We start from the raw sequence: 56147 nt of genomic DNA, 5'->3' as shown, positions 1-56147 counted from the left end.
TGGACTGCGCAATGCCCGCAGCGCCGTGGGCACGGGTGTAGCGGGCCATCAGGTCGTCCTCGACACAGCCGCCGGAGACCGAGCCCGCGCAGCGCCCGTCCTCGTGCAGCACCATCATGGAGCCCACAGGGCGGGGCGAAGAGCCCCAGGTGGTCGCCACCGTGACCAGCAGCACGCGATCCCTCGCCGCGCACCAGTCGCGGGCCGTGCGCAGTACGCGCAGATCAAGGCTTTCCATGCGGGACGCTCCTTGTCACGTCGGGCGTGCGGCGAGCAGGGCTTGGGCGCGCGCCAGGTCGGCCAGCGTGTCGATGTCGGTCACGATGCCGCTGTCGTCCAGCGGTAGCGCATGCACCGTGCCCGCGGCGCGGTGCGCACGCACGATGGCCGCCGCGCCCAGCTCGCCCTCCAGCGTGGACAGCGCCGCGAAGCACTGCGCACTGAAGCCGACCGGGTGGCCTGCCTGGCCGTTCCAGAAGGGTTGCACCACGGGATGCGCCGCCAGGCTTTGCGCCACCTGCAGCAGGCTGTGCGGGCGTACCAGCGGCAGGTCGCCAGGCAGGATGAGCCATCCCCCGGCATCCGCCGTGGCGCGTACGCCGCGCGCAATGGAGTCGCCCATGCCTAAGCCCGCGCCCTCCTCGGGGCGCACCACATGGCAGGGCAGCCCGGACGCGGCCACGGCGCGCAGCACATGCTCGAGCACCGGCATGCCGCCCAGCAATGCATCGAGCTTGTGCGTGCCTGCGCCGGACTGTCTGAAGCGGCTGCCTTGCCCGGCAGCCAGCACGATCACGATGGGTGGGTTGTACGTCATACGGTTTCAGGCCAGCGTGCGCACGGGCAGGCTGCGCACGCGCTTGCCCGTGGCGGCGAAAATGGCATTGCACAGCGCCGGCGCCACGGGGGGCACGGGCGGCTCGCCCACGCCGCCTGGCGGCAGGTCGTGGTTGTCGTTCACCAGGTGGGTGCGGATCAGGCGCGGCGAGGCGTTGTGGCGCAGCACTTCGTAGTCGTGGAAGTTGCTCTGCAGCACGCGCCCCTTGGCGAAAGTGATTTCGCTGGCCAGCGCCAGACCCAGGCCCATCACGGCGCCGCCTTCCATCTGGGCGCGGATGCGTTCGGGGTTGATCTGCGGGCCGCAGTCCATGGCCATGTCCACGGCCAGTACCTTGACTTCGCCCTTGTCGTCGACGGCCACTTCGACCACCGTGGCCGTATAGCTCATGAAGCTGTAGCAGAACGCCAGGCCCAGGCCGTGGCCCTTGGGCAGGGTACGGCCCCAGCCCGCGCCTTGGCACGCGGCCTCGATCACGCCGCGCAAACGGCCGGTGTCGTAGGGGTAGAGCGTGGGCGATTCGCTGTAGTTCCAGCTGTCGGCCAGGGTGCCGGGGTCGATCTTGCGCGCCGGCCCGATCAGATCGAGGGCGAACTGCCGGTGGTCCCGGCCCGCGCGGTGCGCGAGTTCGGCAATGAAGCACTGCGCCGCGAAGGCGTGCGGGATATTCGCCACGGAGCGGAACCAGCCTATGCGCGCGTGGGCCGCGACTTCCGCAGTTTCCACACGCACGTTGGGGATGCGGTAAGGCATGTTGATGGCCGACATCGCGGACTCGAACAGCTGCTGCCCCTTGGCGCCTTCGGCGAACAGCGAGGCAATGGTGGGGGCGGCGCTGCGGTGCAGCCAGGATTGCACCTGCCCATTCTTCCCGACCACGGCTTCGAGCCGCTCGACCGACACGGTGTGCAGGTAGTCGTGCTGGATGTCGTCCTCGCGCGTCCAGACCAGCTTGACCGGCGTGCCCGCGGGCATGGCCTGGGCCACGATGGCGGCCTCGTCGACGAAGTCGGGCTTGGACTTGCGGCCGAAGCCGCCGCCCAGCAGCAGCACGTTGACCTTGACCTTCTCGGGCTTGAATTGCAGGCGCTTGGCGACGGCATCCTGCGCGGCCGCGGGGTTCTGGATGGAGGTCCAGACTTCGGCACTATCGCCCTGGATCCGCACCGTGGCCACCGGCGGCTCCATGGACGCATGGGCCAGGTGGGGCACGTAGTAGTCGGCGGCAAAGCGTGCGGATCTGGGCGCCTTGGCCCAGGCCTGCGCGGCATTGCCCTGGTTGCGCACCGGCTTGCCGGGCGTGCGCGCGGCGGTTTCCAGCGTCTGGCGGTAGGCCGCCGAGTCGTAGCCGGCGTTGGGGCCGTCGTCCCATTCGATTTCCAGGGCGGCACGGCCCTGCATGGCCGACCAGGTGTTGCGCGCGACCACGGCCACGCCCCCCAGCGGCAAGAACCCCGGCGCGCCCTGGAAGCCGGGAATCTCCACCACCTTGAGCACGCCGGGCACGGCCAGCGCCTTGGCCTGGTCCACGCGCCGCAGCTTGCCGCCGACCACGGGCGGGCGCGCCACCACGGCGTAGACCATGCCGGGCAGGTGCATGTCCATGCCGTAAGTGGCCTGGCCCTGGCCTATGGCTTCGAGGTCGACCAGGCGCACGCGGTCCTTGCCGATGTAGCGGAAGTCGGCGCGGTCCTTGAGGCGCAGGGCCGCGCTGGCGGGCACGGACAGTTGGGCCGCGGCGGCAGCCAGTTCGCCATAGCCCAGGCGGCGACCGCTGGGCAGGTGCACCACTTCGTGCTGGCGGGCCTTGACTTCGGCAAGGGGCACCGCCCAGCGCGCGGCAGCGGCGGCTTCGAGCATCTGGCGGGCGGCCGCGCCCACGCGCCGCATGGGCAGCAGGAAGTGGCGCACGCTGCGCGAGCCGTCGACGTTCTGGTTGCCATAGCGCGCCTCGTCGGCCGGCGCCTGCACGATCTTGACCCGTTCCCAGAGCGCTTCCATCTCGTCGGCCACGACCATGGGCAGGCTGGTGCGCACGCCCGTGCCCATTTCAGCGCGGTGGGCGACGATGGTCACGCTGCCGTCGGCCGCGATGCTGACAAAGGCCAAGGGGTCGTCGACGGTGCCGCCGGGCATGCTCTCGGCGCCGTACTTCTGGGGCGCCGCATCGGCAGCCCATGCGGCGCTGACCACGCCGTGGGCCGTCACTGCCAGCGTCAGCGCGCCCAAGCTGCCTTGCAGGAAGCCGCGCCGGGAGAGTTGGGACGTGGTCGTCATTTATTTGCCTCCCTGAGCCAGCTGGCCTGCGGCCTGCTGGATGGCGGCGCGGATGCGCGGATAGGTGCCGCAGCGGCAGATGTTGCCGCTCATGGCGTCGTCTATCTGTTGTTCCGTGGGTCGGGGCGTGCTCTTGAGCAGTTTCACGGCGGTCATGATCTGGCCCGCCTGGCAGTAGCCGCACTGGGCCACGTTGTTCTCGACCCAGGCCAGCTGCACGACGGCGCCCACGGGATCGGCGGCCATGGCTTCGATGGTCGCGATCGCCTGTCCGGCCACCGCCGAGACCGGCGTGACGCAGGCGCGTATCGGCTCGCCATCCGCGTGGACCGTGCAGGCGCCGCACAGTGCCATGCCGCAGCCGAACTTGGTGCCGGTCATGCCCAGTTCATCGCGCAGCACCCACAGCAGGGGCATGTTGTCGGGGACGCTGATGTCCTTGGCTAGGCCGTTGATTTGCAATCGGGTCATGGCGAAATCCTGGGGTGGAGTGAAACAAACGCGGCACAAGGCGCGGCCCGCCGGGGACAGCCCATTATTCTTCGAATCATCCAGGCGTGATCCTCTGGACACATTCGGTTTCATGGCCTGGAACGGCGCTGTCCCTGGCCTTGGCGTCTGTCGGCTTTGCCGGCCGCTGCCGCGGGACAGGACGCTCAGCCGCCCAGGTAGGCGGCCATTTCCTTGTGGGTGAGCGCGATCTGGTCGCGCACGGCACGGGGCAGGCCGGCTTTCTCGGCAAACTCCGGCCAGCGGGCAATGGCCGCCTGGGATTCCTCCACGATGGCGTTGCACACCCCCAGCAAGCCGTAGGCGTTGGCTACATGGCGGATATCCTCGCGCGTGATCCGGGAGAATTTTCCGTTGACCGACATCAGGTGCTGGCGCAGCCATATATTGTCCGGGTCATAGGCATAGGTCACGTCGTACGCAGGGGCCAATTCCCACTGGCCGCCTTGTTTGAGCAAGAACGAGAAGTTCTTGGTGTGATCATCGTTGTTGGCGGCCAGCACGTTGAACACCATGCGGCGCAGGGTCTGGGCAAAAGAGGGCGCATCGAGCTGCAGTTGGCGCAGGGTCTGGAACAGCTGGTGGTAGCTGTGCGACTCCTGTTGGTTGAAATCCAGGTGTGCCATGCCGCACAGCGTCTGCATGTGGTGGCGCCGGTTGTCGTCCCGGTCAAAGCGCTGGGTCATGAAATGTGCCCGGCCTCCTTCTTCCAGCAGGCTGCAGTCGGACATGCTCACTCCGGCCGCGCGGGCCATCAGCGAGTAGGCGTACTCGATGCGGCCATAGTTCTTGCCCGGGCCCAGCTGGTGGTCCAGGCCGATGCCGTCGAACTTGAGCAACCAGGCTTCATACCCCGCGGGAATTTCAAACTGGCCGGTGCGTACGTCCTGGGTGTGCCGGTTCCAGGCGATGGTGGCCTTGGCCCGTGCACCGCCAGCCGAAGTGCCCACCTGGATGATCTGGCGCAGCAGGTCGCCGGCGTGGTCGCTGTCGACGAAATCGCCGTTGACCACGGCACGTGCTTCGGCGACCAGTTGCGACATTTGCACGGCGGTGGCGGCCGCGCTCTGCGGGCCTCGGCTGGGCTTGAACGTCAAGCCACCCATGGAGCGTCGGCCCATGTAGGCCAGGCGATCCAATGCCGTCACATTCGTCTGGGCGATACCGCGCTCGGCCATCCAGGCGTTGATCAGTGCATTGCCGAACCGGTCCGGCAGCGCATCGGCCAGCATGGCAGGCAGGCGCTGGTAGGTGTTCACGGGCAAGGTGGGGAACACAAAGGGCGCGTTGGCATCGGCCAGCGGCATGTGCAACGGCGACAATTCAATGCCCGTCTGCACGAATTTGGGCTCGTACTCAAAGGCGTAGAAGCCGGTGTCGGGGTCCAGCGCTACCGCCCCCACGTCCAGTCCCCAGAGATTGACGCTTACGGCTTGGACGGGCTTGAAAGCACTTTTGCGCGTGGCCATGGTTCCCTCCCTTTGCTTGCAATGGATCGCCCCGCCGCGAACGCAGGGCGCTGCGGCGGCAGATGCCTCAGGTCGGCTCGCTGTCGTCCAACTTGTTCAATCGCATTTGTTTGGCGTAAACGCTGCGGGCCGCTCGCTGGCGGGACGGCACACCGCGGGCAATCTGCAATGGGCTGATGCGCACGGGCGGGCGGAAGGTGGTCAGCCATTGGCCGTGCCCCAGGGCATCGATCACACGGATCAAGGAGATCACCCTGCTGCCGGCACCGGTCTCCAGCGCACGCAGGGTCTGCTTGGACACCCCCGCCTTGAGACACAGATCTTCCATGGTGATGTTTTGCCGCAGTCGTTCCTGGCGCAGTTGCTCACCCAGCTCAAGCTCGAGATCTTCAGGCGTTTTGGTTTGCTGCATAAGCAATGCTTTTTGGTGCGTTACCTTCGAAAGAAACTATAACGTATGCTTTTTCGTATTTTATACGAGTGCAATTTCTCTCATATGCATGCAAAAATAAAGTGCGATATTTGGTCTGTTATTGATGTTTTTCCAGTTAACAGACTGAATTCCGTACTTTATTGGCATATGTGTTTGACGGGGCGTGTGGATCCTGTCCTGGCAAGACGCCCCGGCCCACGCAGGACGGGGATGGCGAAGGCTCAGGTGCTGCCGCGCACCACCAGCTCATAGCCCAGTTGCACCGAGCGGGCCGGCAGCGGCGTGTCGCGCATCATGCCCAGCAGCATGTTCGCGCCTTCGCGGCCGACTTCGCTGCGCGGGGTGCGCACGGTGGTGAGCGCGGGCACCATCTGGTCGCTGCCGGCCAGGTCGTTGAAACCGGCCACGGCGATGCGCGACGGGACGGCGACGCCCAGGCGGTGGGCGGCGAGCAGCCCGCCCTGGGCGATGTCGTCGTTGCAAAAGAAGATGGCGTCGATGTCGGGCATGCGCTGCAGCATTTCCTCGAACAGCCGTGCGCCCAGGGCGATGGACGAGCGCTCGGGGCTGAGCATTTCCAGTCGCGGGTCATACAGGCCGGCCGCGTGCAGGCAGCGGCGGTAGCCTTCGGCGCGCTGCAGCACGCGCGGATCGAGCTGGGCGCCGCAAAAAGCGATGCGCCGCCGGCCCCGGTCCAGCAGGTGCTGGGTGATGGCCGCGCCGGCATCGGTTTGCGAAAAGCCCACGCAGGCCACGCCCGGCGCCGTGCTGGTTTCCATCAGGTGCACGCAGGGCACGCCGCTCTTGGCGATCAGCTGGCGCGCGGTTTCGCTGCGGTCGAAGCCCGTGACCAGCAGGCCGGCGGGGCGGTGCGGCAGGTAGGTGCGCAGCAGCAGTTCTTCCTCGGCGCTGTCGTAATGCGTCACGCCGATCAGCGGCTGGAAGCCTTCGGGAAACAGCGTGCGGTGCACGGCTTCGAGCAGGTCGACGAACAAGGTGTTGGACAAAAGCGGCACCAGCACCAGCACTTGCGTGCTTTTTTGCGAGGCCAGCGCGCGTGCCGCGGGATCGGGCACGTAGCCCAATTCGTCCACGGCCAGCTGCACTCTTTGCACCAGCTGGGGGTCGACACTGCGCTCGCTGCGCAAGGCGCGGGAGACCGTGATGGGACTGACGCCCGCGAGTCGGGCGACGTCGGCGAGGGTGGTGCGGCCGCTGGAGCGGCGAGCACGACGCGGTACTTCTGTCAAGGGTTTGTCCTGATGACTGGGGGAAAATGAAAAATCTATGATAGCGCTATCCGAGCCTGAAAGCATGGCTATTTTCCCGCGATAATCCGTCGCAAATTATTCTGTACGAGGAATCATGACCTCGTTTTTTTATGACCATCATGGATAGCGCTATCCAAGCCTCAATCCCTCCCGCGGAGCCGCCCACGCTGCCGCCCCAGGCCCTGGTGGTGATGGGCGTTTCCGGCTGTGGCAAGTCCAGCGTGGCGCAGATGCTGGCCGCATCGCTGGGCTGGACGCTGCACGAAGGCGACACCTACCACTCCGCCGAAAGCGTGCGCAAGATGCAAGCCGGCATTGCCCTCACCGACGAGGACCGCGGCAGCTGGCTGGCGCACCTGTCGGACATCCTGGCCACGGCCAGGCCGGGCGCGGGCATCGTGCTGACCTGCTCGGCCTTGAAGCGCAAGTACCGCGACCGCCTGCGCCAGGCGCAGGCGCCGGGCGCTCTGGGCTTTGTGTTCCTCGATCTGGACTACGCCACGGCCTTGCAGCGCGTGCAGGCGCGGCCCGGGCATTTCTTCTCGCCCGATCTGGTGGCCAACCAGTTCGCCACGCTGGAGCGCCCCGAAGGCGAGGCCAGCGTGCTCGGCGTCGACGCCACGCTGGCGCTGGCGCAGATCGTGCGCCGTGTGAATACCTGGCTGGCTCCTGCCCAGCCATGACCTGTTTATCTTTCAGAAAGAATCTCCCATGAGTTCAGAAACCCAAAAGCCCAAGCCGCGCCTGCAGCGCGTGGCCGAGCTGTTCATGGTGCTGGCCCTGGCCGGCATGGTGGTGGCGGTGTTCGTCAACGTCGTGCTGCGCTATGTGTTCAACACCAGCATGGTCTCGTACGAGGAAATCTCGCGCCTGCTGTTCGTCTGGCTGGTGGCCATAGGCTCCATCGTGGCGGCCTATGAGTGCAGCCACCTGGGCTTCGACATGGTGACGTCGCGCGTCAGCCCCCAAGTGCGCAAGCTGCTGTTCTGGCTGACGCAGGCGCTGGTGGTGGTGTGCATGTTGCTGCTGCTGTGGGGCTCGTGGGCCCAGGTGCAGGCCGGCATGGCCAGCTACAGCACGGTGATGGGCTATCCGCTGGCGCTGGGCGCGGCGGCCACCCTGGTGCTGGCCGTGGGCATGCTGGTGGTGGCACTGCGCGATCTGCGCCGCGGTGCACCCGAGCCCTCGCATGACGGCTCCGTTCTCGATATCGAATAAGGAGCTGGCAGCATGCTTGTGACTTTCATTTTCCTGTTTGTGCTGATCGGCGGCATGGTGATCGGCATGCCGATTGCCCAGTCGCTGGTGCTGACCGGCGTGGCCTTGATGTGGCACCTGGACTTTTTCGACACCCAGCTGCTGGCGCAGAACCTGCAGGCGGGTTTCGACAACTTCCCGCTGCTGGCCGTGCCTTTCTTCATCCTGGCCGGTGAGCTGATGAACGCGGGCGGCCTGTCGCGCCGCATCATCGACCTGGCCAGCGCTTTCGTCGGCCATATCCGTGGCGGCCTGGGCTTTGTGACCATTGGCGCGGCCGTGCTGCTGGCGTCCATGAGCGGCTCGGCGATTGCCGATACCGCCGCGCTGGCCACCATCCTGCTGCCCATGATGCGCGACCAGAAGTACCCCGACAGCTACAGCTCCGGGCTGCTGGCTTCGGGCGGCATCATCGCCCCCATCATTCCGCCGTCCATGCCTTTCGTGATCTACGGCGTGACGACCAATACCTCGATCAGCAAGCTGTTCCTGTCGGGCATCGTGCCCGGCCTGATCATGGGCGTGTTCCTGATCGTGGCCTGGTGGACCATCGCGCGCAAGTTCCAGCTGCGCAGCGGCGAACGCATGCCCTGGGGCACGCGGATCAAGACGCTGGCCAAGAGCTTCTGGGCGATGATGATGCCGGTCATCATCCTGGGCGGCTTGAAGGGCGGCATCTTCACGCCGACCGAAGCGGCCGTGGTGGCCGCCGTCTATGCGCTGTTCGTGTCCATGGTGATCTACCGCGAGATGAGCTGGAGCAAGCTGTACAGCGTGTTCCTGGCCGCGGCCAAGACCACGGCCGTGGTGATGTTCCTGTGCGGCGCCGCCACGGTGACGGCCTACATGATCACGCTGGCCGACCTGCCCAATATGCTGGCCGACAGCTTCTCGGGCCTGCTGGGCAACCCCATGCTGTTCATGGCGCTGATGATGGTCTTCCTGCTGGTCGTGGGCACGGCCATGGACTTGACGCCCACCATCCTGATCTTCGGCCCGGTGTGCGCACCGCTGGCCGTCAAGGCGGGCATCGATCCGGTGTACTTCGGCTTCATGTTCATCTATGTGGGCTGTATCGGGCTGATCACTCCGCCCGTGGGCACGGTGCAGAACGTGGTGGCGGGCGTGGGCAAGCTGCGCATGGAAACCGTCATCAAGGGCACGACGCCGTTCCTGCTGGCCTATGTGCTGCTGGCCGTGCTGCTGGTGATCTTCCCGCAGATCGTGCTGGCGCCACTGCAATGGATGCATTGATGGCATCCACCCTGACTTTTTTCGTCGAACCGGAGCAGAGCGCTCCCTACAACAACCCGAGGAGATAATCATGCGTTTCAAATTTGCTTTGGTCGGCACGCTGGCCGCGTTGGTGGCCGCTGGCGCCGTGCAGGCCCAGGACTTCAAGCCGCGCATCGTGCGTTTCGGCTACGGCTTGGTGGATGACTCCAACCAGGGCCGCGCCGTGCGCCTGTTCGCCAAGGAAGTGGAAAAAGCCACGGGCGGCAAGATGAAAGTGCGTGCCATCGGCAACGCTTCGCTGGGTTCGGACACGCAGATGCAGCAGGCGCTGATCGGCGGCGCCCAGGAAATGATGGTCGGCTCGACGGCCACGCTGGTCGGCATCGCGCCCCAGATGGCGCTGTGGGACACGCCTTTCCTGATCAACAACACCAAGGAAGCCGACGCGCTGCTCGACGGCCCCGTGGGCGACAAGGTGCGTGCCACGCTCGAGCCCAAGGGCATCGTCGGTCTGGTGTACTGGGAAAACGGTTTCCGCAACCTGACCAACAACAAGCACCCCGTGACCAAGCTGGAAGACATGAACGGCATCAAGCTGCGCGTGATGCAGAACAATGTCTTCCTCGACAGCTTCAAGGCCCTGGGCGCGAATGCCGTGCCCCTGCCGTTCTCGGAGCTGTTCACCGCGCTGGAAACCAAGGCCGTCGACGGCCAGGAGAACCCGTTCAACACCGTGGTGTCGAGCAAGTTCTATGAAGTGCAGAAGTACCTGACGGTCACCAACCACGTCTACAGCCCCTGGATCGTCTCGGTGAGCAAGAAGTGGTGGGACGGCCTGAGCAAGGACGAGCAGAAGGTGTTGCTGGACGCCGCCAAGAAGGCCCGTGACTTCGAGCGCAAGGACACGCGCGAGGAAGCCACCAAGGCGCTGGCCGACCTCAAGACCAAGGGTATGCAGATCAACCAGCTGTCGGCCGTCGAAGCCGGCCGCATGCGCGACAAGCTGACCCAGGTGAACGCCACCGTGGCCACCAACGTCGGCATGGATCTGTGGAAGCAGACCCAGGACGAACTGGCCAAGATGCGCGCCGCCAAGTAATCCGCCATGCGCGGCGCGGTCCAGGCCTGGGTCTGGACCGCAGGCCGCTCTGGATCCAGGGCGTTTTTTCGGTAAAGCGCCCTTCGACATCAGGGTGAACGCAAAAAGGGCTGTTCGCCCTGATGTCGAAGGATGGATGGTCCGCTTCGCGTGAAAACGCTTTGCGGCTGCCGCCTCTGTGATTCCCGGTTCTGGCACGCCAGACGCCATTTTCATTAGCCCCTCCCCGGAACCGCAATTCCTGGGAGATGGGAGATTTCGCATGACACTCCAAGCCACCGTTGCCGCGGTCACGCACCGCATCCGCGAGCGCAGCGCCACTGAGCGCGGCGCCTATCTGCAACGCCTGCAGACCATGGCCCAGCGCCCGCCCGGCGCCCAGCGCCTGGGTTGCGCCAATGTGGCGCACGCTTTCGCCGGCCTGCCGGGCAACGACAAGCTGCGCATCGTCGCCGAACGCGCGCCGAACATCGGCATCGTCACGGCCTATAACGACGTGCTGTCGGCCCATGCGCCGCTGCAGCACTACCCCGATCTGATCAAGGACGAAGCACGCAAGCACGGCGCCACGGCCCAGGTGGCTGGCGGCGTGCCGGCCATGTGCGACGGCGTGACCCAGGGCACGCCGGGCATGGAGCTGAGCCTGTTCAGCCGCGACGTGATCGCCATGGCCACGGCCGTGTCGCTGAGCCATGACGTGTTCGACGCGGCGCTGCTGCTGGGCGTGTGCGACAAGATCGTGCCCGGCCTGCTGATAGGCGCGCTGCAGTTCGGCCACCTGCCCACGGTGTTCGTGCCCGCGGGCCCCATGACTTCCGGCCTGTCCAACAGCGCCAAGGCCAAGGTGCGTGAGCAGGCAGCCCAGGGCCTGGTCGGGCGTACCGAGCTGATGGCCGCCGAATCCGCGGCCTACCACGGAGAAGGTACTTGCACTTTCTACGGCACGGCCAACAGCAACCAGATGCTGCTCGAAGCCATGGGCTTGCACGTGCCCGGCACGGCCTTCGTCAACCCCGGCCAGGCGCTGCGCCAGGAGCTCACGCGCGAAGCCGCGCGCAGCGTGCTGCAGCCCGGTTGCGCACCCATCGGCCAAGTGGTCGATGAGCGCGCCATCGTCAACGCCATGGTCGCGCTGCTGGCCACCGGCGGCTCGACCAACCACCTGATCCACTGGGTGGCCGTGGCGCGCGCCGCGGGCATTCAGATCGACTGGAACGACTTCTCCGAACTGTCGGCCGTCGTGCCCTTGCTGGCCCGCGTCTACCCCAACGGCAGCGCCGACGTGAACCAGTTCCAGGCCGCGGGCGGCCCGGGCTATGTGATCCGCGAGCTGCTCGATGCCGGCCTGATGCACGAGGACGTGTTCACCGTGCGCCCCGGCGGCATCCGCGAATTCACGCGCCTGCCCATGGGCGACGCCACGCACCAGCTGCGCTGGGCCGAGATCGGCGACAGCCTGGACAGCGAAGTGCTGCGCCCGGCCAGCGCGCCGTTCAGCGCCACGGGCGGCCTCAAGCTGCTGCACGGCAACCTGGGGCGCAGCGTGATCAAGGTCTCGGCGGTGCCCGAGGACCGCCATGTGATCGAGGCGCCGGCGCGCGTCTTCGGCTCGCAGGCCGCGCTGCAGGAGGCTTTCCAGGCCGGCGAACTCGACCGCGACGTGGTCTGCGTGGTGCGCTGGCAGGGCCCGCAGGCCAATGGCATGCCCGAGCTGCACAAGCTCACGCCGCCGCTGGCCGTGCTGCAGGGCAAGGGTTTCAAGGTGGCCTTGGTGACCGACGGCCGCATGAGCGGCGCCTCGGGCAAGGTGCCGGCCGCCATCCACGTCTCGCCCGAAGCCAAGGCCGGTGGGCCGCTGGCGCGCGTGCAGGACGGCGACATGGTGCGCCTGGATGCCGTGACCGGCACGCTGGATGTGCTGGTCGACGCTGCCGAATGGCAGGCGCGCACGCCCGCCACCATGCCGGCGGAGCTGGCCCAGGACAACGGCCTGGGTTTTGGCCGTGAACTGTTTGCCGGTTTCCGGCGCAATGCGCTCAGCGCGGAAGAAGGAGCCTGCTCGTGGCTGTAAACAACCCAACATTGACGGCGCTGGATGTGATGCGCGACGCGCCCGTGATTCCCGTCATCGTGCTGCACGAAGTGCAACACGCCGTGCCCATGGCGCGCGCCCTGGTGGCCGGCGGCATTCGCATGCTGGAAGTCACGCTGCGCACGCCCCAGGCCCTGGCCTGCATGGAAGCCATCGCCCGCGAAGTGCCCGAAGCCGTGGTCGGCGCGGGCACGGTGCGAAGCGTCGCCGATGCCAAGTCGGCCGAGCGCGCCGGCGCCCGCTTTGCCGTGAGCCCAGGCTATACCTCGGCCCTGGGCGAAGCCTGCAAGGCGCTGGGCCTGCCTTTGCTGCCCGGCGTGGCCACCGGCAGCGAAATCATGATGGCCCAGGCCGATGGCTTGCAGGCACTGAAGTTCTTCCCGGCCCTGCAGGCCGGCGGCCTGGCCATGCTCAAGGCCTGGCAGGGCCCGTTCGGCGACGTGCAGTTCTGCCCCACGGGCGGCATACAGCCGGGCAACGCCGCCGATTTCCTGGCTTTGAGCAACGTGGCCTGCGTCGGCGGCTCCTGGCTGGTGCCGGCCGATGCGTTGGCCCAGGGCGACTGGGGACGGATCACGGCGCTGGCGCGCGAAGCGGCGCAACTGCAGCGGGCCTGAGGCCTGATCAGGCGGCGCCGCGTGCCGCCGCCAGGCTGTCCTGCAGCACGGCGATGAGCCGCTCGGAGACCAGTTTCACGATAGGCCCCATGGGCTTGGTCGCGTCCACGGCCACGGTGATCTCCTGCGGTTCGGCCCCCCGGTCGCGCACCGGGATGAAGACCAGCTGGCCCGCGGCCAGCTCCGGCGCCACGTCCAGCTCGGAGGTGAACACCACATGCTGGCCGGCGAGCGCCAGCTGCTTGACCAGCTGCAGCGAATTGGTCTCGGTGAAGCGGCGCGGCTCCTTGAACAGCCAGTCGTACTGCGCCTCGAGATAGCGGCGTATGGTCAGCGCCTTGCTTTGCAGCGCGACCGGGTAGGCCGTGGCTTCCTGGATGCTCACCGTCTCGCGCTGCGCCAGCGCGTGCCCGGGCGCGACCACGCAACCCAGCGGCAGCGCGCTTTTCCAGAGCACCAGCAACTCCCGGCGCGGCTTGAGGTTGAAGATGGCGGCCAGATCGGCCTGGCCGGTCAGCAGCGCGGCCTCCGCATCGTCGGGCGTGGCCAGATCGATGGACAGGCTGACCAGCGGGTGCTGCACACCCACTTCCCGCACCAGGGCCGGCATGACGCTGGTCGCATGGCTGTCCATGGCCACCAGCGACACATGGCCCTGGTGCACCCCCTGGATGCGCCGGATCTCGGCGATCACGCCGCGTTCGTCCTGCAGCCAATGGCGCGCCAGGGTGATGAGCGCATCGCCCGAGGGCGTGAGCCGCATGCCGCGCGGCAGCCGCTCGAACAAGGGCACGCCGAGTTCTTCCTCCAGATGCAGGATCTGCCGGTTGATGGCCGAGGCCGCGACGTGGAGTTCGCGCGCGGCCTTCTGGATGGAGCCTGAGCGCGCCACCTGGTCGGCGTAGCGCAGTGCGGCGGGAACGAGCAAATGGCGCATGGAGGAGGGCAGGAAGTCTGGAATGTGCGTACTGATTTTACGTACGCAGCATTGCAAAAATGGTGATGGCCGGCAATGAGTTGCATCCCTATGATGGCTTTCATGACCACACCATCCCGCCTGGAATGCCTCAACCACTGTGCGCCCCAAGCCTTTTGCGCGGCGCTGGCCGACATCTGGGAGCATGCGCCCTGGGTGAGCCAAGGCGTTGTCGACCAGCGCCCGTTCGCAACCGTGGACGCCTTGCACGCGGCCATGGTGGGCGTGGTCGCTGCGCTGGACGAACCCGAGCGCGTCGCCTTCTACGCGGGACACCCGGAGCTGGCCGGTGAAGACGCGCGCCGCGGCACGATGACCGATGCCTCGGTTGCCGAGCAGGGCTCGCTGGCGCTGGCGCAACTGGGCGCGCAGGAAGCCGCGCGCTGGAACGCGCTCAACCAGGCCTACCGCGCGCGCTTCGGCTTCCCGTTCATCCTCTGCATCCGTCGCCACACGCGCGACTCGGCACTGCGCGCCTTCGAGCAGCGCCTGCGGCAGGGCAGGGCCACCGAGCTGGCCACGGCCCTCGACGAGATTTCCGCCATCACCCGCTTGCGGCTGGACCGCTTGATGAACGATGTTTTCCCCACGGCCAGCCTGTCCCTCACTTCCTGATCCACCACCGGAGCTCCCCATGAACACTCGACGCAGACTCTCTCTTCTGGCCTGCGCTCTGGGCCTGCTGGCCGCGGCGCTACCCGCTGGCGCCCAAGGCCCTTATCCCGACCATGCGGTGAAACTCATCGTGGCGCTGCCCGCGGGCGGCGGGGTGGACATCATTGCGCGCCTGGTCGGCCAGAAGCTGGCCGCCGTCACCGGCCAGCCCTTTGTGGTGGACAACCGGGCGGGGGCTTCGGGCCGCATCGGCCTGCCGGTGGTGGCCAAGGCCGCGCCCGACGGCTATACCCTCATGGCCTCTCCCGCCTCCTTTCTGACCACCAACAAGAGCATCTTCAAGGAGCTGCCCTACGACCCCCAGGCCGATTTCGCGCCCATCACCAAGCTGGCCAACCAGTCCATGGTGCTGGTGGTCAAGGACAAGCAGAAGTTTGCCAACGTGGGCGCGCTGCTGGCCGCCGCCAAGGCCAGGCCCGCCAGCCTGAACTACGCGAGCTCGGGCGACGGCAGCCCGCAGCACCTGGCCGCGCTGATGTTCGAGACCCGCTCCCAGGTGCGCATGACCCATGTGCCCTACAAGGGCGGTGCGCTGGCCATCAACGACTTGATGGGCGGTAACGTCGACCTGCTGTTTGCACCTTTGCCCGAGGCGCTGCCCTACCTCAAGTCGGGCAGGCTCACCGCGCTGGCACTGATGAGCGACAAGCGATCGACCCTGATCGCCGACGTGCCCACCATGCGTGAAGCAGGCGTGCCCAACATGGTCATGCAGACCTGGATAGGCCTGCTGGCGCCCGCGGGCTTGCCCCGACCCTTGGTCGACCAGCTCAACCGCCAGGTGCATGCCATCCTGCAGAGCGAGGACGTGAAAAAGCAGCTGCATGACATCGGCATGGACATGGCGCCCACCACGCCCGAGCAGTTCCAGCAGACCATCGCCCAGGAGATCGCGCTGCATGCGGAACTGGTCAAGGCCGCGGGGCTGGTGCCGCAATAGGGGCGGCAACGCACTGGGCCTCGCGTGCGAACGAGCAGGCCCTTTTTGAATCTGGGCATTAGCCCCATGCCGGCAATGAGGTCTCGTTGGAGCGAGAAGCCTTGGGCAGAGCTGCTTGCGCAGCTTAGGAGCCGGTCACCGTAAAAAGTTCGCCAGCGTATGTGCCCTGGAATGTGCGAATCGGATGGGAGAGGTACCGCGCTACGCTCGCCTTGAGCTCTCGGTACTCCGGACTGTTGATCTTGTAGGCGTACCCCGATCCGATTTTCAGCACCTGAGCCCCGCCAGTGCCGATGACCGCTGAGTCGTGATAGCCGGAAACCAGGACCGCTGAGATCTTGCGCTGGCCCGGGTTGTCGACAATCCAGCGCACCGGCTCATAGCTGCTCAGAACCAGCACCAAGGGTGTCGAAGAGGACGTGATGCTGACCCGAACCGGCCCGGCCGTACGCCCCGCACCAGCGCGGTGTACGCCATACTTCGACTCATACACCCCAATGACCTCGACTTGGGCGTTGGGCGGTATGTTCGCCAGCAGGGGCGTCGGAGCAGGCGCGTCCTGTCGAGTCTGCGCCTCCTGCATTTTTGCCTGCTGCAGTTTCTCTAGTTGCACCTCAAGATTCGCGGCGGAGATGGCTTGCTGCAGATCCATGGCGTCGCCGACTTCGACCTTGTCGCCCACCGAGGCAAAGTTTCCTCTCTGCATAAAACCGACCCTCGGTGAAAGCGACAGAATCCCTCCTAGGTTGTTGTCGTAGTGGAGGACCGGTGCCGTGGTCATTCTTTCGACGTCCAGAGCCCGCCCCTCTCTGATGTGCATGGCTCCAGGCTTGGGCGTCGAGTAGATCAGGGTGGTATCGCTGACTTGCGCGAAGTTTCCCGCGCGCAGCAGGCTCATATCCAGGTAACCGCTTTGGCCGGTCGCCATATTCAACCAACCTAGACCCGGATGGCTCACATACAGGAGCTTTGTGCCGTTGCTCATCAGGAATGGTCTTCCCGAACTGAGCGTTCTGGTTGTCGGCCAGAATTGCACTTGCGTTGACAGGATGCTCCCGTCAGCCTCCTTGACATGGTCCATCAACGCTACGCCAGAGTCACCACCAAGGATCTGGCGATCTGAGCCCCCCGGGACGTCTATGGCCCAACGCGGGTGTCTGATGGAGGCCGTGTATGGCGTTATTTTTCCGCTCACCAGATTCAACACGACGGTGCCAGATTCTGGACCTCCCCGTGTCATCACCAGCGCCCTGGATTTGGGAAGCCAAGAGACCAGTGAGCGGTATTGCTCGGAACTCCATATCAACGCGCCGGACTCGATGTCATAGGCATTGATCGATCGCCCCGTTTCCGCTTGGGCGATCATTACCCGGCCATTAGGGGAGAGCATGATGGCATTCGAGTTGAATCTCTGCTCTCGAATGGTCTGGATCGGTTTTCCATCCGGTAGGCGGACTGCCGTGATGCTTCCGCGGCTGCCTTGCACCAGCGCGACATTCGATTGCGCGGACGTGACGATGCCGGTCGTAACCTCTTCGTATGAGGGGAGCGCCCGAAGCGCGCCGAGTTCCGCCAAAGGGGCGAGGGGAGGCTTTGATAGCAGCGCTGCTATGCGCTGGAAACCGATCCACTCGCGGATATCCGCATCCTGCTTCTTGAAGCAATCAGCATCGGCAGGTTTGCGACGAATATCCTCCGGCGAGTCGAAGCGACCAATATTGATCGCGGATGTGCACGTCAGCGCTCTGACTTGCATCATCCTCTCAAGGCGGTCTTTCGCCGCAGCTTGATCACCATCCAGGGCCGCAGACTCGATGAACCGAGAGGCCGCGAGAGTGACGTCATCGGGAAGCGGGAAGGCCTTTGTGATTCTCTCTGCGGCAGGCGTAAAGCTTGCCGACAGTTTGTCGCAACCGCTGAGAGCAAGTGCGAACGCGACGATGATGACCGGCTTACAACGCGCTTGGATCATGCAAAGGCTTTCGGTAACGTATCGATACCTTCATCCTAGCTTGGATCGCTGTTTCTTGAAGCACTGGATCGCAGGGTTGGATGATTCGAGTTGAACGACGGCCTCGCAAGGGGCCGGCTCGGATCAAGATCTTGAGCATCCTCTGGGCGTGGGTGCGCAAGCGCTGCGCCAGTGGCTGCTCCCACACGCAGCTTCCAGCAAAGCCTTGTTCGGCAAGGAAGGCGGCACGACCGACATCCAGGCCAAGGGCGGCTACACCGCCACCGAGATGGCCGCCGGTGCCAGCCTGCGGATCAACCCAAGAACCAGCTTCTATGCGGAGTTGGGCAAGCTCTGGGCCAACGGCGGCGACAACCGCGTCAAGAGCGGGGTCCAGGCCTCGATCGGGGTGAAGGCGCAGTGGTAGGCGCAAGCGCGCAGTCGGCGGTCTGAGCTGTTGTTTCGTACAGTATACTGAGCCAAGGGGAGCTCTTGCGAAAGAGCGCCCCACCACTCCATAGTCTGTACCGGGCGCCGCGCCCAAGAATCCGACCCGCCGTTGCCGTGACCGAATCCAAGGGTTTCATCCTCACCCGCCATTGGCGGGATGCTCCGGCTGGCACGGAAATCGAGTTCTGGCTGGCGACCGAGGCCGGGCCCAGGAAGGTGGTGATCGCCGCTCAGACCTCGGTCGCCTTCGTCGCGGCACGGCACAGGGCAGCGGTAGCGGCACAACTCGCGGCCTTTCCGCGCATGCAGCTGCGTCCGCTGGCGCTGCGGACCTTCCATCAGGAACCGGTCATCGGTGTCTACGCGACGCATTTTCGGCAACTGGGCAAACTCGCGCGCGTTCTTCAGCCGCTGAATATTGCACTGCTGGAAGCCGATGTGCGTCCCCATGACCGCTACTTGATGGAGCGCTTCATCACCGCGGGGGTTCACATCGAAGCTGGCCGCACCGAAGGCGCGTCCATCGTGGACTGCCGACTCAAGCCTGCGTCCGACTACCGGCCGGTGCTCAAGCTCGTGTCGCTGGACATCGAGACCAGCCAGCACCAGGACTTGTACTCGATTGCCTTGGACGGCACGGCGGAGCGCGTCGTGTTCATGCTGGGGGAGCCGCCGCCTGAGGCGGGTGACGCTCAGGACTTCGCGCTCATCTACTGCGCCACACGCAAGGCCATGATCGAGCAGCTCAACGCCTGGTTCGAGCGCAACGACCCCGACGTCATCCTCGGCTGGAACGTGATCCAGTTCGACCTGCGGGTGCTGCAAAAGACGGCCGATGACTGCGGTGTGAAGCTGCTGCTGGGCCGCGACCGCCAGCCCATCCAATGGCGTACCCATCCGGGCAAGCCAGACTATTTGTTCGCGCCCACACCGGGCCGGCTGGTCATCGACGGCATCGATGCGCTGAAGGCGGCGGTGTGGAGTTTTCCTTCCTTCAGTCTGGAGAATGTCTCGCAGACGCTGCTGGGCGAAGGCAAGGCCATAGGCGACGCTTACGACAAGATGGCCGAGATCGAGCGCCGCTATCAGCAGGACAAGCCCGCGCTGGCCGTCTACAACATCCGCGATTGCGAGCTGGTGCTGCGCATTTTCGAGAAAGCCAAGCTGTTGCAGTTCGTCCTGGAGCGGGCCCAGACCACGGGCCTGCAGGCCGACCACTTCGGCGGATCCATCGCTGCCTTCAGCCACCACTACCTGCCGCGCATGCACCGCCAAGGCTACGTCGCGCCCAACGTGGGCGAGATAGAGACCAAAGCCTTCCCGGGGGGCTATGTCATGGACTCCAAGCCCGGGTTCTATGACTCCGTCCTGGTGCTGGACTACAAGGGCCTGTACCCGTCCATCATCCGCACCTTTCTCGTCGACCCCGTGGGTTTGGCCGAAGGCATGCACCTGGCGGATGCAGGAACGGGCGTGTCCGGGCCCCAGCAGACCCTGTTCTCGCGCGACAAGCACTGTCTGCCGGAAATCGTGACCACGCTATCCAAGGCGCGCGACGAAGCCAAGCGGGTCAAGAACGAGCCCTTGTCCCAGGCACTGAAGCTGCTGATGAACTCGTTTGCCGGGGTGCTGGGCGCGACCGAATGCCGGTTCTTCAACCCCAAGCTGGTCTCGGCCGTGACCTTGCGCGGGCACGAGATGATGAAGCTCACCCGGACCTTCGTGGAGGGCAAGGGGTATGAAGCCATTTACGGCGACACCGACTCGATCTTCATCTGGCTCAAGCGCGCCCACACGAATGACGAAGCGCACGCCGTGGCGGCCGAGTTGGTGCGCGACATCAACGCCTGGTGGACCCGCACGCTGCGCGAGGAACAAGGGCTGGAGAACTTCCTGGAGATCGAGTTCGACACCCACTACAAGAAGTTCTTCATGCCGACCATCCGTGGCTCGGACATCGGCAGCAAAAAGCGCTATGCGGGTCTGAGCCTGGATGCCAGCGGCAAGGAGGAAATGGTCTACCGGGGTCTGGAGATGGCCCGCAGCGACTGGACTCCGCTGGCCCGCCAGTTCCAGGAGGGGCTGCTGACGCGCATCTTCCACGATGAGCCGCACCGCGAGTTCGTGACCGCCTATGCGCGGGCTACGCTGGCCGGCGAAAAGGACGACCTGCTGATCTACCGCAAGCGGCTGCGCCATCGCCTGGACGCCTACGAGGTCAATGTCCCGCCGCAAGTCCGCGCGGCGCGCATTGCCGACCTGCACAACGCCGCCGTGGGGCGCCCCCATCAATACCAGAACGGCGGCTGGATTGAATATGTCATGACCCGCAGCGGACCGGAGCCGCTGGAAGCCCGCCAGAGCGGGATCGACTACGAGCACTATCTGTTCAAGCAACTCCAGCCGATTGCAGATGCCATTCTTTTCCCCTTCGGCGAGAGCTTCACGGCGTTGACCACTTCCCAGCAAGACCTGTTCTAAGAGCGTGCGCGGCGCCGGCTGCGCTTTCTCGCCGCGTGGCAAAGCCGCCCTGGTGTTGGGGTTCCCCATGGACCCGGCCGCATGCGCTGGCTACCATCTCAGTCAGACTGGAGGCAAACCATGGCACAGGTTCGCGTTGAGGGCTTCACCGTTTCAATCGACGGCTACGGGGCCGGTCCGCACCAGGACCTCGAGCATCCGCTGGGCCTGGGCGGGGAAGAACTGCACCAGTGGCTGCTGCCCACGCGCACGTTCCAGAAGGCCTTGTTCGGCAAGGACGGCGGCACGACCGGAGTGGACGATGATTTCGCCGCCCGCGGCTTTCGCAACGTCGGCGCCTGGATTCTGGGGCGCAACATGTTCAGTCCCTTTCGCGGGGATGGGCCGGATGACCACTGGAAAGGCTGGTGGGGCGACAACCCGCCGTACCACGTTCCCGTCTTCATCCTGACCCACCATGCGCGCGCCCCCATCGTGATGGAAGGCGGCACCACCTTCCACTTCATCACCGGCGGCATTCACGACGCGCTGGAACGCGCACGCGCGGCCGCTGCCGGCATGGACGTGCGCATAGGCGGCGGGCCGGACACCATCCGGCAGTATCTGCGTGAAGGCCTGATCGACGAACTGCACCTGGCGATCGCGCCGGTGCTGCTCGGTCGGGGCGAATCGCTGTTCGCCGGGCTTGACCTGCGGGCGCTGGGCTACGCATGCGTTGAATGCGTCGCGTCGGCCAAGGCCACGCATGTCGTTGTGCGGCGCCAGGGGCACAGGAGCGCCCATGTTCTCGCCGAAGGCCAGTGCCCCTGACGGGCCGGCTCGAATGACCGTTTGACGGGAGTGACGGTGTGCAGGCTTGCCAGCGCTGGCCTGGGTTCGCCGTCGAAGTTTCACAAGTTACTGAAACTTCCGGTACACGCTAACCAACGCTGGACTTTATTTCCCATAACAATGGACTTTTTTTCCCATAACAAATAAAGGCCTGTATGTGGAGCAATCACCCACATGTCAAGGCCATTTCAGTGAGAGATTGATATGAAACATCAAGCGCAGGCGCAGCCCCTGGTGGCACGCATTTGGCTTTGGGTCCTGGGGGCCGTGCTGGCGATCGCCGGCCTGTTCTTCCTGGTCGGCGGCGGCAAGCTCGTCAGCCTGGGCGGCAGCTGGTACTTCCTGCTGGCGGGTCTGGGCTTGCTGGCCTCCGGCGTACAGCTGGTGCGCCGCCGCCTCTCGGGCGCCTGGTGCTATCTGGGCACTTACGCCGCGACCGTGCTGTGGGCGCTGTCCGAAGTGGGCCTGGATTACTGGAGCCTGATCTCCCGACTGCTGGCCATGACTTTTGGCGCGGCCGTGGTGGCGGCCAGCATGCCGCTGCTCCAGCCCGCGGGCGGCAGCGCTTCGCGCAAGGCGCCGTTCGCTGCGGCGGGCGTGCTGCTGGTGGCGGGCCTGGCGGCGTTTGTTTCCATGTTCCAGATCCACCCCGAAGTGCAGGCCCGGGCGGCCGCGGCCACGCGCAAGCCCGTGGAGGCGGCTTTGGAACAAAAGAACTGGGACAGCTATGGCAACAGCCACAACAACGACCGTTTTGCGGCGCTGGATCAGATCAACGTGGACAACGTCCAGAAGCTGGCCGTGGCCTGGACCTTCCGCACGGGTGACACGCCCCAATCCACGGGCGCGGGCGCCGAAGACCAGCTGACGCCGCTGCAAGTGGGCGACAAGGTGTTCTTGTGCACCCCCAGCAACAACGTCATCGCCATCGATGCCGATACCGGCAAGCAACTGTGGCGCCAGGACGTGAACGCCCATGTGGGCGGCGTCTGGGAGCGTTGCCGTGGTCTGGCGTATTTCGACGCCGAGGCGGCATTGGCCCAGCCCACGGTGCCCGGCTCGACGCCGGTGCAACAGGTGTCGCTGCCCGCGGATGCCGCTTGCAAGCGCCGCATCCTGATGAACTCCATCGACGCGCGCCTGTTTGCCATCGATGCCGACAACGGCCAGCTGTGCAGCGGCTTCGGCCAGGGCGGCGTGGTCGATCTCAAGCAAGGCATTGGCGCCGTGCCCAACCCTGCCTACTACACGCTGACGTCCGCGCCCACCGTGGCCGGCACTACCGTGGTGGTCGGCGGACGCGTGGCCGACAACGTGCAGGTCGACATGCCCGGTGGCGTGATCCGCGGCTTTGACGTCATCACCGGCGCGCAGCGCTGGGCCTTCGACGCGGGCTCCAACACGCCCAACGAAATCCTCCAACCCGGTCAAACCTACACCCGCTCCTCGGCGAATGTCTGGGCCGGCACGACCTACGACGCCAGCTCCAACACGGTGTATCTGCCCATGGGCTCGGCTTCGGTCGACTTGTACGGCGCCACCCGCAGCGCGGCGGATCGCAAATATGGCGCTTCCATCCTGGCGCTGGATGCGGCCAGCGGCAAGGAGAAATGGGTCTACCAGACCGTGCGCAACGACCTGTGGGACTTCGACATCCCCATGGCGCCGACGCTGATCGATTTCCCCGGCAAGAACGGCCAGACCACGCCTGCGCTGGTCGTGGGCACCAAGGCCGGCCAGATCTTCGTGCTGGACCGCCAAAGCGGAGCGCCGCTGACCAAGGTCGAGGAAGTGGCGATGAAGCCCGGTCACATCCCGAACGAGTACTACCCCGAGACGCAAAAGCTGTCCGTGGGCATGCCGCAGATCGGCACGCAGACCCTGACCGAAGCCGACATGTGGGGCGCCACGCCGTTCGATCAGCTGATGTGCCGCATCCAGTTCAAGTCCATGCGCTACGACGGCATGTTCACCGTGCCGGATACCGATGTCTCGCTGAGCTTCCCCGGCTCGCTGGGCGGCATGAACTGGGGCGGCATTTCGGCCGACCCGACCAACAACCTGATCTTCGTGAACGACATGCGTCTGGGCCTGTGGGTCAAGATGGTGCCGCAAAAGCGCGACGCCGCGCTGTCCGATGGCGGTGAAGCGCCCAACACCGGCATGGGCCAGGTGCCGCTGGGCGGCACGCCTTATGCGGTGGTCAAGAACCGTTTCATGTCGCCCATGGGCATTCCTTGCCAGAAGCCGCCTTTCGGCACGCTCACGGCCATCGACATGAAGACCCAGCAGGTGGCCTGGCAAGTGCCCGTGGGCACGGTCCAGGACACGGGCCCGCTGGGCTTCAAGATGGGCCTGCCCATGCCGGTCGGCCTGCCCACCTTGGGCGGCACGCTGGCCACCCAGGGCGGCCTGGTGTTCTTCGCCGGCACCCAGGACTACTACCTGCGCGCCTGGGATGCGGCCACCGGCAAGGAAGTCTGGAAAGGCCGTCTGCCCGTGGGCAGCCAGGGCGGCCCCATGACGTACAAGTCGCCCAAGACGGGCAAGCAATACGTCGTGATCTCGGCCGGCGGCGCCCGCCAGTCGCCCGACCGCGGTGACTATGTGATCGCCTACGCGCTGCCTGACGGCACCAAGTAAGTCGTCGCCAAGCCTGCCCAAGCCATGGAGCTCAATCGAGTTCCATGGCTTTTTTTACGCCCGCTGTGAGCTCCTGAGGATGGCCTCAAGCCTTGTGGGAGCGTGCTAGGGCGCGGCGTGCGTTGTCGGCGATGGCTGCGGCCAGCCATCCAAACAGCGGGGGCGGAAGATCGTGGCCCATGCCCTCGACCATCAGCAGTTGGGCGCCCTTGATGTTCGCCGCCGTGTCCTTGCCGGCTTCCGGGGGAATAAGGGGGTCGTCTGCCCCGTGCACGACCAGCGTTGGCGTCGTGATGCGCGCCAGCCGTGCCCTCCGGTCCCCGGCGGCTGCGATGGCGGCGAGCTGCCGCCAAAACCCCGCAGGCTGGTAGGCGCGCTGGAGTTCGGCCAAGGCTTGCGCACGTTGAGCGGATGCGTCGAACGCATGGCCTGGCCCGGCAATCGCTTGCGAAAAAGCCACGCAATGGGCGAGATAGCCGTCTTCGTCCTGCCTCGGATGGGGTGCGGGCGCGGTCATCGCCGCCATCACGGCCGGGCTGGTTTGCGGCAACGCTGGGTTGCCCGTGCTCGACATAATGGAGACCAGCGATAGAACGCGCTGCGCATGTTCGCTGGCCACCAGTTGCGCGATCATGCCGCCCATGGATCGGCCCACCACGTGCGCTCGCTGGATATTCAACGCGTCGAGCAAGCCCACCACGTCGTCGGCCATATCGCCCAGCGTATAGGGCACATCGGGCGTTTCGCCGCGCGCCACTGCCTCGGCGATGGCTGTGAAATCGGGCCTGGACGCACTCTCGAAGTGGGTGGACAGCCCCGCGTCGCGATTGTCAAAGCGAATCACGCGCAAGCCTTGTGCCGCCAAGAGGCGGCAAAACGGCTCGCTCCAGCGAATCATCTGCGTGCCCAGGCCGGAGATCAGCACCAGCGCTGGCACGTCGCTGTCGCCAAAGCAGTCGTATTCAATCTCTATTCCGTTGGCTTTAGTCTTGGGCACGGTGGGTGGTCCTTACATGCAGGTTTTTGCGGCTGCGCCGGTGGGCTTCACCGCCGCCGGGTGGATAGGGCGCCAGGCACAAGCCGGGAGGCGTCTTCATCAGGCATGCCTTTTGGGTTGGTCATAGCCGAGTTCGCCCTGGCAAGGGATTTCCTGGCGCCACAGGCCCACCAGCATTTCCAGTTCCTGGGCGGCATCGAACGCCGGGTCGTCGCTGGGTTTGAGCAGATCGAGGACTTCGAACAGGAAGCTGGCCTCGCCATGCGCGCGCCAATCGAGGGCGAGCTGGGCATTGCGGTGCTGCCCATGGCGCAGTTCGAAATGGTGGCGATTGAGCGTGCCCTGCGCATTCGTGCTGCCGGCAATCAACGCCCGGCCCGTGATCCGGTTGCGGATCGCATAGACACCAGCCCGGGTGGTCGTTTCCAGGTACTGCCGTTTGAGCTCTTTTCTGTGGGTCATCATTCACCTTTCTTGTCTTCGGCAGGCGCAGCCACGTCGGCCCGCGGCAGCGGGTCGGCCAGGAACCTGACGTAATCGCGAATGTCGGCCGGCCATGCTTCGGTCTGCTGGCGGAGCTTGGCGGCGTCGTTGGCGAACAGCGCCCGCGAAGCCTCTTCAAAGCCCGGCATATCGCCGGCCATGCTGGACATGAAGTGGTAGGCACATTCATGGGCCCGGCGCTGCTGGTCCCGGTCCACGTTGGCCCGGCGGGCGTCCTCCACCAGTTTGCGCAAGGTCACGGACGCACCGCCAGGCTGTGCCGCCAGCCAATCCCAGTGGCGCGGCAGCAGCGTGACTTCGCGCGCGACCACTCCCAGCTTGGGCCGGCCGCGGCCACGCGGCTCGCTGGACTCCTGGGGCGCCGCTGGGGTGCTCTCCGGCGCCAGGCGCGCCAGCATTTCGGCATCGCTGCCGCGCAAGTCGATGTCGACCAGTTTGCCGGTCTGATCGCAAAAGGTCAGCAGCGGCAGGGCCTGGCCGGACGCCAGGGCATGCTTCACCGCCAAGGCGTTGGCCGGCAAGCTGCCGCAGGCGATGCGCTGGTGGCCGTGGAAGCTGGTGTAGGAAGAAGTCATGGTGCGAGCGGGTTGGCCTTGGATGAGGTGAATAATACCCGGGTTAAATTAAAGCGTCAATAACACCCGGGTATAAATAGGCTTCCATGGGCTGTGACCGCTGCGGCGGTCCCTGCGCTCGACGACCGAAAATGGCACCGGGCGGCAATATTTCGGCCGCAGGCCGCCTGTGGCGCGTGGTACGCTGGCCGGCTTGTATGCAGGGAGATGTGGCAGTGAGTGAGCAGCATGAACTTTCAGCGCAGGACGCGGCGGCGGACATGCGCCGCACTCTGCTGGAGGCCGGCAAGACCGAGTTCGCCAATTACGGTTACGACGGCGCACGCCTGGAGCGCATTGCGGCCAAGGCGGGGTGTGCCAAGCGCATGCTGTACTACTACTTTGGCAACAAGAAGGATGTCTATCTGGCGGTGATAGAGCAGTGCTACACCGACATCCGCCAATCGGAAGAGCAACTCAACCTCGACGCCTTGCCGCCCCTGCAAGCCCTGCACACGCTGGCGCAGAAAAGCTTCGAGTACCACGAGAACAACCAGGAGTTCTCGCGCCTGGTGCTGCAGGAGAACTTCCAGGGCGGGGCGATGCTCAGCCAGATCTCCAGCACCGAGCAGTTGCGCAAGGCCGCGCTCGAACCGGTCGAGCGCATCCTGCAGCGCGGCGTGGCCCAGGGCCTGTTCCTGGAAACGGTCACCGCCGTCGATGTGCACTATCTGATTTCGGCCATGTCCAGCTTTCGCATCGACCACGCCGCCACCTGGCGCAGCTTGCTGCAAGTCGATCTCACGGGCGAAACCCTGCGCGCGCGCCATTTGCAGATGCTGCTCGATCAGTTGACCGGCCTGGTGTGCATGCCGCGGGCTTGAAAGCTTTGTGCTTTGAGCCCCAAACCACCGCTCAGCGCGATTCGAGCCGATTGACGTTGGCGCGCGAGTCCGTCATGCAAAGCCACTGCGCTCCCTTGAGGCTGAGAAACACTTCGTAGCCGCCCGGGATGGGCGCGTGCGACATGGGCAGCACGAACACGGCATTGGCACCGCTCTTGAGCGCCAAAGCGCTTTTGCAAGCGGCCACTGCTGCCGATGCCGCTTCCGGCACCGCCGCCGCGGGTCGGCGGTCCGCGGCCTGTACGGCGCAACCGGCAATGAAGGTGTAGATGGATGCGATAAACGGGATTTCTGAGTCTTTGAAATCAATGACTTGCCCGTTTTTTTCACCAATTCGTGGGACAAATTGCATGCAAAAGGCGGGATAAAGCTTCACTAATTTTTTTCGCTCTTGCTGCTAGCAACGGCGTGGGAAGCTATACCCATCAAAAGCTAAACCTATAGCGTCGTCCGCGGCGCATGATAGTTTTCTTGCACGAGGTCGACCCCGGATGCGTGGTTGACATACTGCGCACTCAGCTGGCGCGAATGAGCAACCAGAGCTCGAGTGTAGGGCAGGCGTGCATTCTCATAGCGCAGCAACGCTGCCGCCATTGACTCATCGTGGCGGCGCTTTGCTAGCGCGCGGGAAAGCAAGGCTGCGTCATCTACCCCTGTGGCAAAGCCGCTGCCGGTCATCGGAGAAACCACGTGAGCGGCGTCGCCCACAATGGCCAAAGGACCGGAGACGAGTCTTTCGGGCAGGTACTCTGCAATAGGTGCACCGCTCAGTGAAGTTGTCGACTGCACGCCGAGTGTTACTGCCGCAGCCCACACGTCGGGCCAAAGGCTGGGAATCATGGACAAAAGCTCGGAACGGATGTCCTTGTCGATGCTCCTGCGCCCCAACGTGCCCATCAGATAGCCTTCAGGCGTTAGGCGATTTGTCGCACGCAGCAGTACATCGCGGTGCGCGTCGAACCATGCGAATGTGACTTGGCGTCGTCCGATTTCCATGGAGCCGTCCTGCCCTGGCAACACGGCTGCCACCAAGCGGTAGCCTTGCACGAAATCAATCCACAGTCCGCCATCGGATGGCCACGATATAGGTCGAGCCAGCTCTTGCTCGTTCACCAACCCGCGCCACACTAGATAGCCCGCGTAGCGCGCATAAGGTGCGTCAGGCGAAATCGCGCGTCTAACAACGCTGCGATATCCGTCCGCACCGATGACAGCATCGGCAAGCATCTGCGACCCGTCCTCAAGGACAACCTGCGCCTTATCATTCAACGTCCGTATGAACGAAACGGACTGGCCTTCATGGAAAGAGATGCTTGGTGTGTCCCTGACCCTATCGCGTAGCCAGCCATACAAGGCCGGCCATGTAGTGAGGTGTCTATCTCTATACGCCGGGACAACAGGTAGTCTTGGATGGACTCGAGGGTCGTAACCTACGGTTCTCGCAATCGCAGCCAAGTCGACGCTCAAGCTGTCGCCTCCTTGCGTCCTCTCTGTGGAACGCTCCAGCACCTGAACCGGTACGCCACGTGCAGCGCAAGCCAAGGCGAGGGTCAGTCCCGCAAGGGAGCCACCCACCACAACGATGTCAGATTGATTCGACGGCATCACAGATACGCTTTCTGAGGTCTGGTAAGGCAGCATGTGGGCTAGAGCGCGGCGGGCTCCGGCCCACATGCATTCCATCAGCTTTCGTTGATGCCCGCGCCGAGGGCTGGGAACACGTCGGTGAACAGTAGCGTAATCAGCTGTTGGCCGGTGGGCGTGGACCAGTCCTGTGCGATTTCAGCCATCAGCGTGTTGGTGGCGGTGAGCACGACGCCAGCGTCGTGCATGCGCTGACGCGAGAACTCTTCGGACAGGTCGCTTGGCGAGCCCGAGGCATCCATCACAGCCTGCACGCCAAAGCCTTCCTTGGCTGCATCGATAGCGGGGAAGATGAGGCACACGTCGGTGGTCACGCCAGCCATGATGAGGTTCTTCTTGCCGGTGGCCAGCACAGCTTTCTTGAAGTCGGGGTAGGCCCAGGCGTTGACAACGCCGGGACGCTTGATGCGTGCCTCATGCGCTTCGGGCAGGATTTCTGCGATTTCAGGGAGGATGGGGCCCTGGGCACGGTCTTCCTGGCTGGACGTAATGACGACCGGCATGTTCAGAATCTTCGCCATCTTGGCCAATGCAATCGACTGCTTGGCAGCGAGTTCTTTGTCGATGTTCTTGATGAGCTGCATGGTGCCGACCTGGTGGTCGATGAGCAGCAAAGCAGTGTTTTCGGCGGTGAATTGTTCAGACATGGCGTAGCTCCTTTGAGGTGGTTATGGGGGCGGATGGGTCACTTGCCCCCGAAAGTGCGTGGTGGCCCTTACAGGCTTCCCATTTCTCCACGGTGATAGGCGGCGGCCGCAGCGGCAAGGCTTTCCTTGGTCGCAAAGGCCATGGGTCCATTCGACAGAATGGGTTGGTGCAGCGGTTTGCCGATAAACACGGCGACCTTCGCGCCGTCGGCCTTGGCCACCAGCTTGTGAGTGGTGGCATCGGGAACGGTCGGCATGACGGGCGCACCGAGGTCGTCCAGACCAAAGCTCTTGCCGTCGATTTCGGCACTGCCGAACACCGGCATGAAGAAAGCGCGTTGCCCTGCTGGCACCGGAACTTCAAGTTCAGCCATGGGCTCCAACGTCACGTCCAGCAGCGTGACCTCGGTGGGCGGCGTCAGCGGTGAGCGAGCGTCGCCAAAGGCACCCAACGGAACCCGTACCCGTGCGCCTGGCCGTTGCACCACAGGCACATCCTGGGGACGCAAGGTCAGGGCGAATGGCGCTGCGTTCTGACGGTCCTCGGGCAGGTTGACGAAGATTTGCAGCAGATGCGTAGTACTACCGCGCACTGCGGGGTTCTCTTCATGAACCACCCCGCGTCCTGCCGCGGTCCAATGCAGGCCTCCGGGCTCAATCAGTGTCCTGTTGCCTTGCGAGTCGCGGTTGGCAATACCTGTTTCCGAATCAAGGAACAGGTAGGTCACGGCAGAGAACCCCGCATGCGGATGGGGCGGGAACGTGGGCGCGCTCATCCAGGCATGGTCGATGCCCATGAAGGGGTCGAGCAGCGCGGGGTCTGAACCGTGCAGGCGGTATGCGCGGAACTGGGTTCCCCGGTTGGCGCGTTGCATACGAGCGATAGTGGTCATGATGATTTCTCCCTGTGGCGTCATGCCATTTCAGTAAACTTCTGCGGGCACTAGTGCGGGGTAGTCGATGTAGCCCTTGGCGGTGGGTGGTGCGAAAAACGTGCTGCGGTCCGGAGCGTTGAGTTCGGCACCGACGCGGAAGCGCTCTGGCAGGTCGGGATTGGCGAGGAATGGCGCGCCAAACACGGCGGCATCGGCCTTCTTGTCTTGCAGCAGCTTCTCAGCGCTCTCTTGGGTCAGGCCGCTGCCAATCAGGTACGTGCCGTTGAACAGCGGGCGCAGGAGTGCGTGGTAGTCCACGGCGGGATTGCCGAACAGCGCGACATGCAGGTAGGCCAGGTTCCATTCGCGCAGTTGGCCCACGAGGTACGTGTAGGTCTCTTCGGGAGCCGCATCGGTGATGCTGTTGTAGTTCATCTCCGGAGAAATCTTGATGCCCACGCGGTCCGCACCTGCTTCGGAAGCCATGGCATCCAGCACATCCAGAACGAAGCGAGCGCGGTTCTCAACGGAGCCGCCATACAGGTCCGTGCGCTGGTTGCTTCCAGAGGACAAGAACTGCTCCGGCAGATAGCCCGAAGCTGCATGCAGCTCTACGCCGTCAAAGCCTGCTTCGATGGCGCGGCGGGTCGCTTGGCGGTAGTCATCGACCACGCCGGCAATCTCTTCCAGATTCAGTTCGCGAGGCGTCTCGAAGTCCACTTGGCCGACGGGCGTCCAGGCCTGTCCCTCGGGCTTGATAGCGGAAGGAGCGACGGGCGTCTGTCCATTCAGCAGCGAAGGGTGCGAGACCCGGCCGCAGTGCATGAGCTGCATGAAGATGCGACCACCTCGAGCGTGCACGGCTTCGGTCACTTTCTTCCACGCTGCGACCTGCTCTTCCGTTTCGATGCCGGGGGTGTTCACGTAGCCCTTGCCCCAGGCGGATGGGAACACGCCCTCGGTGATGAGAAGGCCTGCACCGGCGCGTTGGGCGTAATAGGTCACGGTCATGTCGCCGACAACGCCGCCTTCGCTTGCGCGGGAACGTGTCATGGGGGCCATCAGAACGCGGTTGGGGGCGACAACGCGGCCGATGCGGACGGGGGTCAGAAGTTGGCTCATTGCGAATCCTTGGATACCGTTGGCGGCGCCGGTGATAACTGCAGTTCCTTTAGACATCGAATCTCTCCTGTGAATGCGATGTCCGTATTGTTTATTATTCCCCTCTGGAGATAAATATATGAAAATGGCAAACATTGATTCATAAATGGAGCAATCAGAATGGAGCTGTTGAATGACATGGCGCTCTTTGTGGAGGTGGCGCACGCACGCAGTTTCAGGGGCGCGGCCGACGTGACGGGCGTGCCGAACTCAACCCTGTCGCGCCGCATCAGCGCCCTGGAAAAGGCCATTGGTCTGCGGCTGCTGCATCGCACGACGCGCAAGGTGGAGCTCACGGAAGCTGGGCAGCTTTACTACGAGCGCAGCCGGCGCATCGTGGACGAGGCACGTATTGCGCACGAGCAACTAGGCGAGATGCTCGCGCAGCCCAGCGGCGTGCTACGCGCCTCGCTCCCGGTCGACTTCGCCACCATTTACATGGCCCCGCTGGTGGCGGAATTTGCACGTCGCTATCCCGGCATCACCTTCGATTTCGACCTCACGCCGAGGCGGGTAGATTTGGTCGCCGAGCCCTTTGATGTGGCCATCCGTATGGGCGAACAAAGCGACTCGAATCTGATTGCTCGACTACTGGCTCGTTTGTCGGTTCAGGCCTATGCGTCGCCGGGCTACCTGAAAATATCCAGCGCCCCTCAGCATCCGTCAGAGTTGTCCCAGCACGAATGCCTTGGGTTTGCCAAGGCCGCGAAGTGGGAGCTGCACAGAGCGGGAGAAACGGTCCAGGTGGACGTTGGTGGGCGGTTCATGGTCAACAGCGTCGGGATGTTCCGCCGCCTGGCCACCCTGGACATGGGCATCGTTCTTCTGCCCGTGGAAATCGTGGCAGAAGATGTGGCAGCTGGACGCCTGCAGCGGGTTCTGCCCGAGTGGGAAGGTAAGCCGACTCCGGTTTACGCGCTGACGGAGACACGCTTGCTACCGGCCAAGGTGCAGCGCTTCATCGAGTTCCTGCAGGAGCGGTTGAGTCAACGCCGCGACGCTGCCAAAGGCTGAGCGAAGGCCTTAAGGCCGCGCGCCCTGAATGGCTGGTGGCAGATGGGTAACGAGGTAGTCGATGAGGCTGCGCACCGACGGAAGCATTCCCCGAGGGGGTGGATACACGAGGTGAATCAGATGCTCAGACGCGGTCCATTCAGGCAGCACTTGAGCGAGCGTATGGCTGCGCAGGGCGTCCGCAACGATGGGCTTCGGCATGAGTGCGATGCCAATACCATGCAGAGCTGCCTGATGCAAAACGCGCAGGTCACTCGACACCAGCCGAGGATTCAGCTTCACTCCTAGCGACTTGCCATCGTTGTCGGTGAGGCTCCACAAGGAGGCACCGTCTGGCTGGTCGCTGAGCTGGCTCACCACGTCATAGCCCGTCAGTTCGTCAAGGCTGCTAGGTGTTCCGTTCGCCTGTAGAAAGGCAGGACTGGCCACCAGAATGCGCCGTGCCGTGCCAAGGGTCTTCACCACCATGCCGCCATCGCCTTCCATTTGCGGGCGGGCTCTCAACACCAAGTCGAAGCGCTCCTCAATCTGGTTGACCGCTCGGTCCGTGGCCTCCAGAAACACCTTGACCTTCGGGTACTGAGATAGGTAGCCCGGCAAGATAGGCGCGATGTAACTCTGAGCCATCACCACGGGGCAACACAGGCGGACAGTCCCTGCGGGCTCCGTTTGCATCTCAGCGATGCTTTCGTATGCGGCCGCAGCGCCTTCGACCGCCGCAGAGCACAGGACATGAAACCGTTGCCCGGCCTCGGTGAGAGCCAGCCGGCGCGTTGAGCGCTGCAGCAGTCGTACACCCAGGCGCCGTTCCAGTTCGGCCACACGTCGACTCAAACGTGTTTTCTCCACCCCCGTCGCACGTGCTGCAGCAGAGAACCCATTGTGCTGCACCACTGCCGCAAAGTAGTAGAGGTCGTTCAGGTCTTGCATAGATTGATTGGTGCGTTGTAGCACTAATTCTTTGCTGATTTGCTATCTTATCAATCCATTGGTGCATCCATAAAGTCGGAGGATGTCCTTCCATACGGCTCCTCCATCCATCCCTGCCGCCCAAACCGCACCGCCATTCGCGTTGCTGTCCGTCATCTTCTTACTGACCCTGCTCGAGTTCCTGCAGTCCGGGATGATTGCCTTCGCAGCGAGTCCCATCATGGGTGAAATCGGTGCTTCGCCCGAAGAGTTCAGCCTGACTACGGTGGCCTACGCAGCGGTGGCCATCTCGACCATTTCCAAGCAGCGCTGGCTCGTCGAACGCCTCGGTTGGAGAAACTTCGTCTTGGCCTCGCTTGGTGTCTTCATCCTCGGCAGCGCTATCTGCGCCACCAGCGGCTCATACCCAGCATTCATGACTGGTCGCGTCATCATGGGCCTGGGAGGCGCAGCCTTCATGACGACGGGGCGGGTACTGGTGAACCTGATTCCACCCAGTCCTCAGCGATTTACTGGCATCAAGTATTTCGCGACCGGCCTGGCTGCTGGCATTGCCTTTGCCCCAGGGCTGGCATCGCTGTCGGTCGCTCACGATGACTGGCATGGCATCTTCGTGCTGCTGATGCTGCTCGCTGCCGCCGCTGCAGTTTTCGCCACTCTGTCATTGCCCACAGAACTGGTGCCGGAAGACCTGCGAAGCCAGAGCCATCCAGTGCTCTTCATGAGCCTGGCCAGCGGTAGCTTCCTAATTCTGTATGCCATCCAGCGGAGTCAGTACGACTTCTTTACTGATGCCACGATGCTCCTCACCATCATTGGATGCGGGGCGTTGGCGATGTTCTACTTCTTCCGCGCCATCCGCGGGCATGAGCGGCCGCTTCTGGGCCTCCAATCTCTCAAGCACCCGCGATACATCGTCGGCGTTGCTTTGTTCATGCTTTGCTACGTGCTGCTTGGAGCTAACAACTACATCCTGCCCGTGATGTTCCAGCGGGGACTGGGCGTTCCATGGGAGATAGCGGGGAAAGTTCAGACGCTGGGCCTGTCCAGCGGATTGGTGGCTTGGCTGGTGATGATGTGGGCACTGCCCAAGTGGCCTGGCCCGAAGAAATTTTTGGTAGCTGGCTTTGTCTCACTGGCAATATTCGGCATCCAACTGTCGCGGCTGACTAGCGATGTGCATATTTGGACCGATATCCTGCCCGCATTGGCCTTCAATGGCATTTTTCTGATGTTCGTGATGGCGACGACGGCAATGCATACTTTCCGCGATGTCCAGCACCACGACGCCGTTCTTTCGCATGCACAGCAGTTGAAGAACATGCTGGCCCAGTTCGGCACCGCATTCGGAGTGGCTTCGTCGACGCTGATGCTCCAGTGGCGGAGCACCGAACACTACACGGCGCTCGCCATTCGATTTGAGAACGGCAATCCTATCTACACCCAGATGCTGCATGCGCTCAGCCAAGCCTTGACCATAAACGGTGCTGGCGCCAATGCAGACTCTTTGGCATTGGCTCAGCTCGCGCAGATGGTCACGCAACAGGCAACGTTGATGGCTTGCTTAGACTACTTCACGGTGGTAGCGGTGGCCGGCGTGCTCTGTGCGTTGGCCATGTCGGTGCAACGTTTGATGAAATGATGGCATCGCCGGATGCGGGCGCTCCTGCTAGGGTCTTCGAAGTAGTCAGATAAGCGCTGTAGAGGTATCAATCAGACATCTACTTCCGGCGAGGTAGTGCAGTATCCATCAGCAGTTCCTTTTGGCCGATAGTCGCCTCGGGGAGCTGGAAATTTCATATCTTGAAATCCCAGCTTTTGCCTACAAAAATCCCAGTTATTGCATCTACCTACAGAAGGTCAAAGGCGCCAGCCATGCGATCAGTTTCATGGGATTTCCTGGTGAAGTGGGGGGGGTGCCGCTCATTGCGGGTTCACGGTCAGCGTGTACCTGGCCTTTTCGCCGCGCCGCGCCGCATTGCGCATCAGAAAGACGTCGATGACATAGTCGGTCGCCGTTGCCGACTGCACGCTGCAGACATTGCTGGTCAATGCACCCTGGCACAGGGCCTCCGAGGCGCCGGCTTGCGCGACGTTGAAGTAGTTGCTCGCGTGGCTGGTCTTGAGCTGGATCGTCAGCTTCTGGCCAGGCGGCGCGGACAGGGTGTATTTCACCTGGCCGTAGCCCTTGATGGCCCCCTTGAGCGCGGTGACACCATCGTTCAGCGTCACCTGCTCGGTGCGTTCCTGCGCATGGGCGCCGCCGAGCAACAAGCCGGCAGTGGCCAGCACCACCTGCAGAATGCGTTTCACTCTAAGCTCCCATGGATTGACGGATGGACAGAATAGCGTCCCGCGGCGCGTTCGTCCATTCTGCGGCTGCCGCAGTGCGGGCGGGCAGGTCTGGTCTCACTGCGCCATTTCGCTGGCGGGAATGACATGCACCCCCGGCCGGGCGGCGATGGCGGCTTCCAGCATCGCACGGGCGATCTTTTCCGCCGGGCACAGGCGCCAGCGCCGGGGCAGCAGCGGGCCCAGCGCGCTCAGCACCAGCGTCGCGGCGCGTTCGAAGGTGCGCGGTTCGGCGCGTTCCCCGGCGATCAGGCCGGGCTGGGCACAGGTCAGCGAAGCGAAGCCGACATGCGCCAGGTCGTACTCCAGCTGGCCTTTGACGCGGTTGTAGAAGATGCGCGACTGCCGGTGGGCGCCCATGGCGGAATTGAGCACATAGCAGGGCGTGCCGTGCGATTGGGCCAGGCGCGCGACCACCAGCGGGTAGTCGTGGTCGACACGGCGAAACGCGTCTTCCGAGCCGGCGACCTTGATGGTGGTGCCCAGCGCGCAGACCACGGCGTCGGCCTGCCACCAAGCGGCATCCACGGGCAGGGCGTCGTAGTCGACCAGGGGCGCATGGAGCTTGGCGTGGGACATGCTCAGCGCCCGGCGCACGGGGGCGGTCACCTGGGTGATGCGCTCGTCTGCCAGGGCCAGTCGCAGCACATGGCTGCCGACCAGGCCGCTCGCGCCTGCAAGCAAGAGTTTCATGGGAATGTCCTCGTAAAGGGGGTCAAGGCCTGCCGGCCGCCGCCCGCGTGCTGGCCCTGGCGATGACTTCAAAACCCACATCTTGCGCCGCCGTCACGTTTTCGCCGCGCATGCGGGCAATCAGCGCCGCCGCGCCCAGGCGGCCGATGTAGGCGCCGTCGACTTTCACGCTGGAAAGCGCGGGGATGCAGTCGACCGCCAGGGCCTGGTCGCCAAAGCCCAGCACGCCCATTTGCCGCGGCACTTGCAGGCCCAGGGCATGGGCTTGGGCGAGCACGCCCTGGGCCAGGGCGTCCGAGCTGCAGAACACCGCATCCGCCTGCGGGGCCTGGGCCCGCAGCGCGCTGAAGGCGTCGCGTCCGCGGCCGGTCTGGGGGCTGTCTTCGGGGAAGACGATTTGCACCGGTTCGGGGGCGCCGGTTTCCGCCGCCGCGCGCAGAAAGCCCTGGGCCCGCCGGTGGGCACGGCTATCGTCGGAGCGCAGTATGGCCGGGCGCTGGTAGCCGCAGGCTGCCAGGTGGCGGAACGCGGCCCTGCCGGCGTCTTCCTGCGAAAAACCGATGATCACGTCCAGCGGGTGGGGCGTGTAGTCCCAGAGCTCCACCACCGGAATGTCCGCGTTGAGCAGCAGGCGCCGGGCGCGTGCCGTGTGCTCGGTGCCGGTCAGCACTACGCCTTCGGGCCGGCGGCTGAGCATGGCCGCCAGCCAGGTCTCCTCGTGCGCGGGGTCGTAGCGCGAAATGCCCAGCGTGGTCTCGTAGCGCTCGGCCGCCAGGCTGGTGATGAGCGCGTCCAGCATGTCCGAGAACAGCGAATGCCCCATGGACGGCACGATGGCGGCGACCAGCCGGGTTTGCCGGGAGGTCAGGCCGCCGGCCAGCGAATTGGGCACATAGCCCGATTGCTCCACGGCCTGGGCCACTCGGGTGCGTGTGGCCTCGGCCACCAGCTCCGGCCGGTGCAGGGCGCGCGAAGCGGTGATGGGCGAGACACCGGCCAGGCGGGCCAGGTCTTTCAGGGTGGGAGCGGCGGACGGGCGGGCGGGGCGGTTGGACATGATGCGCGATGACTGAAATGATTGCGTTGTCATGATAGCCATGATCGCTATCATTTCACGCTGATTTTTGATTGGTGTACATCCTCATAAGCAAACGGCGGGAACCTGGAATGATTGCGCAATCATTTCTGGAGACCCCGATGTACCGATCCAAGTTTGACCGACGCATTGCCCTGGCGGGGCTGCTCGTTGCGGCCGCAGCTCCTCTGGCCGTTCTGGCCCAGCCGGCCTATCCCAGCAAGTCCATCACGCTGGTGATTCCCTTTCCGCCGGGCGGCCAGACGGATGTGCTGGGCCGCCTGATCGGCGAGCGCCTGTCGCAGCGCCTGGGCCAGTCCGTGGTCGTGGAAAACCGGCCGGGCGTCAATGGCTCGCTGGCGTCCGAAACCGTGGCGCGTGCCAAGCCGGACGGCTATACGCTGGTCATCGGCGGCCCGGGCACCCATGCCATCAACCAGCTCGTCAATCCGAACGTGAAGTACGACGCGCGCAAGGATTTCACCCACATTGCCATGCTCAGCCGCGTGCCCATGCTGATGCTGGCTTCGCCCAACCTCAAGGCCGGCACCGTGGCCGAAGTCATTGCCTTGTCCAAGGCCCAACCGGGTTCCCTGAACGTGGCGCTGACGGGCATAGGCTCGTCCAGCCACATGTCGACCGAGCTGTTCAAGCAGACGGCGCAGATTGCCCTCAATGGCGTGCCCTACAAGGGCGATATGCCGGCGATGACGGACGTGATGGGCAGCCAGGCCGATCTGCTGTTCGTCCCGGCCACCTCGGCCCTGCCTTTCGTGCAAGGCGGCAAGCTGCGCGCGCTGGCGGTGACGGGCAGCAAGCGGCTGACCGCGCTGCCCGACGTGCCCACCATGGCCGAAGTGGGCCAGCCGCGCATCATCAACTATTCCTGGACCAGCCTGGCGGGCCCGGCGGGCATGCCGGCCAAGCTGGTGCAACAGCTCAACAAGGCCTGCCAGGAGATTCTGGCCCAGCCCGACGTGATCGCGCGCCTGACTACCATGAGCAATGAAGCCACCCCCGGAACACCGGCACAGGCTTCGAGCTTCATCGCTGCCGAAGTCGCACGCTGGTCCGAGGTGGTGAAAACCGGAAACATCCGCATCCAATAACTATGCTGCCCACCAATCATTTCAAACACGCGCTGCGTGCCGGCCGCGCCCAGATCGGCGTCTGGTCGACCATTCCCTCGTCCTATGTCTGCGAACTCGTCGCCGGTGCAGGCTATGACTGGATGCTGCTGGACACGGAGCACACGCCCACCGATGTGCCGCTGATGCTGCAGCAGCTGCAGGCCGTGGCCGCGGCACAGCCCGCGGCCCATGCCGCGCTGCCCACGCAGGCCGTCGTGCGACCCGCGTGGAACGATGCCGTGCTCATCAAGCGCTATCTGGACATAGGCGCGCAGACCTTGCTGCTGCCCTTTGTGCAGAACGCGCAGGAAGCGCAGGCCGCGGTGGACGCCATCCGCTACGCCCCGGCCGGCATCCGCGGCATGGGCGGCTCCACCCGGGCCGCCAATTTCGGCCGCACCACCGACTACGTGGCGCGCGCCGCCGACGAGCTGTGCCTGCTGGTGCAGGTGGAGACGGCCGAGGCGCTGGAGCAGATCGAGGCGATTGCGGCCGTGGACGGCATCGACGGCATCTTCATCGGTCCCGCGGATCTGTCGGCCAGCCTGGGCTACCCCGGCCAGATGCGCCACCCGGTGGTCAATGCGGCCATCAACGACGCCATCCGCCGCATCCGTGCCTGCGGCAAGGCGCCGGGCATTCTGATGGTGGACGAGCAGCGCGCCCGAGAATGCCTGGAACTGGGCGCGCAGTTCGTCGCCGTGGCGCTGGACACGCTGGTCCTGCGCGACGGCCTGGATGCCGCGGCCAAGCGCTTTGGCGGCGCGGCCAGCGCGGCGGTGACCCCCAGCAGCTATTGAGAGACAGGCCCCATGAGTTTCGACACTTCCTCCTGGCTGGCGCAGGCGCGGGCCCTGATAGGACCGGCCCATGTGCTGAGCGCGGACAACGGCGACGACCTGACCCCCTATACGCGTGACTGGCGCGGCAAGTTTCAGGGCCCGGCCCTGGCCGTGCTGCGCCCGGGCAGCACCGCCGAAGTACAGGCCCTGGTCCGGCTGGCCGCGCGCACCGGCGTGGCCCTGGTGCCCCAAGGCGGCAACACCGGGCTGTGCGGCGCATCGGTGCCCATGGCGGGCGGCCTGCAGGCCGTGCTGCAACTGGGCCGGCTTAAGCGCATACGCGAGATCGATCCCGAGAACAACACCGCCACGGTGGAAGCCGGCTGCATACTGCAGACCCTGCAGGAGCAGGCCGGCGCCGTGGGCCGGTTGTTCCCTCTGTCGCTGGGCGCCGAAGGCTCCTGCCAGATCGGCGGCAACATCGCCACCAATGCCGGCGGCGTGCAGGTGCTGCGCTACGGCAATATGCGCGAGCTGGTGCTGGGCCTGGAAGTGGTGCTGCCCGACGGCGAAATCCTGGACCTGCTGCGCGGACTGCGCAAGGACAACACCGGCTACGACCTCAAGCAGCTGTTCATAGGCGCGGAAGGCACGCTGGGCATCATCACCGCGGCGACCGTGAAGCTGTTCTCCGCGCCCAGCGCCGAAGTCGTCGCTTTCGCGGGCGTGGCCTCCATCGCCCAGGCCGTGCGCCTGCTGGGCGCCATGCGCGGCCATCTGGGCGATCGATTCACCGCCTTCGAGCTGATTTCCGGCCCGGCGGTGGCGCTGGTGCGTCGCTATTTCCCCGAGACGCCGGCGCTGCTTTCCGGCGACTGGCCCTGGTACGTGCTGATGGAAGCGGCCGACGGCGGCAGCGACGAGACGCTGCGCGAGGCGGTGCAGGCCGCCTTGATGGCCTGCCTCGAGGACGAATGCCTGGAAGACGTGACCCTGGCCGGCAATCTGGCCCAGGGCCAGACGCTGTGGTCGCTGCGCGAGAACATCACCCACGCCCAGCAAATGGACGGCAGCAACATCAAGCACGATGTCTCGCTGCCGATCTCGCGCATTCCGGCCTTCGTGGAGCAGATGCTGCCCCGGTTGCAGCAGGCCTTTCCAGGCGCCCGGCCCATCGTCTATGGGCACCTGGGCGACGGCAACCTGCATTTCAACCTCAGCGCGCCCGAGGGCGTGGAGGCTGGCACCTGGCAGGCGCAGACCGAAGCCGTCAACCAAGTGCTGCACGACGTGGTGGTGGCGATGCGCGGCAGCATCAGCGCGGAGCACGGCATAGGCCAGCTCAAGCGCCACGAAATGGCCATGTACAAGACCCCGGCCGAACTGGCCCTGATGCGCCGCATCAAGCAGGCGCTGGACCCGCAAGGCCTGATGAACCCGGGCAAGGTCTTGTAGCGCGATGGGCCTGGCCCTGTACTTTTTCTCTTGAAACGGCCTGCGCCATGCGCGGGCACAGAACCGGAAGACCGTCTTTCATGAAACGCACCCCTGAATCCTTGCGCAGCGCGCGCTGGTTCGCCCCCGATGATTTCCGCTCCTTCGGCCACCGCTCGCGCGTGCTGCAAATGGGCTACGGCTACGAGGACTGGATGGGCAAGCCCATCATCGCCATCATCAACACCTGGAGCGATGCCAACCAGTGCCATGCGCACTTCAAGCAGCGCGTGGAAGACGTCAAGCGCGGCATCCTGCAGGCCGGCGGCTTTCCGCTGGAGCTGCCCGCCATCTCCCTGTCCGAGAGCATGGTCAAGCCGACAACCATGATGTACCGCAACTTCCTGGCCATGGAAACGGAAGAGCTGCTGCGCAGCCACCCGGTCGACGGCGCGGTGCTGATGGGCGGCTGCGACAAGACCACGCCAGGCCTGACCATGGGCGCGCTGAGCATGGGCCTGCCTTTCATCTACCTGCCCGCCGGCCCCATGCTGCGCGGCAACTGGAAAGGCAAGGTACTGGGCTCGGGCTCGGACGCGTTCAAGTACTGGGACGAGCGCCGCGCCGGCCGCCTGTCCGACCAGGCCTGGAACGAGATGGAAGCCGGCATTGCGCGCAGCCACGGCACCTGCATGACCATGGGCACGGCGGCGACGATGACCGGCATCGCCGAGGCCGTGGGCCTGGCGCTGCCGGGCGCCTCGTCCATTCCCGCAGCCGACGCCAACCACATCCGCATGAGCGCCGAAACTGGCCGGCGCATTGTCGACATGGTCTGGGAAGACCTCACGCCGGCCAAGATGCTCACGCGCGCCAATTTCGAGAACGGCATTGCCTGCGCCATGGCCATGGGCTGCAGCACCAATGCCATCATCCACTTGATCGCCATGTCGCGCCGCGCCGGCCATCCCGTCAGCCTGGATGATTTCGACGCGTTCAGCCGCCGCGTGCCGGTGATCGCCAACATCCGTCCCAGCGGCGATGCCTACCTGATGGAAGACTTCTTCTACGCCGGCGGCCTGCGCGCCATGCTGGAGAACATCCGCTGCCACCTGAAGACCGAGGCGCTCACCGTGAACGGTCGCACGCTGGGCGAGAACATCGCCGGCGCCGAGGTCTATCACGAGGATGTGATCCGGTCGCTCGCCAATCCCATCTATGCCGAAGGCGCGCTCGCCGTGCTGCGCGGCAACCTCGCGCCCGGTGGCGTGGTCATCAAGCCCAGCGCCTGCGCGCCGCACCTGCTGCAGCACACGGGCCGGGCGCTGGTGTTCGACGACTACCCCAGCCTGAAGAAGGCGGTGGAGGATCCCGACCTCGACGTGACCGGTGACGACATCCTGGTGCTGCGCAACGCCGGCCCGCGCGGCGCCGGCATGCCCGAGTGGGGCATGCTGCCCATTCCCACCAAGCTGCTCAAGCAGGGCGTGAAAGACATGCTGCGGCTGTCGGATGCGCGCATGAGCGGCACCAGCTACGGCGGCTGCCTGCTGCATTGCTCGCCCGAATCTGCGGTCGGCGGCCCGCTGGCGCTGGTGCGGACCGGCGACCGCATCACCGTGGACGTGCCGGCACGCAGCATCCACCTGGAAATCAGCGACGAGGAACTGGCGCAGCGCAAGGCCGCTTGGATTGCGCCGCCCGAGCGCTACGAGCGCGGCTACGGCTGGCTGTTCGGCCGCCACATCCTGCAGGCCAACGAAGGCTGCGATTTCGACTTCCTGGAAACCAGCTTCGGCAAGGCCGTGGCCGAACCCGACATCTTCTGATTGGAGACAGCAATGAACCCCAAAACCCGTGAACTGCTGATGCAGGTGAGCACCGCCACGCTGTGCACGGCGCTGTTCAAGCGCGGCCTGCGCAACCAGTTCATCCAGGACGTGCGGCCGCTGAACCCCGGCCTGGCCAATATGGTGGGCGAAGCCTTCACCCTGCGCTACATGCCGGCGCGCGAGGACCGCAACCCGCTCAGCGCCTTCCAGAACCGCGAGCACCCGCAGCGCCAGGCCGTGGAACAGTGCCCGCCCGGCGCGGTGCTGGTGATCGACAGCCGCAAGGATGCGCGCGCGGCTTCGGCCGGGGGCATCCTGCTGGCGCGGCTGATGCAGCGCGGCGTGGCCGGCGTGGTCACGGATGGCGGTTTTCGCGACAGCCCGGAGATCGCCCGGTACCGCATGCCGGCCTACCACTGCCGCCCCAGCGCGCCGACCAATCTGACGCTGCACGAAGCGATCGAGATCAACGGTCCCATCGGTTGCGGCGACGCGCCCGTGTTTCCCGGCGATGTGATCGTCGGCGATGCCGAAGGCGTGATCGTCATCCCCGCCCACCTGGCCGATGAAGTCGCGGCCGAAGCCACGGAAATGACGGTGTTCGAGGACTTCGTGCAGGAAATGGTCATGCAGGGGCGCTCCATCCTGGGCCTGTACCCGGCCACCGAGGAGCAAAGCCGCCTGGACTTCGCCGCCTGGCGCAAGGCCTGCGGGCGCTGAAGCCTGCCATTCCCCCGGGCGCCTAAGTAAGGGCCGCTGCGCAAGACGATTGCGCAGCGGCCCTTTTTCTTTCCAGCCAGCCCCGGCGGAATACGGTTTCGCCAATGCCGGATTGGATGGCGCGAAATAACTGACTTCCATTGCGGGATATTATTTTCACAATTGGTTAATTAAATTTCCTGCTGTCGCAATATAAAAAGTTGCAGCGATGATTTTTCATTTATTGCATTATTTTTATGTAGGCGAATACCCACGGACGCAGGACCTGATATCCCACGCGAATGAATATTGCCTGGGTTTAAGGTTGAATCTCATCTCGCGATTGGATGCGTCGGCGTGAATCACCTTCCAATATGCGACCCAATTTTCTGCACAAGGAGTTGACATGAATGAAGATCGAATCGCCGGCAACTGGAAGCAATTCAAGGGCAAGATTCGCGAGCAGTGGGGCAAGCTCACGGACGACGACATCGACGTGATTGCGGGCAAGCGCGAGCAGTTCATCGGCAAGATCCAGGAGCGCCAGGGTATTGTCAAGGAAGAGGCTGAAAAGCAGCTCAAGGAATGGCAAGCCCGTCATCCTGATTTTCGCTTCGACGAGTAATTGATTTTTGTGGGGCGGCATGCATGAATGCGTGCCGCTTTTCATTTTCGGACAAAGGAGATTTTGATGACTTTTCGCAAAAAGCTGATTTACATGAGCGCAGTCGCGCTGATTTCCACTTCGGTATTCGCTATCACGCCCGAGGAGCATAAAGCGGCCAAGGCGCAAATCAGTGCCGATTACAAGGCGGCAAAGACGCATTGCAGCAGCTTGAAATCCAATGCCAAGGACGTCTGCGAGAAAGAAGCCAAGGGTCGTGAAAAAGTGGCCGGAGCCGAGCTCGATTACCGCGTCGAAGCAAGCGAGCGCAACCGCCACAAGCTCGCCACGGCCAAGGCCGATGCCAGCTACGAAGTGGCCAAGGAAAAGTGCGACGATTTGAGCGGCAACGCCAAGGACGTCTGCGTCAAGGATGCCAAGGCCGCCCATGTGAGAGACATTGAAGCAGCGAAAGTCTCCGAGGCGCGCCATGAGAAAAACGTGGCGCCCGAGGTCAAGGCCGCCGACGTGTCCGACGCCAAGAAGGAGGCCGCGCAGAAAGTGCGCGAGGCCGACTACAAGGCGGCCGTGGAACGCTGCGACAGCCTGGCAGGCGCGGCCAAGGACACCTGCGTGGCGAATGCCAAGCGCACTTACGGGATGTAATAGGCCCGCTTGAGGGCAGGCGCATGGGATGAATGCGCAATCCGCCAGCAACCCCGTCCTGCAGGGCGGGGTTTTGCTTTTTGCGGTGGCCCGATGCCGCGGGGCCGGCAGTTGGGCATGACCTGTTGGCGGTACTGGATGGCCTGCAGCCCGAAGACAGCGGGAGTTTCTGGGCCTACGATGGGAGGCGACTGCCCTGGTAAGGCCTGCACTGACTTTCCTCAAGGAGAATTCCATGCGCATCCTGCTGACTGGCGGCACCGGGCTGATCGGACAGGCCTTGTGCCGACACTGGCAACCGCCAGGTCACGAACTGTGGGTCTGGAGCCGCGAACCGCACAAGGTGCAGCACCTGTGCAGCGGCGCCCGCGGTATTGCCAACTTGCAAGAACTGGACGGCACGCCCCTGGACGCCGTGGTGAATCTGGCCGGCGCCCCGATTGCCGACCGCCCTTGGACAGCGTCACGCAGGCAAGTGCTGTGGCGCAGCCGGGTGGATCTGACAAGGACCCTGGTGGATTGGATGGAGCAACAGCCCAGCCCACCGCGCGTATTGCTATCGGGATCGGCTGTAGGTTGGTACGGCGATGGCGGTGATGCCTGGCTGGATGAAAGCAGTCCACCCGGCACCGCCGATTTCGGCAGCCAGCTGTGCATCGCCTGGGAGCAGGAAGCCGAACGCGCCCGCCTCTTAGGCGTACGAGTGGCATTGGTGCGTACCGCGCCGGTATTGGCCCCCAGGGGCGGCATGCTGGCGAAGTTGCTGCCCCCATTCAAGCTGGGGCTCGGTGGCAGGCTGGGAAACGGCCAGCAGTGGATGCCCTGGATACACATTGACGACGAGGTCAACCTGATTGAGTACCTGCTGCACCACGATGAGTGCAGCGGCCCCTTCAATGCCTGCTCCCCAGAGACGGTACGCAACATCACGTTCACCCAGACACTGGCCCGCAGCTTGCACCGCCCGGCCTTGCTGCCAGTACCGGCGTGGGCACTCCGCCTGGCGCTGGGCGAAATGTCAGTGCTGCTGCTCGGAGGACAACGTTTGCAACCACAACGCGCACAGGCGGCGGGATTCACGTTCCGCCACCCCCAACTATCGGAGGCACTCAGCCAACTGCTGCCAAGAGCCGCCAACACCACCTCCCCCTGAGACCTGCATGCAGCATTTATTCTTCATTCCCTCGTCACAAGACAAGCCGTTTGCAGGAATCGCTCAATGACCAGGCCGTTCACTGGCTGGAGAAAGTCACGGACGCGCAATACCTTGCCAGGCGGACCGGGAGCCACAGCGCTTCCACGGGCTCTTGAGATCGCAACCGGCTTGGCTGAACACCGGCTTCGCGGCTGATCAAAGCGGATTCAGCCGGTGACCACCGGCCGTCTAGAAGCGGCCATGAGCGGTAGTTGCCCAGCGGAACCCGGTCTGATCTGAGCGTTTTCCCAGAGCGTGCTGGTTCTGATCAATGGCAGGGATCGGCCAATAGCCGCCATTGCAACTCGACTACCCAACGTAAGAGAAAACAGCGAAATCAGCGCCGTTCAGTGCGAACTTGGCAACCTCTTTCATTCCCATGCGTCTATGCGCTCGAAGTGATGCCTCATTGTCGGTTCGGATGAACAGCACGCCCTCGCGACCCGATTCCAGCCGTCGCAACTCTGTAAACATTGCAGCAGCCAAACCCTTCCCGCGCTCCGTCGGGTCAACACAAATGGGGCCATAGACATAGGTGTCCGCTGTCCCCGTGTATGCACTGAACATAGAGCGAATCACCGGGAGTTCGGCATTCATTGCTCGAGTAGTAGTCATAAGGAAGCCGGTCACACGCCCGTCACGCTTCGCGACAATCAACGGCATGTTGCGCATCATCTCTGCGATGCGCAAACGCGGAAGCTCTGCCGACAGCATTCCGCCGCGTTCTATTTGATTGGCCGCCTGAAGTTCCAGGATTCCGTCCAAGTCCGCCTCCGTCGCTTTGCCAACGGTTTCCATGGGTTCTGTCATAGCCGTACATCCAGTCTTGGGGGGGAGATATGCATCGCATGCGAGCCAAATTGCTTGACCCTAAGCTTTCCCCTATTCTGAACCACTCACAACTGACCATTTCAGTGAGGCTCGAAGGACCGCAGCGGGTCGGTTGCTGTCGCTGTTCAGACCAAGCGTTCTGGCAGCCTGGTGCGGAATGCTGGTCAAAAGAGACCAGCACCTATGGTCAGTGCATCGCTAGCTCGTGATTGGCCGTTGACGCGACTTGCTGTTTACCCCGCAGCGTGCTTAATGCATAAGGTCTGAAGCCTATGCAGCTCCTGCGAGGTAGCAGCGCTATCGACCGCATCCCCTAGCAAGAAAACCTTGCCACGTCTCTCCTGCTGGCCTTCGTGGGCGACCCCGGCCGATAGGCCCAGCCAGAAAAACGAAAGTACAGTGACTTTGCGCAGCAGCGCGGACAACGACTGCTGAAATGGCTTGATAAAGCCTCCAGGCTGTTCTTCATTTAGTTGTATCATGCAACCAAGTGGAGGTTTGCCGTGAATGATGACCCGTCCTTGATTGAAGCCATTCGTGCTGCGTCGCGCTCCATGGCGCGCGACTGGGGGTTCATGGGGGGCAGTTTTGCCGGGGAAGGCCTGTCGCCTTCCGCGGTGCATGCGCTGATTGAGATGGACCGCGGTGCGCTCAGCGCCAGGGACCTGGCCCGGCGCTTGCGCCTGGAGAAATCCAGCGTGAGTCGTATGCTGCGCAAGCTCCTGGCATCCGGCGATGTGAAGGAGGAGGCGCACGCCAGCGACAGCCGGCTGAAGATGCTGTCTTTGACCGCCGCCGGTCGGCAGCGCGTCGCGGCCATCCATGCACATGCGCGTGCACAGGTGGTGGACGCGCTGGGGCGCTTGCAGCCGGGGCAGGACCGCACGGTGCTGGCGGGGCTGAGCCTCTACAGCCAGGCACTCGCAGCGCACGGCGAAAGCGCAGTGGATGGTTCCGTGGTCACCGTCGTGCCGGGCTACCAAACGGGGCTGATTGCCCGCATCACCCAGATGCACGCCCTCTACTATGCGCGCGAGTCAGGGCTGGGCCAGCGCTTTGAATCGGTGGTGGCAAGCGGCCTGGCCGAGTTCTGCAACCGCCTTGAGCACCCGAAAAACGGCATCTGGACGGCAATGCACGCGGGAGAGATCGTGGGTTCCATCGCCATCGACGGCCAGGACCTGGGCGGCAACACCGCCCACCTGCGCTGGTTCATCGTGGATGACCGCCTGCGCGGCAGCGGCGCAGGGCGGCAATTGCTGTCCGCGGCCCTGGATTTCGCGGACCGTGAGGAGTTTGCCGAAACCCATTTGTGGACTTTCAGCGGCTTGTCCGCCGCGCGCCACCTGTACGAGTCCCATGGTTTCGCATGTGTGCAGGAAGGGGCTGGCGAACAATGGGGCAAGAAGGTGCTGGAGCAGAAATTCGTCAGAAAGCGCCCCTGAACGCATGGCTTGGACCGGCGAAAGGCGGTGGATATGGCGCCGCGCACTTCGCCGCGCTACAGTGGACGCAGGCCGTTCCGCTCAACTCCAGGAGATCGACATGCGTTTCATGGTGATGGTCAAAGCAACGAAAGACAGCGAAGCCGGCGTGATGCCCACGCAGGAGGATTTCGCGGCGATGGGGGCCTTCAATGAGGAACTCATACAGGCAGGCGTGATGGAAGCGGGCGAGGGGCTGCATCCCAGCGCGCGCGGCGTCCGGGTCGTCTTCTCGGGCAAGGATAGGTACGTCCTCGACGGTCCCTTCGCCGCGACCAATGAACTGGTCGCCGGTTTCTGGATCTGGAAGTGCGCTTCGCTGCAGGACGCCATCGCCTGGGTCAAGAAGTGCCCCAACCCCATGCGCACGGACTCTGAAATCGAGATCCGGCAAATCTTCTCGGCCGAGGATTTCGGCGAGGCGCTGACCCCCGAGTTGCGCGCGCAGGAGGAGCGCCAGCGCCAGGAAATCCAGTCGCGCGCCGGCTGAAGCATCGCCAGCCATGCCGCCATTGCGGCGACAAGCGCTTACTGCACCGCGGTGCAGCCGCAAAAGCGCGCCAGCTCGCTGATCGCATCCTGCAGCCGCTGCTGAAACAGCGCGTCCGGCGCCCAATCCGGCTCCAGATGCAGGCTATGCACATGCAGACGGGCCGCGGCCCGGTCAGCCTTGCAGTCGATGCGGCCTACAAAATGGCCTTGCCACAGAATGGGCAGACAGAAATAGCCGTACTTGCGCTGCGTCGCAGGCACATAGCTTTCCAGCCGGTATTCAAAGTTGAACATCTGCAGCAAACGCTCCCTGTGAATCACGCCATTGTCAAAAGGCGATAGCAGCCGCACCTCTGCGCCGGCCTGCGACCGGCGGGTTGCGCCATGCCCGCCCACCACGGCATAGGTCTCGGGCAGGGCGGGGTCGTCCAGTTTCTGTACCGCGCCTTGTTCCAGACGGGCCTGCAGCAGTTCCCGCAGCGCATTGCGCAAGGGCTTGCCGGTACGCAGATGCAGGAGTTGACCCAGGCTGAAAACGCCATGCGCGCGCATGGCGTTATCCAGCAGATAGGCCGCCATCTCCTCGGTGTTGGGTTCCTGCTGATTCACGCCAGCGGGCAGCAGCTGTTCGGGCAGGACGTAAAGCTTTTCCATCCCGTTGCGCTCGCGAATCATCACATCGCCTTGCATGAACAATTTGTCGAGCGCACGCCGACCCGGGCCATGGTCCCACCACAGCCCTTTGCCTTTGCTGCTTTCTTTCAGGTCGCGTGTTTTCAGCACGCCTTCGCCGCGTACACGGGCAAGAATCTCCGCCATCAGCGTCTTGTCGACGCTCTGGAAGTAGGGACTCTCGCCACGCCGGAAGGAGAGCATGCGTGGCAGCGCAAACCGGTAGTCGCGCATGGGCAGATAAGCCGCGGCATGAAACCAGTATTCAAAAATCTTTCCGGCGCTGCTGAGCTGGTTCAGGTGGGGCAGACAGTAGCCGGGCACCCGGCTCCAGAGCACATGGTGGTGCGCGCGCTCCACCACGGACAGCGTGTCTATCTGCACATAGCCCAGATGCTCCAGGGCAGCCAAAGTACCCGCCAGGCCCTTGCCAAACCGCTTGCGCGGCCCCAGCCCCTGAGAAGCCAGCGCAAGCTCTCGCCAGCGCATTGGCAATGGGGGAGTTGCCATGCTTGTTATGTCTCAGGGTGTCCTGGGAACTGCTTGGCGCCGTCACAGATGCCGTACCAGTCGGGCTTTTCCTGCACGAACTCGTGGAACAGGTTTTCAAGCGGCAATGCGTCGTCAAAGCAATGGGCCGCGACAGGGAATGACGCGCTGTCGGAAGTCACTTCGCCCAGCGCCGAGCCGCAGCGCGCGCAAAAGCAGCGGCTGTATTGGTACGGGGCTTGCGGCTTGAACGTGGTGATGGAGTCTGCGCCAGAAAGCAAGGTGAACGCCTCACGCTGGACGAACACGAAAGTGCTGGCGCCTATCTTGCGACATCGGCTGCAATGGCAGGTGCCCATCATGGTCGGGGGACTGGAGACCGTAAATGTCACTTCTCCACAGCAGCAGCTACCTCTAAGCATGACAAAGCTTTCATTTTGGATACGATGCTGTATGTTAATACAGTAGTCCAAAAAAGCCCACCTGGTTTTCAGCGTTGTTGCCCGTGGGCCGACTTCCGCTGGGGCTCCAAGGCCGAAATTCGGTTAGGCGGAATGCAGATGCTGGCGAAGACACTGGTCACAGCGCTTGCTGCATCCAGAGCGAGAAGGCTCTCAGGCGGTCGCTGAAGTCAGTGGCAACAATGTGCGGCGGTTCGTTTCCCGGTGGCGCGGCGAACATGTGGAAGAACTCGATTTGTTGCGCCATGTCCGGATAGCTGTCAGAAAAAAGGGCCATGTGGTCTTCAAGCGATTCGGGCCAATGGTTCGACGTGACGGGCCGAAGTACGTTTGTCGCTCGAATCAGCTTTCTGGAAGCTTCCCGCCTGAAGCGGGCAAGGGTTGCCCCGTCGGCCTCGGTTTCGATACGTTGTGCGTACCTTTCCAGCACGCTTGAAAAGTCCCCGTTGACCGCGCGCGCAATCGTCCTCGACGGGCGGAAGGGCTCGAAGTCGCGGGACAGGTCGTAACCGTAGATGCATCGGCAATGATGCCTAAGCCAGAAGCCCCAGCGGTGCAGGTTCTCGGGAGCCTGCACTTCCTCAAGAAAGCCCACGTCGAAGTCGACCTTCGAAACTTCTGGATGGCGGCATTCCAGCGCCCGCCGTGCGGACTCGATCTCCAAATTGTCTTGCAGTGCAGGTTTGTCAGCGAGTACGAGCACAACATCCAGATCCGAACGTCCAGGAACTGCGTCACCGCGCGCAATGCTTCCATAAAGGTAAGCGCTTTCGACCTGGGGCAACACAGAGCGAAGAAGCATACTGTGAAGGTCTTCGACCACCGCGAGAAAGGCTGCCTGTAGGGGCACATGCCCAACTGTGCGGATGTAGCCGCTTGCATCGATGCCTGTTCTTTTATCCAAGTGTGCTCTCTGAGGGGGATACTTTGATCGCGAAAAGATGGATCAACTCACTGTGGTCGGTCGCTGTGGAAAGTGCCTCCACGATCCCGACGGTCATGAACCTGGGGCGGCACCAAGGCCTGAAGGGCTGACGCCGGCACAATGACTGGAATGGGCCTGTTTCCCTTGCTTGTTTTTTACATGCACCGCGTGGCACCGCAGCGATGCGCGGGGGCATGGGAACACCCGGTTTCAAAAGCACGACTGTTGGTTGATGCGATGGCCCACGGCATAGACTTTTCCGCTTTCGGGGTCGACGTTGAAGACGACGTAGCGGCGCTGCGGGCAGATCAGTTCGGCCGAGGACTTGTTGCACTGCAAGATATCCGTTTTGCGCACCACACCGGCTTTCGTTTGCACCGATCGATTTTTGTCCGGCTGCGTTTCGCAGCTGTAGCCGTTTTGCATGGCAATGGCCCGGGCCTCCTCCAGGGGGAGCCCGACGGCATTGAGCGCATCGGCCTCCTTGGCATGCCTGGCCTCGGAAACACGGGTCAGGGCACAGCCCCCCAGGGCGAAGGAGGTCAGCAAGAGCAAGGTGAAACGAAGCATGTGATTTTTCTGGATGCCGTCAGACACACAGTGTGGCGATGAAAGCCCAACCATAGCCTATGGCGGCTTTCGGCGGCTCCGCTCAGATCACGCACTTCGCCGCGAGCGCTTGAATGCGCGCGGGGTCGAGCTGCAGCAGTTCGGCCAGAACGCTTGCCGTGTGCTGGCCCAGCATGGGCGGCGGCGCATGCTGGACCGGTGTTTTGGAAAAGCTCAAGGGGCTGCGCAGGCTGGGGACGTCCATGCCGCGGCCGTGGGGGAGGGTGATGGCCAGGTCGCGGTGCCGGGTCTGGGCCTCAGCAAACACCTGGGCCATGTTGTTGATGGGGCCGCAGGGCACGCCCGCGGCTTCCAGCGCCGCCAGCAGGCTGGCACGCTGGCGGTGGGCAATGGCACCGGCCAAAGCCGCGCGCAGGGCCTGGCGGTTGGCGACGCGCAGGGCATTGCTGGAGAAAGCCGTTTGCTCCAACAACTCAGGGATGGCCAGCACCTGGCAGCAGGCCTGGAACTGGCCGTTGTTGCCGGCCGCGATGATCAGCGGGCCGTCCGCGCAGTCAAACACTTCGGAAGGCGAGGCAATGGGGTTGGTGTTGCCCACGCGTTGCGGCGAGCGGCCGGTCATCAGATAGCCCGTGGCCAGGTGGCCGTTGAGCGCGACCGCGGAGTCCAGCATGGCGCAGTCTATGAACTGGCCTTCGCCCGTACGGCCATGGTGGAACAGCGCGCCGAGAATGGCGATGGCCGCGTTCTGGCCGGTGACCACGTCGGTGATGGGCAAGGACGTGCGCATGGGGCCGCCGCCGGGCTGGTCGTCAGGCAGGCCGCAGGTACTCATCATGCCCGCCATGCCTTGCAAAATGAAATCGTAGGCCGGGCGCTTGGCCAGCGGGCCGGTCTGGCCAAAACCGGTGAGCGAGCAGTAGATCAGATCCGGCTTGAGGGCTTGCAGGGACGCATAGTCGAGGCCGTATTTTTGCAGACTGCCGACTTTGTAGTTCTCCACCACCACATCGCACTGCCGTGCCAGCTGCCGCACCAGGTCGGCGCCTTCGTCGGTGGCGATATCGATGGTGATGGATTGCTTGCCCCGGTTGTAGGCCAGGTACAGCGCCGAGTCGTTGCTGTCCTGGCCGCTGGCATCCTGAAGAAACGGGCCCATGCGCCGCGTGTCGTCGCCTTCCCTGGGCTTTTCTATCTTGTAGACGGTTGCGCCCATGTCCGCCAGGTGCTGGCTGCACAGCGGGCCGGCGATGACGCGGGTCAGGTCCAGGACCTTGATGCCTTGCAGAATGCTTGCCATGTGGTTCACTCCAGACGGATATTGGCCTGCTTGATCACCTGGGCCCAGCGCTTGGCTTCTCCCTGCATGAAGGCGTTGAACTGGGCGGGCGTGCCGCCGACCGGGTCGATGCCGTACTCGATCAGCTTGGCATGCACTTCGGGCGAGTCGATCACGGACTGCAGTTCCGCCGACAGCTTGGCGATGACGGGCGCGGGCACCTTGGCGGGCGCGAGTAGGCCTATCCAGCTGCCGCCGGTCATGTTGGGATAGCCCAGCTCGGCCATGGTCGGAACCTCGGGGCTGCTGGGCCAGCGCTTCTCGCTGGTGATGGCCAGGGCCCGCAGCTTGCCGGCCTTGACCTGCGGCATCATGGTCTGCACGGAATCAAAGGCCATGGCCACTTGCCCGGAAAACATGTCGGTGAGCGCCGGCGCCATGCCCTTGTAAGGGATGTGGGTCAGCTTGACGTGCGCGCTCTCGCCGAACAGCTCTCCCGCCAGGTGGGCGCCGGAGCCCGTGCCGCTGGAGGCGAAACTGGCTTTGTCGGGGTTGGCTTTGGCCCAGCCCGCGAACTCGGACAGGTTCTTGGGCGGCAGCGCCGCGCTGGAAACCATCAGCAGCGGAATATGGCCGAACTGGCTCACGCCCGTGAGGTCGGTGAGCGGCGAGAAACCCATCTTGGGGTAGAGGCTGGGGTTGACCACATGGCCGGCCACCACGACCAGCAAGGTGTAGCCATCGGGCGAGGCCCTGGCGACGGCCTGCGAGCCAATCTGGCCGTTGGCGCCGGGCAGGTTCTCGATGATGACGGGGTTCTTGAGGCGTTCGGACAGCTTTTGCGTGACCAGGCGTGTCACGGTGTCCGAGACGCCGCCGGCGGTGTAGGGCACGACCACGCGGATGGGGCGGCTGGGAAAATGGTCTTGCGCCAGTGCGGCGTTGCCCGCCGCGACCAAGCCCAGGGCGAGCGTGGCGTGCATCCACCAGCGCTGCAGTCGAACGCTCTGGCGAGGCTGGGCGGACGGGGCACTGTCGGCGTCATGCGGAAATGTCATGGTGTCTCCTGCTTGGTTGGTTTTTTGGGGGAACTCAGTTTTCGAGCAATTGGCGCGGGACCCGCAGGGGCAGATCCAGCAGCATTTGCGCAAAGGATTTGCCCAGGGGGTCGGAGCGCAGGCTGCAGACCCCGCCTCCGCCCAGGGCGTTGTGCAGCACGAAGTTCACGGCGTGCAGCCCGGGCACTGCGTAGCGCTGGACCGTTCCGTCCACCAGGTGGGAGAAGTACTGGTGCACGCGCTCGGCCGTCAACTGGGTGAGAAGAAAGGGGTAGAGCTCGGGGCGGCGGGCAATCACGCCGATGTTCTCGTCATCGCCCTTGTCGCCACTGCGCGCCCAGGCCAGCTGTACCAGGGGCACCTGCTCCCAGTCGCCCTCCTCGGGGTGGACGCTGCTTGACTCTGTGGCGGGCAGGCCCACTGGCTCGGCGCCGGTGGGCGTTCCGATGACCGCCGCGGGCGACAGGATTTGCTGGCGCTGCTCGAGTGCGACGCACAGCGGCACCTGCTGCTTGGGCACCAGGAAGGAAAACACTTTGAAGACGGGCTGAATCTCCGCGCGCCCGGCAAAGGAAGAGCGGGTTCCCGGCCCCATGGAGGTGCCGGCCGACGAGCATTCGCGCTGCAGAAAGCCCAGGCCCTTGGCATCGGCGTGGCGGGCGGCAATGCGCAAGATGACTTCGCGCGTGGGCAAGGCGCGGGCGTTGGCGCCGTAGAGCGCTTCGGTGCCCAGCAGTTCGACGCAGGTTTGCGAGTAGTCGGCCAGGCCCTTGGCCGCCAGCTGCTCGCGGGTGCGTTGCAGCAAGGCGTCCGCGGTCTTGCGGGCCTTGGCGGGGGCATCGATGCCGCGGATGGCCATCATGACCTGCAACTGGTAGCCGTCGATATAGGTGCCGTTGGCCTTGTAGCTGTCGGTGGGCGCCTGGCCCTTGGCGCCTGCGATACGCACCTGCCCGGGGCCGGCTTGCACGACGCTGACCTGGCGGAAGTCGCAGCCCACATCGGGCATCTGGTAGCGGGCAGGGTCGCCCACTTCGTACAACACCTGTTCGGCCACGGCGCCCGGGTGGATCAGCCCGCCCGTGCCGGCGGGCTTGCCGAGGGTGAAGCTGCCATCGGCCGCACAGTCGATCACCGGGTAGCCCATATGGGCCCAGTCGGGCACGAGTTGCCAGTCGGTGAACAGGCCGCCCGTGGCCTGGGCGCCGCATTCGATCACGTGACCGGCCAAGGTGCCGGCCGCCAGGCGGTCCCAGTCGTCCCAGGCCCAGTCGAACTCATGGGCCAGCACGCCGACCACGACGGCGCTGTCCACGCAGCGGCCGGTGATGACGATGTCGGCCCCCATCGCCAGGGCGCGCGCAATGCCTTGGGCGCCGGTGTAGGCGTTGGCCGAGCTCAGCTGCGCCGGCGGCACCTCGCCGGTATACATGTCCTTGAGACCCTGCTCGCGCAGCGTGGCGAACTGCGCGCTGACATCGTCGCCCGTGACCACGGCGATGTGCAAGGACAAGCCCTGGCTTTCGGCCGCCTGGGCCAAGGCCTGGGCGCAGGCCTTGGGGTTGAGCCCGCCGGCGTTGGACACCACGCGTACGCCTTGCTGCCGGATGGCCTGCAGGTGGGGCAGCATGGCCGCGGTGACAAAGTCCGTGGCGTAGCCCAATTCCGGCTTCTTGCTGCGGGCCCGGGCCAGGATGGCCATCGTGGTTTCCGCGAGGTAGTCATAGACCAGGTATTGCAGGCCCGGGACTTGCAGCAGCTGTGGCGTGGCGATGCTGGAGTCGCCCCAGAAGCCGCTGGCGCCGCCGATGCGCACGGTTTTCGCGGGCGCGTTCATGCGAGCTCCTCGATTCTCAGCAACAAGGCGCCCTTGGCGGCTTGCTGGCCGGCCATGGTGCGCAGTTCCACCACACGCCCGGCAATGGGGGCGTGCAGCGTGTGTTCCATCTTCATGGCTTCGAGCACGGCGATGCGTTGGCCTGCGCTCACCGTATCGCCTTCCTTCACGGCGACGGCGACCACGCGTCCCGTCAGGGGCGCGGTGATCACGCCGCCGTCCTGGCTGGCCTGGCCGGATTTGTGGGCGTCGGTCTGCTCGAAATGCCAGGCCTGGCCGGCATGGAACAGGTCCAGCTGCAAGCCGGTGG

Annotated in this window: 55 protein-coding genes (2 of these 55 cut by a window edge); 25 read left to right on the top strand and 30 right to left on the bottom strand. The window is 64.3% G+C overall.

The features are described 5' to 3' along the window. The 7 genes from N0K08_RS11035 to gntR all read right to left on the bottom strand — a co-directional run. On the bottom strand, nt 1-238 hold the 5' end (the start) of the coding sequence (locus N0K08_RS11035) for an XdhC family protein (RefSeq protein WP_261500366.1). 776 nt of this gene lie to the left of the window's left edge; only the first 238 of its 1014 coding nucleotides appear in the window; its start codon is at nt 236-238; its stop codon lies beyond the left edge, outside the window. A 15-nt stretch (nt 239-253) separates the two neighbouring features. Then, nucleotides 254-817 carry a nucleotidyltransferase family protein gene (locus N0K08_RS11030; protein WP_261500365.1) on the bottom strand — a complete coding sequence of 188 codons (564 nt, stop codon included), beginning with the start codon at nt 815-817 and terminating at the stop codon, nt 254-256. A gap of 6 nt (nt 818-823) precedes the next feature. Next, nucleotides 824-3115: a xanthine dehydrogenase family protein molybdopterin-binding subunit gene (locus tag N0K08_RS11025; protein WP_261500363.1), complete on the bottom strand. Its 2292-nt coding sequence runs from the start codon at nt 3113-3115 to the stop codon at nt 824-826. Next, nucleotides 3116-3586 (bottom strand): (2Fe-2S)-binding protein, encoded by a 471-nt coding sequence (locus tag N0K08_RS11020; RefSeq protein ID WP_261500362.1) that lies wholly within the window; start codon nt 3584-3586, stop codon nt 3116-3118. It abuts the gene before it with no gap. A gap of 185 nt (nt 3587-3771) precedes the next feature. After that, nucleotides 3772-5094, bottom strand: coding sequence for a type II toxin-antitoxin system HipA family toxin (locus tag N0K08_RS11015; protein WP_261500359.1), 1323 nt, complete (start codon nt 5092-5094; stop codon nt 3772-3774). Between the two features lie 67 nt (nt 5095-5161). After that, a complete protein-coding gene (locus N0K08_RS11010) occupies nt 5162-5506 on the bottom strand; it encodes a helix-turn-helix domain-containing protein (RefSeq protein ID WP_261500358.1) in 345 nt (114 codons plus the stop codon). Between the two features lie 242 nt (nt 5507-5748). After that, nucleotides 5749-6777, bottom strand: a complete 1029-nt coding sequence (gene gntR, locus N0K08_RS11005) for an HTH-type transcriptional regulator GntR (RefSeq protein WP_261500357.1) — start codon at nt 6775-6777, stop codon at nt 5749-5751. 140 nt (nt 6778-6917) lie between these two features. Here gntR and N0K08_RS11000 point away from each other — a divergent pair, with 140 nt between their 5' ends. The 6 genes from N0K08_RS11000 (at nt 6918) to N0K08_RS10975 (ending at nt 13099) form a co-directional block, all read left to right on the top strand. Beyond that, complete coding sequence (locus tag N0K08_RS11000) at nt 6918-7481, top strand: gluconokinase (RefSeq protein ID WP_261500356.1); 564 nt, start codon at nt 6918-6920, stop codon at nt 7479-7481. 28 nt (nt 7482-7509) lie between these two features. After that, nucleotides 7510-8016: a TRAP transporter small permease gene (locus N0K08_RS10995; protein WP_261500355.1), complete on the top strand. Its 507-nt coding sequence runs from the start codon at nt 7510-7512 to the stop codon at nt 8014-8016. A 12-nt stretch (nt 8017-8028) separates the two neighbouring features. Continuing rightward, complete coding sequence (locus N0K08_RS10990) at nt 8029-9309, top strand: TRAP transporter large permease (protein ID WP_261500353.1); 1281 nt, start codon at nt 8029-8031, stop codon at nt 9307-9309. Between the two features lie 70 nt (nt 9310-9379). Beyond that, nucleotides 9380-10390 carry a TRAP transporter substrate-binding protein gene (locus N0K08_RS10985; RefSeq protein WP_261500352.1) on the top strand — a complete coding sequence of 337 codons (1011 nt, stop codon included), beginning with the start codon at nt 9380-9382 and terminating at the stop codon, nt 10388-10390. A 262-nt stretch (nt 10391-10652) separates the two neighbouring features. Then, complete coding sequence (edd, locus tag N0K08_RS10980; RefSeq protein ID WP_261500351.1) at nt 10653-12461, top strand: phosphogluconate dehydratase; 1809 nt, start codon at nt 10653-10655, stop codon at nt 12459-12461. Further along, nucleotides 12452-13099 carry a bifunctional 4-hydroxy-2-oxoglutarate aldolase/2-dehydro-3-deoxy-phosphogluconate aldolase gene (locus N0K08_RS10975; RefSeq protein WP_261500350.1) on the top strand — a complete coding sequence of 216 codons (648 nt, stop codon included), beginning with the start codon at nt 12452-12454 and terminating at the stop codon, nt 13097-13099. Before edd ends, N0K08_RS10975 begins: the two co-directional genes overlap by 10 nt. Before the next feature lie 7 nt (nt 13100-13106). Here the strand turns inward: N0K08_RS10975 and N0K08_RS10970 are convergent, their stop codons facing one another. Next, entirely contained in the window at nt 13107-14036 is a 930-nt protein-coding gene (locus N0K08_RS10970) for a LysR family transcriptional regulator (RefSeq protein WP_261500349.1), read from the bottom strand. A gap of 102 nt (nt 14037-14138) precedes the next feature. Here N0K08_RS10970 and uraD point away from each other — a divergent pair, with 102 nt between their 5' ends. Further along, on the top strand, nt 14139-14690 hold the full coding sequence (gene uraD, locus N0K08_RS10965) for a 2-oxo-4-hydroxy-4-carboxy-5-ureidoimidazoline decarboxylase (protein WP_261500348.1): 552 nt from the start codon (nt 14139-14141) through the stop codon (nt 14688-14690). Nucleotides 14691-14709: 19 nt separating this feature from the next. Beyond that, complete coding sequence (locus N0K08_RS10960) at nt 14710-15690, top strand: Bug family tripartite tricarboxylate transporter substrate binding protein (protein ID WP_261500347.1); 981 nt, start codon at nt 14710-14712, stop codon at nt 15688-15690. 124 nt (nt 15691-15814) lie between these two features. Here the strand turns inward: N0K08_RS10960 and N0K08_RS10955 are convergent, their stop codons facing one another. Next, entirely contained in the window at nt 15815-17662 is a 1848-nt protein-coding gene (locus tag N0K08_RS10955) for a hypothetical protein (protein ID WP_261500345.1), read from the bottom strand. 148 nt (nt 17663-17810) lie between these two features. On the opposite strand from N0K08_RS10955, the gene N0K08_RS10950 reads away from it, so the two are divergent. From N0K08_RS10950 to N0K08_RS10935, 4 genes are all read left to right on the top strand, one after another. Further along, nucleotides 17811-18068, top strand: a complete 258-nt coding sequence (locus N0K08_RS10950) for a hypothetical protein (protein WP_261500344.1) — start codon at nt 17811-17813, stop codon at nt 18066-18068. Nucleotides 18069-18205: 137 nt separating this feature from the next. After that, on the top strand, nt 18206-20572 hold the full coding sequence (locus N0K08_RS10945; protein WP_261500342.1) for a DNA polymerase II: 2367 nt from the start codon (nt 18206-18208) through the stop codon (nt 20570-20572). A gap of 120 nt (nt 20573-20692) precedes the next feature. Beyond that, a complete protein-coding gene (locus N0K08_RS10940) occupies nt 20693-21382 on the top strand; it encodes a dihydrofolate reductase family protein (RefSeq protein WP_261500340.1) in 690 nt (229 codons plus the stop codon). Nucleotides 21383-21607: 225 nt separating this feature from the next. Beyond that, a complete protein-coding gene (locus tag N0K08_RS10935) occupies nt 21608-24046 on the top strand; it encodes a membrane-bound PQQ-dependent dehydrogenase, glucose/quinate/shikimate family (protein ID WP_261500339.1) in 2439 nt (812 codons plus the stop codon). Nucleotides 24047-24131: 85 nt separating this feature from the next. Here the strand turns inward: N0K08_RS10935 and N0K08_RS10930 are convergent, their stop codons facing one another. The 3 genes from N0K08_RS10930 to N0K08_RS10920 form a co-directional block, all read right to left on the bottom strand. Then, entirely contained in the window at nt 24132-25043 is a 912-nt protein-coding gene (locus tag N0K08_RS10930; RefSeq protein WP_261500338.1) for an alpha/beta fold hydrolase, read from the bottom strand. Between the two features lie 99 nt (nt 25044-25142). Next, a complete protein-coding gene (locus N0K08_RS10925) occupies nt 25143-25505 on the bottom strand; it encodes a GIY-YIG nuclease family protein (RefSeq protein WP_261500337.1) in 363 nt (120 codons plus the stop codon). Further along, entirely contained in the window at nt 25505-26122 is a 618-nt protein-coding gene (locus tag N0K08_RS10920; RefSeq protein WP_261500335.1) for a DUF2239 family protein, read from the bottom strand. Before N0K08_RS10920 ends, N0K08_RS10925 begins: the two co-directional genes overlap by 1 nt. Before the next feature lie 260 nt (nt 26123-26382). Here N0K08_RS10920 and N0K08_RS10915 point away from each other — a divergent pair, with 260 nt between their 5' ends. Then, entirely contained in the window at nt 26383-26985 is a 603-nt protein-coding gene (locus N0K08_RS10915) for a TetR/AcrR family transcriptional regulator (RefSeq protein WP_261500333.1), read from the top strand. A 31-nt stretch (nt 26986-27016) separates the two neighbouring features. Here N0K08_RS10915 and N0K08_RS10910 read toward each other — a convergent pair whose 3' ends face one another. The 5 genes from N0K08_RS10910 to N0K08_RS10890 form a co-directional block, all read right to left on the bottom strand. After that, entirely contained in the window at nt 27017-27358 is a 342-nt protein-coding gene (locus N0K08_RS10910) for a hypothetical protein (RefSeq protein WP_261500332.1), read from the bottom strand. An 86-nt stretch (nt 27359-27444) separates the two neighbouring features. Next, the gene (locus N0K08_RS10905) at nt 27445-28233 is read right to left on the bottom strand and encodes an FAD-dependent monooxygenase (protein ID WP_261500331.1); all 789 of its coding nucleotides are present in this window, start codon (nt 28231-28233) and stop codon (nt 27445-27447) included. Nucleotides 28234-28688: 455 nt separating this feature from the next. After that, nucleotides 28689-29297: an isochorismatase family protein gene (locus N0K08_RS10900; protein WP_261500329.1), complete on the bottom strand. Its 609-nt coding sequence runs from the start codon at nt 29295-29297 to the stop codon at nt 28689-28691. 68 nt (nt 29298-29365) lie between these two features. Then, a complete protein-coding gene (locus N0K08_RS10895) occupies nt 29366-30190 on the bottom strand; it encodes a pirin family protein (RefSeq protein ID WP_261500328.1) in 825 nt (274 codons plus the stop codon). A gap of 30 nt (nt 30191-30220) precedes the next feature. Continuing rightward, nucleotides 30221-31294, bottom strand: coding sequence for an alkene reductase (locus tag N0K08_RS10890; protein WP_261500323.1), 1074 nt, complete (start codon nt 31292-31294; stop codon nt 30221-30223). Between the two features lie 159 nt (nt 31295-31453). Here N0K08_RS10890 and N0K08_RS10885 point away from each other — a divergent pair, with 159 nt between their 5' ends. Further along, nucleotides 31454-32347 (top strand): LysR family transcriptional regulator, encoded by an 894-nt coding sequence (locus tag N0K08_RS10885; RefSeq protein WP_261500322.1) that lies wholly within the window; start codon nt 31454-31456, stop codon nt 32345-32347. A gap of 9 nt (nt 32348-32356) precedes the next feature. On the opposite strand, the gene N0K08_RS10880 is transcribed toward N0K08_RS10885, so the two are convergent. Beyond that, nucleotides 32357-33277: a LysR substrate-binding domain-containing protein gene (locus N0K08_RS10880; protein WP_261500321.1), complete on the bottom strand. Its 921-nt coding sequence runs from the start codon at nt 33275-33277 to the stop codon at nt 32357-32359. Nucleotides 33278-33359: 82 nt separating this feature from the next. On the opposite strand from N0K08_RS10880, the gene N0K08_RS10875 reads away from it, so the two are divergent. Next, nucleotides 33360-34919 carry an MFS transporter gene (locus N0K08_RS10875; RefSeq protein WP_261500320.1) on the top strand — a complete coding sequence of 520 codons (1560 nt, stop codon included), beginning with the start codon at nt 33360-33362 and terminating at the stop codon, nt 34917-34919. Nucleotides 34920-35200: 281 nt separating this feature from the next. On the opposite strand, the gene N0K08_RS10870 is transcribed toward N0K08_RS10875, so the two are convergent. The 3 genes from N0K08_RS10870 to N0K08_RS10860 all read right to left on the bottom strand — a co-directional run bounded on the left by N0K08_RS10870 (nt 35201) and on the right by N0K08_RS10860 (nt 37379). Beyond that, nucleotides 35201-35590: a hypothetical protein gene (locus N0K08_RS10870; RefSeq protein WP_261500319.1), complete on the bottom strand. Its 390-nt coding sequence runs from the start codon at nt 35588-35590 to the stop codon at nt 35201-35203. 96 nt (nt 35591-35686) lie between these two features. Then, nucleotides 35687-36322 carry an NAD(P)H-binding protein gene (locus N0K08_RS10865; RefSeq protein WP_261500318.1) on the bottom strand — a complete coding sequence of 212 codons (636 nt, stop codon included), beginning with the start codon at nt 36320-36322 and terminating at the stop codon, nt 35687-35689. Between the two features lie 22 nt (nt 36323-36344). Next, nucleotides 36345-37379, bottom strand: a complete 1035-nt coding sequence (locus tag N0K08_RS10860) for a LacI family DNA-binding transcriptional regulator (protein ID WP_261500317.1) — start codon at nt 37377-37379, stop codon at nt 36345-36347. A gap of 140 nt (nt 37380-37519) precedes the next feature. Between N0K08_RS10860 and N0K08_RS10855 the strand changes: the two genes are divergently transcribed. The 8 genes from N0K08_RS10855 (at nt 37520) to N0K08_RS10820 (ending at nt 45697) form a co-directional block, all read left to right on the top strand. Next, nucleotides 37520-38506, top strand: coding sequence for a Bug family tripartite tricarboxylate transporter substrate binding protein (locus N0K08_RS10855; protein ID WP_261500316.1), 987 nt, complete (start codon nt 37520-37522; stop codon nt 38504-38506). Next, nucleotides 38503-39327 carry an HpcH/HpaI aldolase family protein gene (locus N0K08_RS10850; protein ID WP_315967999.1) on the top strand — a complete coding sequence of 275 codons (825 nt, stop codon included), beginning with the start codon at nt 38503-38505 and terminating at the stop codon, nt 39325-39327. The genes N0K08_RS10855 and N0K08_RS10850 overlap by 4 nt, the downstream gene beginning before the upstream one ends. A 12-nt stretch (nt 39328-39339) precedes the next feature. Continuing rightward, entirely contained in the window at nt 39340-40764 is a 1425-nt protein-coding gene (locus N0K08_RS10845; RefSeq protein ID WP_261500314.1) for an FAD-binding oxidoreductase, read from the top strand. 80 nt (nt 40765-40844) lie between these two features. Next, a complete protein-coding gene (gene araD / locus N0K08_RS10840; RefSeq protein WP_261500313.1) occupies nt 40845-42572 on the top strand; it encodes an L-arabinonate dehydratase in 1728 nt (575 codons plus the stop codon). Nucleotides 42573-42584: 12 nt separating this feature from the next. Next, nucleotides 42585-43295, top strand: a complete 711-nt coding sequence (locus N0K08_RS10835; RefSeq protein WP_261500312.1) for a ribonuclease activity regulator RraA — start codon at nt 42585-42587, stop codon at nt 43293-43295. Between the two features lie 385 nt (nt 43296-43680). Then, nucleotides 43681-43899, top strand: a complete 219-nt coding sequence (locus N0K08_RS10830; RefSeq protein ID WP_261500311.1) for a CsbD family protein — start codon at nt 43681-43683, stop codon at nt 43897-43899. 66 nt (nt 43900-43965) lie between these two features. Further along, nucleotides 43966-44544, top strand: coding sequence for a hypothetical protein (locus tag N0K08_RS10825; protein ID WP_261500310.1), 579 nt, complete (start codon nt 43966-43968; stop codon nt 44542-44544). 235 nt (nt 44545-44779) lie between these two features. Then, nucleotides 44780-45697, top strand: coding sequence for a TIGR01777 family oxidoreductase (locus N0K08_RS10820; RefSeq protein ID WP_261500309.1), 918 nt, complete (start codon nt 44780-44782; stop codon nt 45695-45697). Between the two features lie 351 nt (nt 45698-46048). On the opposite strand, the gene N0K08_RS10815 is transcribed toward N0K08_RS10820, so the two are convergent. Further along, nucleotides 46049-46537 carry a GNAT family N-acetyltransferase gene (locus tag N0K08_RS10815; RefSeq protein ID WP_261500308.1) on the bottom strand — a complete coding sequence of 163 codons (489 nt, stop codon included), beginning with the start codon at nt 46535-46537 and terminating at the stop codon, nt 46049-46051. A 536-nt stretch (nt 46538-47073) separates the two neighbouring features. Between N0K08_RS10815 and N0K08_RS10810 the strand changes: the two genes are divergently transcribed. Together N0K08_RS10810 and N0K08_RS10805 are read left to right on the top strand one after the other, a co-directional pair. Then, the gene (locus N0K08_RS10810) at nt 47074-48015 is read left to right on the top strand and encodes a bifunctional helix-turn-helix transcriptional regulator/GNAT family N-acetyltransferase (RefSeq protein WP_261500307.1); all 942 of its coding nucleotides are present in this window, start codon (nt 47074-47076) and stop codon (nt 48013-48015) included. A gap of 100 nt (nt 48016-48115) precedes the next feature. After that, entirely contained in the window at nt 48116-48544 is a 429-nt protein-coding gene (locus N0K08_RS10805) for a YciI family protein (protein WP_261500306.1), read from the top strand. Between the two features lie 38 nt (nt 48545-48582). On the opposite strand, the gene N0K08_RS10800 is transcribed toward N0K08_RS10805, so the two are convergent. From N0K08_RS10800 to N0K08_RS10765, 8 genes are all read right to left on the bottom strand, one after another. Further along, nucleotides 48583-49707 (bottom strand): winged helix-turn-helix domain-containing protein, encoded by a 1125-nt coding sequence (locus tag N0K08_RS10800; RefSeq protein WP_261500305.1) that lies wholly within the window; start codon nt 49705-49707, stop codon nt 48583-48585. Between the two features lie 26 nt (nt 49708-49733). Beyond that, nucleotides 49734-50129, bottom strand: coding sequence for a GFA family protein (locus N0K08_RS10795; RefSeq protein WP_456301230.1), 396 nt, complete (start codon nt 50127-50129; stop codon nt 49734-49736). 157 nt (nt 50130-50286) lie between these two features. Beyond that, nucleotides 50287-51072, bottom strand: a complete 786-nt coding sequence (locus tag N0K08_RS10790) for a nucleotidyltransferase domain-containing protein (RefSeq protein ID WP_261500302.1) — start codon at nt 51070-51072, stop codon at nt 50287-50289. 231 nt (nt 51073-51303) lie between these two features. Then, complete coding sequence (locus N0K08_RS10785) at nt 51304-51663, bottom strand: hypothetical protein (RefSeq protein ID WP_261500301.1); 360 nt, start codon at nt 51661-51663, stop codon at nt 51304-51306. A gap of 82 nt (nt 51664-51745) precedes the next feature. Continuing rightward, nucleotides 51746-52963 (bottom strand): CaiB/BaiF CoA transferase family protein, encoded by a 1218-nt coding sequence (locus tag N0K08_RS10780; protein ID WP_261500300.1) that lies wholly within the window; start codon nt 52961-52963, stop codon nt 51746-51748. Between the two features lie 5 nt (nt 52964-52968). Further along, entirely contained in the window at nt 52969-54000 is a 1032-nt protein-coding gene (locus N0K08_RS10775) for a Bug family tripartite tricarboxylate transporter substrate binding protein (RefSeq protein ID WP_408642940.1), read from the bottom strand. 34 nt (nt 54001-54034) lie between these two features. Continuing rightward, nucleotides 54035-55837, bottom strand: coding sequence for an acyclic terpene utilization AtuA family protein (locus N0K08_RS10770; protein WP_261500299.1), 1803 nt, complete (start codon nt 55835-55837; stop codon nt 54035-54037). Beyond that, on the bottom strand, nt 55834-56147 hold the 3' portion of the coding sequence (locus N0K08_RS10765; protein WP_261500298.1) for an acetyl/propionyl/methylcrotonyl-CoA carboxylase subunit alpha. Its footprint extends 1738 nt past the window's final position; the window shows 314 of its 2052 coding nt (coding positions 1739-2052); its start codon lies beyond the right edge, outside the window; the stop codon is at nt 55834-55836. Before N0K08_RS10765 ends, N0K08_RS10770 begins: the two co-directional genes overlap by 4 nt.

It is taken from the genome of Acidovorax bellezanensis, assembly GCF_025421555.1.
Taxonomy (GTDB): domain Bacteria; phylum Pseudomonadota; class Gammaproteobacteria; order Burkholderiales; family Burkholderiaceae_C; genus Comamonas; species Comamonas bellezanensis.
This window is presented reverse-complemented; position numbering and strand designations above follow the sequence as displayed.

Coding starts and splice junctions, on each gene's coding strand:
- N0K08_RS11030 (WP_261500365.1), bottom strand. CDS start 817: ATGACGTACAACCCACCCATCGTGATCGTGCTGGCTGCCGGGCAAGGC.
- N0K08_RS11025 (WP_261500363.1), bottom strand. CDS start 3,115: ATGACGACCACGTCCCAACTCTCCCGGCGCGGCTTCCTGCAAGGCAGC.
- N0K08_RS11020 (WP_261500362.1), bottom strand. CDS start 3,586: ATGACCCGATTGCAAATCAACGGCCTAGCCAAGGACATCAGCGTCCCC.
- N0K08_RS11015 (WP_261500359.1), bottom strand. CDS start 5,094: ATGGCCACGCGCAAAAGTGCTTTCAAGCCCGTCCAAGCCGTAAGCGTC.
- N0K08_RS11010 (WP_261500358.1), bottom strand. CDS start 5,506: ATGCAGCAAACCAAAACGCCTGAAGATCTCGAGCTTGAGCTGGGTGAG.
- N0K08_RS11000 (WP_261500356.1), top strand. CDS start 6,918: ATGGATAGCGCTATCCAAGCCTCAATCCCTCCCGCGGAGCCGCCCACG.
- N0K08_RS10995 (WP_261500355.1), top strand. CDS start 7,510: ATGAGTTCAGAAACCCAAAAGCCCAAGCCGCGCCTGCAGCGCGTGGCC.
- N0K08_RS10990 (WP_261500353.1), top strand. CDS start 8,029: ATGCTTGTGACTTTCATTTTCCTGTTTGTGCTGATCGGCGGCATGGTG.
- N0K08_RS10985 (WP_261500352.1), top strand. CDS start 9,380: ATGCGTTTCAAATTTGCTTTGGTCGGCACGCTGGCCGCGTTGGTGGCC.
- edd (WP_261500351.1), top strand. CDS start 10,653: ATGACACTCCAAGCCACCGTTGCCGCGGTCACGCACCGCATCCGCGAG.
- N0K08_RS10970 (WP_261500349.1), bottom strand. CDS start 14,036: ATGCGCCATTTGCTCGTTCCCGCCGCACTGCGCTACGCCGACCAGGTG.
- uraD (WP_261500348.1), top strand. CDS start 14,139: ATGACCACACCATCCCGCCTGGAATGCCTCAACCACTGTGCGCCCCAA.
- N0K08_RS10960 (WP_261500347.1), top strand. CDS start 14,710: ATGAACACTCGACGCAGACTCTCTCTTCTGGCCTGCGCTCTGGGCCTG.
- N0K08_RS10955 (WP_261500345.1), bottom strand. CDS start 17,662: ATGATCCAAGCGCGTTGTAAGCCGGTCATCATCGTCGCGTTCGCACTT.
- N0K08_RS10940 (WP_261500340.1), top strand. CDS start 20,693: ATGGCACAGGTTCGCGTTGAGGGCTTCACCGTTTCAATCGACGGCTAC.
- N0K08_RS10935 (WP_261500339.1), top strand. CDS start 21,608: ATGAAACATCAAGCGCAGGCGCAGCCCCTGGTGGCACGCATTTGGCTT.
- N0K08_RS10925 (WP_261500337.1), bottom strand. CDS start 25,505: ATGACCCACAGAAAAGAGCTCAAACGGCAGTACCTGGAAACGACCACC.
- N0K08_RS10920 (WP_261500335.1), bottom strand. CDS start 26,122: ATGACTTCTTCCTACACCAGCTTCCACGGCCACCAGCGCATCGCCTGC.
- N0K08_RS10915 (WP_261500333.1), top strand. CDS start 26,383: ATGCGCCGCACTCTGCTGGAGGCCGGCAAGACCGAGTTCGCCAATTAC.
- N0K08_RS10910 (WP_261500332.1), bottom strand. CDS start 27,358: ATGCAATTTGTCCCACGAATTGGTGAAAAAAACGGGCAAGTCATTGAT.
- N0K08_RS10905 (WP_261500331.1), bottom strand. CDS start 28,233: ATGCTTGCCGATGCTGTCATCGGTGCGGACGGATATCGCAGCGTTGTT.
- N0K08_RS10900 (WP_261500329.1), bottom strand. CDS start 29,297: ATGTCTGAACAATTCACCGCCGAAAACACTGCTTTGCTGCTCATCGAC.
- N0K08_RS10895 (WP_261500328.1), bottom strand. CDS start 30,190: ATGACCACTATCGCTCGTATGCAACGCGCCAACCGGGGAACCCAGTTC.
- N0K08_RS10890 (WP_261500323.1), bottom strand. CDS start 31,294: ATGAGCCAACTTCTGACCCCCGTCCGCATCGGCCGCGTTGTCGCCCCC.
- N0K08_RS10885 (WP_261500322.1), top strand. CDS start 31,454: ATGGAGCTGTTGAATGACATGGCGCTCTTTGTGGAGGTGGCGCACGCA.
- N0K08_RS10880 (WP_261500321.1), bottom strand. CDS start 33,277: ATGCAAGACCTGAACGACCTCTACTACTTTGCGGCAGTGGTGCAGCAC.
- N0K08_RS10875 (WP_261500320.1), top strand. CDS start 33,360: ATGTCCTTCCATACGGCTCCTCCATCCATCCCTGCCGCCCAAACCGCA.
- N0K08_RS10865 (WP_261500318.1), bottom strand. CDS start 36,322: ATGAAACTCTTGCTTGCAGGCGCGAGCGGCCTGGTCGGCAGCCATGTG.
- N0K08_RS10860 (WP_261500317.1), bottom strand. CDS start 37,379: ATGTCCAACCGCCCCGCCCGCCCGTCCGCCGCTCCCACCCTGAAAGAC.
- N0K08_RS10855 (WP_261500316.1), top strand. CDS start 37,520: ATGTACCGATCCAAGTTTGACCGACGCATTGCCCTGGCGGGGCTGCTC.
- N0K08_RS10845 (WP_261500314.1), top strand. CDS start 39,340: ATGAGTTTCGACACTTCCTCCTGGCTGGCGCAGGCGCGGGCCCTGATA.
- araD (WP_261500313.1), top strand. CDS start 40,845: ATGAAACGCACCCCTGAATCCTTGCGCAGCGCGCGCTGGTTCGCCCCC.
- N0K08_RS10835 (WP_261500312.1), top strand. CDS start 42,585: ATGAACCCCAAAACCCGTGAACTGCTGATGCAGGTGAGCACCGCCACG.
- N0K08_RS10830 (WP_261500311.1), top strand. CDS start 43,681: ATGAATGAAGATCGAATCGCCGGCAACTGGAAGCAATTCAAGGGCAAG.
- N0K08_RS10825 (WP_261500310.1), top strand. CDS start 43,966: ATGACTTTTCGCAAAAAGCTGATTTACATGAGCGCAGTCGCGCTGATT.
- N0K08_RS10820 (WP_261500309.1), top strand. CDS start 44,780: ATGCGCATCCTGCTGACTGGCGGCACCGGGCTGATCGGACAGGCCTTG.
- N0K08_RS10815 (WP_261500308.1), bottom strand. CDS start 46,537: ATGGAAACCGTTGGCAAAGCGACGGAGGCGGACTTGGACGGAATCCTG.
- N0K08_RS10805 (WP_261500306.1), top strand. CDS start 48,116: ATGCGTTTCATGGTGATGGTCAAAGCAACGAAAGACAGCGAAGCCGGC.
- N0K08_RS10800 (WP_261500305.1), bottom strand. CDS start 49,707: ATGCGCTGGCGAGAGCTTGCGCTGGCTTCTCAGGGGCTGGGGCCGCGC.
- N0K08_RS10795 (WP_456301230.1), bottom strand. CDS start 50,129: ATGCTTAGAGGTAGCTGCTGCTGTGGAGAAGTGACATTTACGGTCTCC.
- N0K08_RS10785 (WP_261500301.1), bottom strand. CDS start 51,663: ATGCTTCGTTTCACCTTGCTCTTGCTGACCTCCTTCGCCCTGGGGGGC.
- N0K08_RS10780 (WP_261500300.1), bottom strand. CDS start 52,963: ATGGCAAGCATTCTGCAAGGCATCAAGGTCCTGGACCTGACCCGCGTC.
- N0K08_RS10775 (WP_408642940.1), bottom strand. CDS start 54,000: ATGACATTTCCGCATGACGCCGACAGTGCCCCGTCCGCCCAGCCTCGC.
- N0K08_RS10770 (WP_261500299.1), bottom strand. CDS start 55,837: ATGAACGCGCCCGCGAAAACCGTGCGCATCGGCGGCGCCAGCGGCTTC.